This is a genomic window from Streptosporangium sp. NPDC050148 (genome assembly GCF_055586505.1).
The window spans coordinates 115343-173013 of the sequence record NZ_JBVJIA010000012.1 but is presented as its reverse complement, the minus strand read 5'-3'; the positions used below and the strand labels follow the sequence as shown (position 1 = coordinate 173013).

Here is a 57671-nt window from a genome sequence, read left to right as displayed (position 1 = left end):
CGGGCCGCCGGAGTTGACGATCACGACGGTGGCCGGGTTGGCCGCGGCGACCGCGCGGACGAGCTCGTCCTGGCGCCCCGGCAGGCGCAGGTGCGCGCGGTCGGCGCCCTCGCTCTCGATCTCCTCGGTGGTGCCGACCACGACGACGACGGCGTCGCAGTCTCGGGCGAGCTCCACCGCGGCGGCCAGCTCCACCTCGTCGGCCCGCCGGGGCGGGTCCGCGGCCAGGGACGAGGCGATCCCGCTGCCGGGATCGAGGCGCCTGCGGGAGACGAGCTCCACCGGCCGGCCCGCGGTCAGGGCGAGCCGGGCGCGCCGGTACGGCGGGGACAGGTGCACGGTGGCGGGGTCGTCGGTGTCCCGCTCCACCTCCTCGTCGACCAGGACCCGGCCGTCCGCCTCCAGCAGGACGTGGCCCCACCCGGCGACGGCCAGGTCCCAGACGCCGTCCGCCTCGGGGGTCAGCAGGGCGCGGATCTCGACGGTGACGGCGGCGTCGATCCGCGCGGGTTCCAGGATGCGGCCGGTCAGCCGGTGCTCGGCGTGCAGCTCCGCGCCCGCCGCGTCCAGCAGCCGGACCAGGACGCCGGGTTCACCGGTACGGGGGTCACGGGCGTTGCCCGTGCCCAGCGGGGTGGGACGGTCGCCGAGGGACGGGCCGGGCGCGTGGACCACCTCCGCCGTACCGGAGAGCGCCTCGCGGACGCCCTCCAGCGGGGAGACCACGGACGGCGGGTACACGCCCCCGCTCCCGCCGCCCTGGATCCGGGCCGCGGCGGCGTTCGGCCCGAGCACGGCGACCCTGCGCAGGCGCCGGGGGTCCAGGGGGAGCAGCGGGCCCTCGTTGCGCAACAGGACGGCGCTCGCCGCCACGGCCCGGCGCAGCAGGGTCCGGGCGTGCCCGTGGTCCCGGTCCTGCGATCCCGACGCGCCGGGGAGGGCGTCCTGTTCCGCGAAGACGGACGGGTCCGGGAAGGTGGCGGCGTCCGGGAGAACGGCCGGGAACGCGGGGGCGGACGGGTCCGGGAAGGCGGCCGGGATCGCGGAGGGGGACGGGCCGTCGGGGCCCGGGAGGCCGGGATCCAGCGCGCCGACCCGGGCGGCCAGCAGGAGCAGGCGCCGGACCTTGTCGTCGATCGCGGCCTCGGGCACCTCGCCCGCACGCACCGCGGCCACCAGGGCCTCCCCCCACGCGCCTCGCGGTCCCGGCATCGCGAGGTCCTGTGCGGCTCGGGCGGTGGCGACGGTGGAGCGTACGCCTCCCCAGTCCGACACCACCGCCCCGTCGAACCCCCACGTCCCCTTGAGCGGGTCTGCGAGCAGGGGGCTCTCCGACATGGTGGTCCCGTTCACCCCGTTGTAGGCGGACATGACGACCCAGACGCCCGCCTGGACCGCCGCCTCGAACGGCGCGAGGTACAGCTCGCGCAGGGTCTGCTCGCCGACGCGGGCGTCGAGGGTGAGCCGTTCGGTCTCGGAGTCGTTGGCGACGTAGTGCTTGGCGGTGGCGGCCACCCCGCCCGCCTGGACGCCCCGGATGTAGGCGGCGCCGATCCGCCCGGTCAGCAGGGGGTCCTCGGAGTAGCACTCGAAGTGGCGCCCGCCGAGCGGGGAGCGGTGCAGGTTGAGCGTGGGGGCGAGCAGCACGTGCACGCCCTTGCGCCGCGCCTCGCGCGCGAGCAGCCCGCCGAGCAGGGCGACCAGCTCCTCGTCCCAGGTCGCGGCCAGCGCGGTCGCCGACGGCAGGGTCAGCGAGGTGTTCCGCTCGTCCCAGCCGTCCCCGCGCACCCCGACGGGGCCGTCCGAGAGGACCATGGCCCGCAGCCCGATGTCCGGTTCGGCGTGGGTGGACCACACGCTCGCCCCGGTGAGCAGCCGCACCTTCCGTTCCAGGTCCAGCTTCTCCACCAGCCGGTCGAGCCCGTCGATGCTCACATGGTCCCCTTCACTGCCGGAGAGCGCTCTCCGAAACATCACGGATCCCGCCCGGGTCCGTACCGGACGGGGCGGGGATGGATACGCGGAAAGATCGGGTCCCCGCCCCTTCCCGGTCCCCCACCGGGAACCGGGGAGGGGCCGGGGGAGGCCGGGCGAGGGCCGGAGCGTCCCGGCGGGGCCTCCCGCCCGGGACCGATGGCGCGGTCCCCGGCGCGGGAGGCCGGGCGGGTGTCCGGGCCGGAGGGTCAGGGCCGGCGGGTCAGGGCAGTTCGAAGTTCTCCGTGAGGGCGGCGCCGCGGTGCGGCTTGTACAGGTCGTAGCCACGCGGGTTGCACTGGAGACCGCCGTTGATGCAGTGGGTCACCAGCGCGTCCAGGATGGCCGGGTCGTCCCAGGCGTTGAAGAAGTCGTAGTGCCAGGTGTAGCCGCGGCCGCTGGCCAGCCGCGCCTGCGACAGGTCACCGCTCGCCGGGAAGGCGATCTTGAACTCCAGCATCGGCACCGCCACCGGGTGGGAGGGCGGGCAGTAGCCGTTCTCGGGGTAGGACATGTGGCGCTTGTGGTCGGGGCTGTCCAGGTTGACGCCGTCCCAGCAGCTCGGCGCCTGGTAGCGGACGTTCACCTGGCTGCCCGGCACGCAGGAGGTCGGGATGTCCCAGCTGCGGGAGAGGTCGCCGCACTCGAAGCCCTCGACGGCGCCGGGAGAGTCCCGGAACTCCGCCAGCGTCGCGGTCGGGCTGCCGACGACGAAGCGCAGGCCCTGCGGGAAGGGCTGCACCTGCCAGTAGTTGAGGATGCCGGACTTGTAGTAGATGACCTGGTCGCCGACCGGCTGGACGAGCTGGTCGCCCTTGTAGAAGCTCGGGAACCAGTAGGCCGACCTGTCGTGCGGGTTGGTGCACGAGGTGCCGCCGCCCAGGAGCGAGGAGGCCGTGCTGTTCGCGTTGGTGGTCCTGTTGCCGACGAAGGTGTGCATGTGCGAGGCGCCCGGCAGGCCGGGGTAGACGATCGGGTCGTCGGGCCGGTTCGCCGTCCAGGAGCAGTTGGCCTGGAACTCGTGGTGCGTCACCTCGTCGGTGAACGTCGGCTTCGGCCGCGGGGTGGTCGTGGCACCACCGGTGCCGTACACCTTGAACTCCCACAGGGAGTAGCCGTAGCCGGTGGCGCGGGTGGTGCCGTGCATGCGGACGTAGCGGCCGGTGCCGGTGAGGGTGTGGGTCTGGGTGCCGCCGGTGGAGTTGGTGGTGGAGTACAGGTCGGTCCAGGTGGTGCCGTTGGTGGAGGCCTGGATCTTGTAGGCCTTGGCGTAGGCGCCTTCCCAGGTCAGGACGACCTGGGAGAGGGTGGCGGTGGCGCCCAGGTCCACCTGGATCCACTGCGGGTCGGCGGAGGCACTGGACCACCGGGTCCCGTTGTCGCCGTCGAAGGCGGCCCCGGCGCCGTAGCCGGCACCCTGGCTGGAGGACGCGGTCGCGGGCCTGTTCTGGGAGAGCGGGGTGTCCGCCGCGAGGGCGGGCGTGATGATCGTCAGACCGGCCGCGACCAGCGCGGTGATCGTGGCTGCGACCAGTCCCAGGCGGAACCTGACCGTACGTCGGGATGGTTGCATCGACTCTCCTTCGGAGGGGGGTGGCCGCGGGAACGGCGGTTGGAGAGCGCTCTCCTTCGAGATTGATGGTCTCCGTTGCGGATTGTCAAGACGCCGGTCCATCCGATCCGAAATCCACCGTTCATCCCTCCGCCATGTCCGCGCACCCGCGCGGCCGCGTCCCCATGGCCGGAGAAGCGACATCGGCCGTGCGAAAAGTGACGTCTGACGCTTATGTCCTACCAACATGTTTCCACGGTGTGAGCAGCGCGTTTCAGGACGGCACCCGGGAGAGCCTTGACATGCCCGATTCCCGGGAGCACTCTCGATGTCGGAGAGCGCTCTCCCTCCCCGTCGCTCGCGGCGGGCACCCCCCTTTCTCGAGGAGAGATCGTGTATCCAGCTCGTGGTTCGGGCCGATTCCGAGCAGGCCCGGTCGTCGCCGCCCTGGTGGGACTGGTCGTTTCCGGCCTGGCCCTCGTCGCGCCGCCGGCCGGGGCGTCCGCGTCGGCCGCCGGGACGTCGGCGGCCGGGACGGCCTCCGGGCGCGCGGCCGCCGACGTCCTGCTCTCCCAGGGCAGGCCCGCGACGGCCTCGTCGACCGAGGGCGCCGCCTGGGGCGCGTCCGCGGCGGTCGACGGAGACCTGACGGGCACACGCTGGTCCAGCGCGTTCAGCGACCCGCAGTGGATCCAGGTGGACCTGGGCGCCACCGCCACCCTCTCCCAGGTCGTCCTGACCTGGGAAGGCGCCTACGCCAAGGCCTACAAGATCCAGGCCTCCACCAACGGCACCACCTGGACCGACCTGTACTCCACCACCAACTCCACCGGCGGCACCCAGACCCACACCCTCACCGGCACCGGCCGCTACGTCCGCATGCACGGCACCACCCGCGCCACCGGCTACGGCTACTCCCTGTGGGAGTTCAAGGTCTACGGCAGCACCGGCGATCCCGAGGAGCCCGAGGAGCCCGGCACCTGGACCGAGGTGTGGAAGGACGACTTCGACGGCGCGGCCGGCGGCTCCCCCTCGGCGGCGAACTGGATCCTGCGCACCGGCACCTCCTACCCCGGCGGCCCCGCCAACTGGGGCACCGGCGAGGTCGAGACGATGAGCGCCTCGACCGCCAACGTCTCCCTCGACGGCACCGGAAACCTGAACATCAAGGCGATCAGGGACGGCGCCGGCAACTGGACCTCCGGCCGGATCGAGACCCAGCGCACCGACTTCGAACCGCGGCCCGGCGAGATGCTCAGGTTCAGCGCCCGGCTCAAGCAGCCGAGCGTGGCCGGCGCGCTGGGCTACTGGCCCGGCTTCCGCGCGACCGGCGCGGCCTACCGGGGCAACTACAACAACTGGCCCTCGGTCGGCGAGACCGACATCATGACCGGCGTCAACGGCCGCGACCAGCTGGCCAACACCCTGCACTGCGGCACCGCCCCCGGCGGGGTGTGCAACGAGTACGACGGCCGCACCAGCGGCTTCGCCACCTGCGAGGGCTGCCAGAGCGGCTACCACGAGTACACCCAGGTCATCGACCGCACCAGGACCGACGAGGAGATCCGCTTCTACCTCGACGGCCGGCAGACCTGGGTCGTGCGCGAGAGCCAGGTCGGCGTCGCCGCCTGGAAGGCCGCCGTGCACCACGGCTTCTACCTCCGCCTCGACCTGGCCATCGGCGGCTCGCTGCCCAACGCGCTCGCGGGCGTCACCACACCGACCCCCGCCACCACCTCCGGGGGCGTGCTGAGCGTCGACCGGGTCACGGTCTCCCGCCAGAGCGGCACCGTCCCCGCGGCCATGACCGACCCGCCGGTCCCGGCCGGGCCGAGCACTGTCCGGGTGACCGGCACGCAGGGCGACTGGCAGCTCCAGGTCAACGGCTCCCCGTACCAGATCAAGGGGATCACCTACGGCCCGCCGCAGGCCGCGGCCGACGGCTACATGCGCGACCTGGCGGCCATGGGCGTCAACACGATCCGCACCTGGGGCGTCGACGACGCCCACACCCCGGCCCTGCTCGACACTGCCGCCCGGCACGGGATCAAGGTCATCGTCGGGCACTGGCTCAACCAGGGCGCCGACTACGTCAACGACACCGCGTACAAGACCAGCGTGAAGAACGAGATCGTCGCCCGGGTCAACGCCCTGAAGAACCGTCAGGGCGTGCTCATGTGGGACGTCGGCAACGAGGTCGTCCTGACCATGCAGGACCACGGCCTGCCCGCCGACGTGGTCGAGCAGCGCCGGGTGGCGTACGCGAAGTTCGTCAACGAGGTGACGGAGGCGATCCACGCCGCCGACCCGAACCACCCGGTCACCTCCACCGACGCCTACACCCACGCCTGGACCTACTACCGGGCCCACTCCCCCGCCCTGGACCTGCTCGCGGTCAACTCCTACGGCGCGATCGGCACCGTGCGCCAGGACTGGGTCAGCGGCGGGTACACCAAGCCCTACATCGTCACCGAGGCCGGCCCCGACGGGGAGTGGGAGGTGGAGAACGACGTCAACGGCGTCCCGGACGAGCCGACCGACCTGGAGAAGCGGGCACAGTACACCGCGAGCTGGAACGCGATCAAGGGCCACACGGGCGTCGCGCTCGGCGCGACCATGTTCCACTACGGCCTGGAGAACGACTTCGGCGGCGTGTGGCTGAACACCACCACCGGCGGCTGGCGGCGGCACGGCTACCACGCGCTCAAGGAGGCCTACACCGGGCGGCCCTCGGCGAACACCCCGCCGGAGATCACCTCGATGACGGTCGGCTCGCAGACCGCCGTCCAGGCCGGGAAGCCCTTCACCGTCGAGGTCGCCGCGTCCGACCCCAACGGCGACCCGATCCGCTACAACCTGATGTACAGCGACAAGCACGTCACCGGCGACCGCGGCTTCAAGCACGTCAGGTTCACCCAGACCGGCCCCGGAAGGTTCACCGCGACCGCGCCGGAGCAGATGGGCGTCTGGAAGGTGTACGTGTACGCCTTCGACGGGCACGGCAACGCCGGCATCGAGCAGCGCTCGCTCCGCGTGGTCCCGCCGACGGTCGCCGGGACCAACGTGGCGCTCGGAAAGCCGACCACCGCCTCCAGCCACCAGGCGACCGGCGACGGCGGCCCGTTCACCCCGGGCCGGGCCACCGACGGCAGCTTCACCTCCCGCTGGGCCAGCGAGTGGGCCGACCCGCAGTGGATCCAGGTGGACCTCGGCGCGACCACCCCGATCCGGCACGTCCAGCTCGGCTGGGAGGGCGCGTACGGCAGGGAGTACCGGATCCAGACCTCGGGCGACGGCTCCACCTGGACCGACGTCTACTCGACCACCTCCGGTGACGGCGGGTTCGACGGGATCGACGTCACCGCGTCGGCCCGGTACGTGCGGGTGAACATGGCCAGGCGCGGCACGGCGTACGGCTACTCGCTCTGGGAGTTCGGCGTCTACCGGTAGGCGCGTCCGCACGCGCGGACCCGGTCCGGGAGGCACGTCCCGACCGGGTCCGCGCGTGCGGACGGCACGAGACCGCGGGACGGGGCGCGGTGGAACGAACCTCCTAGATCGCGCCGACGTACACCCATCGGCCCGCGTGCCGGGCGAAACGGCTGTGCTCGTCCAGGTGTCCCGCCCGGCCGCGCTCGACGTAGTGGGCGCGGAAGCGGACGGTGCCCTCGGTGTGGACGGCGCTGCCGCCGGTCGTCTCCAGCACCTCCAGCCGCGTCCACCGGATCCGGTCGTCGAGCTCGACGCCCGGCGGGCGCGTCGACGGATGCCAGGTGCTCAGCAGGTACGCGGCGTCGCCGACGCCGAAGGCGCTGAACCTCGACCGCATCAGCGCCTCGGCCGTGGCCGCGGACGTCTCCCCGCCGTGCAGCCGCCCGCAGCAGTCCGCGTACGAGGCGGGCAGCCCGCACGGGCACGGGGCGGCGGGCACGGAACGGCCTCGGGGCCGCGGATCACGTCGGGACACGTCCCCAGTATGCCCGCGTGCCCCCCTCGTCAGAGCGCGACGGTGAACGTGTGCGTCCCCGAGCCGACCTCGGCGGGGGCCGATCCGGGCAGGTCCACCTCGGCGACCGTGTTGGGCGGGACGACGGCCGTCACCGTGAGGGTGCCGCCGGCCAGCCGCCAGGAGACCGCGGCGTGCCCGTAGGGGGTGTCGAGGCCGGCCGAGGCCGAGGTCAGGCCCCCGCCGGGGCGCGGCGCGATCCGCATCCGCCGGTAGCCGGGCCCGGCCGGTGCCAGACCGGCGACCACCCGGTGCATGAAGTCGGCCACCGCGCCCAGGGCGTAGTGGTTGAACGAGGTCATCTCGCCCGGGTTGACCGTCCCGTCGGGCAGCATGCTGTCCCACCGCTCCCAGATGGTGGTGGCCCCCATCGTCACCGGGTACAGCCAGGACGGGCACTCGCGCTGCAGCAGCAGCCGGTAGGCCGTCTCCAGCTGCCCGGCGTCGGCCAGGGCGTCGCAGACCAGGGGCGTTCCCACGAAGCCCGTCGCGATCCGGTGGTCGTCGAAGGCGACCAGCTCGGCCAGCCTGCGGCCCGCCCGCTCCCGCTGCTCGGATTTGTCCAGCAGGTCCATGCTCAGCGCGAGGGCGTACGCCGTCTGGCTGTCGCTGCTCAGGCGGCCCGCCGGGGTGACGTACTCGCCGCGGAACGCCTCGCGGACCGCCGAGGCGAGCGCGGCGTAGCGGGCCGCGTCCTCCTCGTGCCCGAGCAGCGCCGCGGTCTCGGCCACCAGGTGCGCGGTCCAGGCGTGGTAGGCCGTGGCCACCAGGGCGCTGTCGGTCCTGGCCTTCTCGGGCCGGTCCGGGGGCGCCGCCGGGTCGAGCCAGTCGCCGAACTGGAAGCCCGTGTCCCACAGGTGGCGGTCCCCGGCCAGGCCAGCGACCTGGTCGACCCAGGCGGTCATGCTCGGGTAGCGGGCGGCCAGCAGGCCCAGGTCGCCGAAGCGCCGGTACAGCGTCCAGGGCACGATCACCGCGGCGTCGCCCCAGGCCGCGGCCGGGCCGACCTCGAACACCAGGGGGATCCAGGGCACGTAGTGCGGGACCGTGCCGTACTCCTCCTGCTCGGCCGCCAGGTCCTCCAGCCAGGACGTCAGCGGGCCCGCGCAGTCGTACAGGAAGGACGCCGTGGGCGCGAACACCTGGATGTCGCCCGTCCAGCCGAGGCGCTCGTCGCGCTGCGGGCAGTCGGTGGGGATGTCGACGAAGTTGCCCCGCATGCTCCACACGGTGTTCTCGTGCAGCCTGGTCAGCTCGGCGTCGGAGCAGGTGAAGTGCCCGGTGCGGCGCATGTCGGTGTGGCAGACCACCGCCCGTACCGCCTCGGGGTCGAAGGCGCCGGGCCAGCCGTCCACCTGTGCGTACCGGAAACCGTGCACGGTGAACGTGGGCTCCCACTCCTCGGCGTCCCCGTCCCCGCGCAGCGTGTACTCGTCGCGCGCGGCGGCGTGGCGCAGGGGGCGCAGGGACAGGGCCCCGTTCTCCAGCACCTCGGCGTGCCGCAGCGTGACGGTGTGACCGGCGGGGCCCTGCACGCGGATGCGCAGGCGGCCGGAGATGTTCTGGCCGAAGTCCAGGATGGTCTCGCCGGAAGGGCCGGTCAGCACCGCCACCGGGGCGAGCGTCTCGACGCGGCGCACGGCGGCGCCCGTCGGCGCGACCAGCCGGGCGGGGTCGAACGCCACGACGTCCGCGGGGACCCATCCGGCGTCGTCGAACCCCGGCCGCGACCAGCCGTCCGGGACCAGGCGGGCGTCGAAACGCTCGCCGTCGTAGAGCGAGGCGGCCGTGACGGCGCCCCGCGCGCACCGCCACCCCTCGCCGGTGACCACCCGCGAGACGGTGCCGTCCTCGTGGACGACCTCCAGCTGGGCCACCAGCGCGGTCCGGTCGCCGTAGACGCCGGTGCGCCCGCCCTCGAACCCCACCCGTCCCCGGAACCAGCCGTCCGCCAGGGTGGCGCCGATGGCGTTGTCGCCCTCCCGCAGCAGGGCGGTCACGTCGTGCGTGCGGTAGCGCAGCCGGTGGGAGTAGCTGGTCCACCCGGGGGCCAGGACGTCGTCGCCGACGACGGAACCGTTGATCTCGACCTCGTGGAGCCCGTGGGCGGTGACGTACAGCCGTGCCCGCACGACGGGCGAGCGCACGGTGAACTCCCGGCGCAGGTGGACGGCGGGCCCGTCGGGCTCCCCGAGCACTTCCACCGGCGGTGCGGCCGCGCGGGCGTGCCAGTCCCCCGGCTCCAGCAGCCCGGCCTCGACCCGGGCCCACGGGCTCCAGTCGCTCGCCGACCCGTCGCGGCCGTGGACGCGGACCCGCACCCGCCGGCTCCGGCGCGACGCGAGGGGCTCGCCGGGCCAGGGCACCAGCACGCAGGCGTCGTCCTCGACGATCCCGGTGGCGTACACGGGCGCGCCGTCGCCATCGGCATCGGCGTCGGCGTCGCCATCGGCGTCGGCGTCGGCATCGGCGTCGGCATCGGCGTCGGCATCGGCGTCGGCGTCGGCGTCGGCGTCGGCGTCGGCGTCGCGGATCTCGATCTCGTACGCGCGCTGCAGCCAGTCCGGCAGGTCCGTGACGGTCCTCCAGGACAGCCGGGGAGCCTCCTGGCCGATGCCGAGCGGTTCCCGGTGGTGCTCGAAGACGGGCGGTTCGACGCGGAGGGCGGGTTCGGTGGTCACGGGGCGTGATGCTCCTTCGGGGTCAACCCTTGATGGCCCCGGCGGTCATGCCGGCGACGATCTTGCGGTTGAAGAAGACGAATGCCAGCAGCGGCGGGATCGTGATCAGCACGATGTCCATGAACAGGAGGTTCCACTGGGTGCTGTACTGGCTCTGGAAGTTGTAGAGGGTGACCTGGACGGTCACGTTGTCGTCGCCCGGCAGGAAGTACAGCGGGTTGACGAAGTCGTTGAAGATCGTCACCGAGCTGGTGAGGACGACCGTGATCGTCACCGGCCGCAGCAGCGGGAAGATCACCTTGAAGAAGAGCCGGAGCCCGCTGCACCCGTCGAGCTGCGCGGCCTCGTCGAGCTCGCGCGGGATCGCGGCGATGAACGCCCGGAACAGCAGCATCGCGTACGACACCTGGAAGGCGACCTCGACCAGGATGATGCCCGGCAGGGTCTTGAACAGGCCGATGGCCTGCAGCAGCCAGATCGTCGGCACGATCGCCGGGGGGATGATCAGCCCGGAGAGCACGAGGACGTTCGCGATCGTGCCGACGACGCCGCCCCGGCGCTGCAGGACGAAGGCGGCCATGGCGGCGAAGACGACGACCAGCGCCACCGACGCGACGGTGATGATCGTGCTGTTCAGGTAGGCCCTCAGCAGCACGTAGTCCCGGGCGGAGATCACCGCGATCAGGTTCTCGACGACGGGCCAGTTCGTCGGGAGCGCGAAGCTCAGGTCGGCCGACTCGGCCTCGTCCTTGACCGCGGTCAGCACCATGAAGGAGAACGGGACGAGGAAGACGACGGTCGCGACGAGCAGGACGGCGATCTCGCCCGCGGACCTGCGCAGCGTCCTCATGAGTAGACCTCCCGCTTGCCGAGGACGTACGAGAGCGGCACGACGATGGCCGTGACCACCACGAAGAGGATGACGTTGCCCGCCGTGGACAGGCCGAAGAACCCGGCCTGGTACTGCTTGTAGATGATCGACGCGATGACGTCGCTGGTGAACCCGGGCCCGCCGCGCGTCATCGTCCAGATCAGGTCGAACGAACGCAGGCCCCCGATGAACGACAGGATGATGACCGAGTACGTCGCGGGCCAGCTCAGCGGGAGCGTGACGTGGCGGAACCTGTGCCAGGCCGTCCCGCCGTCGGCGGCGACCGCCTGGTAGTAGTCCTGCGGGATGGACAGGATGCCCGCGATGTAGATGACGACCGCCAGGCCGACGCCCTTCCAGACGTCGACGATCACCACCGACAGCAGGGCGGTGCTCGCGTCGCCCAGCCAGTCGGGGCCGGAGACGCCCACCAGGGCCAGTGCCTTGTTGACCAGCCCGGTGTCGGGGCGCAGCAGCGCGCTGAACGTGATGCCGACCGCGACGGTGCTGACCAGCACCGGGAAGAACACCACCGAGCGCAGGAATCCGCTCAGCCTCAGCTTCGAGGTCAGCAGGACCCCCAGCGCCATGCCCAGCACGACCTTGAGCCCGCTGGTCAGCACCGCGTAGACGATGGTGTTCTGGAATCCGATGCGCAGGTTCTGCTCGGAGAAGAAGTCGACGAAGTTCTCGAACCCGACGAACGTGCTGTCGAAGAGCGTCCAGCGGGTCAGCGAGAAGTAGAAGGCCATCACGGTCGGGATCAGGAAGATCACGACGTAGACCACGGCCGCCGGGATGTAGAGGGCGTAGGGGTACGGGCTCCTCACGGCGCGGCGGGCCGGCCGGCGGCGGGTACCGGACCCCGCGCCCGCGCGGGGTCCGGTGGTGCGCTGGGGGGTGGTCACCACCCCGCCAGGCCCAACTGCTTGGCCTGCTTCTCCACATCCTTGTCGTACTGGGCGGCACCCTCGGCCGGGGGCGTCAGGCCCGAGCCGACCGCGGAGGTGATCTGCTCCAGGGCCGGGCCCTTGACCGGGGAGACGAACTCCAGGGCGGGCGCGGTGGCCTTCCTGTCGATGTAGACCTGGAGGTCCTTGGCCACCTGGATGGCGTCGTCGGGGAGCTCGGCGCCCTCGATCCGGTAGGGACCGGCCGGCTGGACGGCCTTGTTGGCGGCGTCGGCGCCCTCCGGGGAGGCGATGAAGGCCAGGAACTTCTTCGCCTCGGCCTGGTGCTCGCCGGTCTTGGCGAGGTAGATGCCCGGCGGTTCCCAGATGGTGGCGCCGTTGACGGCCGGGTCGTCGCCCGGGACGGCGAAGAAGCCGATGTCGGTGGCCGCCGCCGGGGTGGTGGCCACCAGCGGCGGGAGCTGGGCGCTGAGCATGGGGTAGTGCGCGCCCTTGCCCTCGACCAGCATCTTCATGCCCTGCTCGTTGGTGGCCGAGCCGAAGCCCTTGTTGAGCATGTCCTTGGCGTGCAGGTCGGCCAGGTGCTGGAATCCCGCCACCGCGGCCGGCGTGGTCGCGAACTTGGCCTTGTTGGCGGTGAAGTCCTGCGCGAACGTCGGCACCGCGGCCTGGACGTTGTAGTAGTCCCCCAGCACGAGGAGCTGGGAGGTCCAGGTGTCCTTGAACGTGGCGATCACCGGGGTGAGGCCGTCGGCCTTGATCTTCTCGTTGTTGGCCATGAAGTCGGCCCAGGTGGTGGGCACCTTCAGGGAGAGCTTCTCGTAGACCTTGCGGTTGTAGAGGATGCCGCCGCCCATGGCGGTGCCGGCCGGGACGCCGTACACCTTGCCGCCCTGGGTGACGACGGGCAGGTAGTCCTTCTGTACCTTGGCGAGCACCGGGTCTCCGGTGAGGTCGACCATGGTCTGGGCCGGGTTGAGCGCCTGGAGCAGCGAGCCGGAGTTGTACCAGAACACGTCGGCCATGTCGCCGGTGGACAGGCGGGTCTTGACGATGTTGTCGCCCTCGGTCCCGCCGGGGCGGGTCTCCGTCTCGACCTTGACGGTGGGGTTGGCCCGTGTGAACGCGGCCGCGAGCGCCTTGGCCGTGTCCATGGTGGCCTGGCTGTTGTCCACCAGGAACGTCAGGGTCACGGGGCCCCCGCCCTCGGCCGCCGGTCGGGGGTCAGAGCCGCAGGAGGTCAGGGCCGCCATGGTGAGGACGGCGAGGGCCGCTCCCAGCGCGCGGTGAGAGGTGTTCATGACGCTCTCCAAGGTCCTATGAAATCGTTTTAAGGCCCGATTGCGAGTTAACGTAGGCGTCACACGACAGCCCGTCAAGGTCGCCGACGGGCAACGATTCTCAACCGTTACCCGCCGAAACGCTGGGAGATCATCCTGCACGTGGACACGATATCGCGTCATCACGGATAACGTTACCCATTGTTTTCCCAGCTCACGGGCCCGCCCCATCTGGATCGTCCTCTCCGGGCCGGCCGGCTCAGGGCCGGGCCGGAGCACCGGTGGAGTCACGGACCACCAGCGACGGCGTCACCGAGAAGCGCACCGACGACGTCCGCCCCTCGATCCGCTCCAGCAGGAGACGCCCGGAGGTACGCCCCATGACCACGCCGTCCTGCTCGACGGTGGTCAGGGAGATGTTGGGAAGGGCCGCCATCCTGGTGTTGTCGTAGCCGGCGATGGAGATGTCCCCGGGCACCGACAGCCCGGCCTCGTGCGCCGCCGCCATCGCGCCCAGGGCGGCCAGGTCGGCGCCGGCGAAGACGGCCGTGGGCCGCCGGGGACGGCCCAGCAGCTCGCGGGCGCCCACGTAGCCGCCCTCCTCGGTGTACGAGGTGGCGACGACGTCGATCTCGGCGTCGAGCCCGTGGTCGCGCATGACGCGCCGGTAGGTCTCCGCCCTGATCGTGTGCAGCAGGTCCACCGGCCGGGCGCGGCTCTTGTCCTTCTGCCCTATGTGCGCGATCCTGCGGTGCCCCAGAGCGATCAGGTGCTCCACCGCGAGCTCGGCGCCGAGCTCGTCGTCGTCGAAGACCGAGTCGAAGACCGGGGACCGCTCGTGGCGGCCCAGCACGACGGTCGGCACGTCCTTGGCGATCTCCTCCAGGCGCGGCCGGGAGGTGAGGGGGACGACCATGAGGATCCCGTCCACCTGCCTGTCGACCAGCGCGTTGATCGCCCGTTCCTCGGCCTGCGGGTTCTCCCCGCCCTGGATCATGATCGCCTGGTAGTCGGCCTTGCCGGCCTGCTCCTGGAGCCCGTCGAGGATGTCGGCGAAGAAGGGGTTCCTGATGTGGGGCAGCAGGACGCCGATGGTGAACGTCCGGCCCCGCATGGCGCGCGCCGCGGCCTGGGGCCGGTAGTCGAGCTCGTCGATCGCCGCCCTGACGCGCTCGCGCATCGCGGGGCTGACCCCGTAGGCGTTGCGAAGGACCTTCGACACCGCCGTGGTGGAGACCTCGGCGCGGCTGGCCACGTCGACGATCGTCACCCGCCGCCGCCGGGCGCCCGAATCCATGTCTCCCCCTCCGGACGACGTCACATCCGAATGGTACAGGCGGGACCCTCGTGGGCAACGTTCCCCACTTCGCGCCGCAGAAGCACGTAGGCACCCTTCTGGGCCTCGGGCCGGGCCGGGCATCGTTGGCCGGAAGGACTCTTGACGGCCTTCCGCATTACATGTACGTTAACGGAACCCGGGATCTTCTAAAACGATTTAACAATCCGGGACGGCGTCGTGGGCGCTCCCCGCCGCGCGCCGGGCCCGCCCTCGCCGTTCCCGCCGGGACGGCTCCCACCCCCGCCCCCCGTCACAGGATCCGTCCCCTCCCCCGCCCGGGACCCGCACCGCCGCCGCACCGCGGCCCGGCGGCTCCCGCGCACGCGTTCCCCTCCCCGATCGGCGTTCCGTTCGCCATGCCCACACCCCCCGAGATCGGAGATCGCATCATGTCCATCCACGCCCGGAGACGCCCGCTCCGGCCACCCGGCGGCCACCGCCGCCACGCCCTGCGGCTGACGGGCACGCTCACCGCGGCGGCCCTGCTCACCGGCGCCCTCACCGTCCTTCCCGCCCCGACCGCCGGCGCGGCCGCACCGGACTTCGGCCCCAACGTCACGATCTTCGACCCGTCGACGCCCGCGGCCACCGTCCAGGCCCGGCTCGACGACGCGTACGCCGCCCAGAAGGACGACGAGTTCGGTACGCGGCGCACCGCCTTCCTGTTCAAGCCCGGCGGCTACACCGTGGACGCGAAGATCGGCTACTACACCTCCGTCGCCGGGCTCGGCTCCTCCCCCGACGACGTGGTCGTCAACGGCGCCGTCCGCGTCGAAGGACGGCCCGACTCCTCCCCCGCCGGGGAGAACGCGCTCACCAACTTCTGGCGCTCGGCCGAGAACCTCTCCATCACGCCCACCGGCGGCGTCAACCGGTGGGCGGTCTCCCAGGCCGCACCGCTGCGGCGCGTCCACGTACGGGGTGACCTGCAGCTGCGCACCGCCAACTTCGGCTACTCCAGCGGCGGCTTCATCGCCGACTCCGCGGTGGACGGGCGGGTGGACGCCACCACCCAGCAGCAGTACTACACCCGCGACAGCCGGATCGGCGGCTGGAGCGGCTCGGTGTGGAACACCGTCTTCTCCGGCGTCCGGGGCGCCCCTCCGCAGAGCTTCCCCGACCCGCAGATCACCACGCTCGCCACCACACCGGTCAGCAGGGAGAAACCCTTCCTGACCGTGGACGCCTCCGGCGCCTACTCGGTGTTCGTCCCCTCGCTGCGCACCGCGTCCTCGGGCACCACGTGGTCCGGGGGAGCCTCGCCGGGCACCTCGATCCCGATCTCCTCCTTCCACATCGCCAGGCCCGCCGACACCGCCGCCACCATCAACGCCCACCTCGCGGCGGGCAGGCACCTGCTGCTGACCCCCGGGATCTACCGGCTCGACCGGGCGCTCGCGGTGCGGCGGGCCGGCACCGTCGTGCTGGGCCTCGGGCTCGCCACGCTGCAGCCCACCACCGGCACCGCAGCCCTGGAGGTCGCGGACGTCGACGGCGTCCGGCTCGCCGGGTTCATGGTCGACGCCGGACCCGTCACCTCGCCGAACCTCCTGACGGTCGGTGCCGCCAAGACCGGCGTGTCACACGCCGCCGACCCCGTCTCCGTCCAGGACGTGTTCTTCCGCATCGGAGGCGCCACCGCGGGAAGGGCGGCGAACAGCCTGCTGATCAACAGCGACGACGTCCTGATCGACAACATCTGGGCCTGGCGCGCCGACCACGGGACGGGCGTGGGGTGGTCGGCCAACACCGCCGACACCGGCGTCACCGTCAACGGCGACGACGTCACCGCGCTCGGCCTGTTCGTCGAGCACTACCAGAAGCACCAGACCGTCTGGAACGGCCAGGGCGGGCGTACCGTCTTCTACCAGAGCGAGCTGCCCTACGACCCGCCCGGCCAGGCCGTCTGGAGGAACGGCGCGTCCAACGGCTACGCCTCCTACAAGGTGGGCACGTCCGTCACCACCCACCAGGCCTGGGGGCTGGGCGTCTACTCCTTCTTCAACCGGAACCAGCCGGTCTTCGCCGACCGGGCGATCGAGGTGCCCGACCGCGCCGGCGTCGCCCTGCACGGCATGGCCTCGGTCTTCCTCGCCGGCAGCGGCGGCATCCACCACGTCGTCAACGGCACCGGAGCCGCCGTCACCGCCACCGGCGACGTCGCCTACCTCGTCGACTACGCCGGTGGCGTACCGGTGAACTCCACCCCGAAGAAGGGCGTCGGCGCGATCGCCTACAGCGGCGACCAGGCCCGCCTGGCGGCCACCGGCTCCCGCTGGTACTACAACTGGTCGACCACCGGGCAGGCGGGAAACGGCGTCGAGTTCGTCCCCATGGTGTGGAACGGCGCGGCGGCCACCCCGGCCACGATCTCGGCGCTGACGACCGGGCGGCAGCAGGGAAGGTACACCCACCTGCTCGGCTTCAACGAGCCCGACCTCGCCGACCAGGCGAACATGACCGTCACCCAGGCGCTCGACGCGTGGCCGTCCCTGCAGAGCACCGGCCTGACCCTCGGCAGCCCCGCGCCCGCGAACTACTGGAGCGGCTGGCTGGACGACTTCATGACCGGCGCGCAGCAGCGCGGCTACCGGGTCGACGTCATCACCCTGCACATCTACCCCGACTGGACCAGCCCCGGTGTCGTCGAGGAGGTACGCGGCATCCTCGCCGACGCCTGGAACAAGTGGCACAAGCCGATCTGGCTCACCGAGATCGGCACCATCGACACCTCGGCCTGGAAGCCGATGTACGGCACGCCCACCCACGCCCGCGCCGACACCGCGATCCAGAAGATCGTCGCGCTGCTGGAGAGCCTGCCCTATGTCCAGCGCTACGCCTGGTTCGCCGACAACTGCTCCCACAGCCCCACCTGCCTGTTCTCCACGCTCCACGACGCCGGCGGCAGGCCGACCAGCCACGGGACCGCCTTCGCGGCCGGACGCCGGACCGGCCCGGTCGGGGTGTTCCGGGTGGTCAACAAGGCGCAGCCGACCGTCGCGCTGCACTCGGCGGGCGAGGCCTTCGACGGCGGCGCCGGCCGGGCCTCCGCCGTCACCCCCGCCTCCTGGGGCTGGGACCAGCAGCGCTGGCAGATCGCCGACGCCGGGGGCGGCTACCACACCCTGACCAACGTCGGATACCCCGGCGCCCGGCTCACCGCCACGGCCGACCCCTACCCGGGCGGCACCGGCAACCACAAGATCATGAACACCCCGGCGGCGGCCGGTGACGCCCAGCTCTGGCGGATCACGGCCACGTCCGACGGCTACTACCGCCTGGTCAACAAGGCCCGCGGCACCGCCCTGCAGTCGACCTTCGACCCCTACAACGGCCGCGCCGACTCCTTCCACGTCGCGGGAACGTCCGCGACCTTCGTCAACGACCAGCAGTCCTGGACCCTGGTGCCGGGCTGACCCGCTCACGTCGTACGTTCTCCGGGAGAACGCCGACAGGGCCCCGGCGCCATGATGCGCCGGGGCCCTCGACGTTCGGCACCCCACCGGCCCTGGGGCCGGCCTGACGGTCGGCCGGGAACCTCCGGCACCGGCCGGGGCTCCTCACCTCGAGTCCGGACCACCCTGATGTGGCCGGGCGTCGCCTTCGCCGCCGCGCGGGAGGGCCGGATCGGCGGTCCACGACCCGGCCGGTGGAAGCATGAAGCCGTCCGACATCGGTTCAGCCCCGCCGATCGATCCGGTGGCTGCCCGAACCCCGCGGTACGAGACCATGGGAAGGTCGGCTCATATGCCATCCCGCCGGATGTAACCGACGAAAGAAGACGAAGGAGGCGGCATGGCCGAGGAACGGCTCAAGCTGGCCGAGGTACTGGCGGCCGCGGAGGCCGCCGCGCCGATGGAGTCCCTGGACGTGGTGGCGCGCAACCTGCGGGAGCGATTCGGGGCCAAGCGGGTGTCCTTCCTCTTCGTCGACCTCATCGGACGCGAACTGGTGCGGGTGACCGAGCAGAGCACGGAGCAGAACAAGCAGGGCGCCGAGTACATCCGGCTCGACGGCAGTGAGTACGACGACGTGCTGCGCACCCAGGAGCCGTACTCGGTGGCGGACGGCGAGGGCGGGCAGAGGGTGATCGCACCGGTCAGCAACCGCGGCGACGCGATCGGGGTGCTGGAGGTGACCGTTCCCGCCCTCGACCAGGACGTGCTGGAGCAGGTCGCCCAGGCCGCACACGCCCTGGCGTACATCATCATCACCGACCGGCGCTTCACCGACCTCTACCACGTGCGCCGCCGCACCACCCCGACGAGCCTGGCCGCGGAGATCCAGTACCGGCTTCTGCCGGACGCCTCCTGTTGCGAGGCGGCCGACTTCACCCTCGCCGCGGGCCTGGTACCCGCCGACGACATCGGCGGCGACACCTACGACTACGCCCTCGATCATGAGAATCTGCACGTCTCCCTCACCGACGCCATGGGCCATGACGTCGACGCGGCCCTGCTGGCCACCCTCACGGTCAACGCGTTGCGCGGAGCCCGCCGCGCGGGCGCCGACATCGCCGAGCAGGCACGCCAGGCCCACCAGGCCATACTGGACCACGGTCGCGGCGCCCTGACCACCGGGCAACTGCTGCGCATCGGCATGGGCGGCACCGGCGCCGAACTCGTCAACGCCGGCCACCCCTGGCCGCTGCGCCTGCGCGAGGGCACGGTGACGGAGGTGACCTTGCAGGTCGACCCGCCCTTCGGCGTCGCTCTGCGCGGTTCCGTGCGCGGCTCCTACCGGGTGCAGCGCCTGGATCTACGCGCCGGCGACCGGCTGCTGCTGATCACCGACGGCATGCACGAACGCGGCGCCGCGGCCGTCGACCTGCCCGCCCTCCTGCGCGACACCCGCCACCAGCACCCCAGGCAGGTCGTCCAGACCCTGGTCGCCGCGGTGATAGACGCCTGTCAGGGGCGCATGGCCGACGACGCGACCACCGTGTGCCTCGACTGGCACGGCCCCTCACCCGCCCCCGCCTCACCCTGACACCGCCCTCCCGGACAGCGACCGCCACGGGCCGTGGCGTCCGGCCGTTCTCCTGTCACCGGCCGGCGACGCGGGCCGGCGAACCCCGTCCCGAAGGGTGGGGCGGGGTCCGTGCACCCCGGGGCCTACTTCAGGAGCTGGCGGGCCATCACCATGCGCTGGATCTGGTTGGTGCCCTCGTAGATCTGGGTGATCTTGGCGTCGCGCATCATGCGCTCGACCGGGTAGTCGCTGGTGTAGCCGTACCCGCCCAGGAGCTGGACGGCATCGGTGGTGATCTCCATGGCGGCGTCGGAGGCGGCGCACTTGGCGGCGCTGGAGAAGAAGGTGAGGTCCTTCTGCGGCTCGCCCTCCATGGCCCGCTCGGACCTGGCGGCGGCGGCGTAGGTGAGCTGCCGGGCCGCCTCCAGCTTCATGGCCATGTCGGCGAGCATGAACTGCACGCCCTGGAACTCCGCGACGGCCTTGCCGAACTGCTTGCGCTCCTTGACGTACCCCACCGCGTAGTCGAGGGCGCCCTGGGCGATGCCGAGCGCCTGGGCGGCGATGGTGATGCGGGTGTGGTCCAGCGTGGCCAGCGCGGTCTTGAAGCCGGTGCCGGGCTCGCCGATCATGCGGGAGGCCGGGATCCGCACGTTCTCGAGGATGACCTGGCGGGTCGGGGAGCCCTTGATGCCCAGCTTGCGCTCCTTGGCGCCGAAGCTGACGCCCTCGTCGCCCTTCTCCACGACGAACGCGGAGATGCCCCTGGCCCCGACGCCCGGCTCGGTGACGGCCATCACCGTGTAGTACTCCGACACGCCGGCGTTGGTGATCCACATCTTGGCGCCGTCGAGCACGTAGTGGTCGCCGTCCGCCACCGCGCGGGTCTTCATGGCGGCCGCGTCGCTGCCGGCCTCCGCCTCCGACAGGGCGTACGAGAACATCGCCTCGCCCCGTGCGACCGGTGCCAGGTAGCGCTGCTTGAGCTCTTCGGAGGCCGACAGCAGCAGCGGGACGGTGCCGAGCTTGTTGACGGCGGGGATCAGCGAGGACGAGGCGCAGGCCCGCGCCACCTCCTCGATGACGATGACGGTCGCGAGGGCGTCGGCACCGGCGCCGCCGTACTCCTCGGGAACGTGCACGGCGTGCAGGTCCGCCGCGACGAGCGCCTTGTAGACGTCCCAGGAGAACTCCCCGGTCTCGTCGGCCTCGGCGGCGCGGGGGGCGATCTTCTCGTCGGCGAGGGCGCGGACCGTCTCGCGGAGCATCTGGTGCTCTTCGGGCAACGCGTAGAGAGGGTAGCTCATGGGCAAATAGTAGGACGTCCAACAAAGTATGGAGCGATCCACCCCGTCAGATCTCTGTCCCGGCGTTTGCGCAGGTGGCAAAGTGACCGTGCCGGATGCCGATACTCTGACGGCAAAGAATTGGGCAGAACCGAAAGGAGCACCAGTGGCCTACCGCCTGACGATGGTGGGAACCGGATACCTCGGTGCGACGACGTCCGCATGCATGGCCGAGCTGGGCTTCGAGGTGCTCAGCCTCGACGTGGACGCGGAGAAGATCGGCCGTCTGCAGGCCGGGGATCTGCCCATCTACGAACCCGGGCTGGAGGAGGTGCTGAGGCGCAACCTGGCCAACGGGCGGCTGCGCTTCACCACCTCCTACGAGGAGGCCGCGGCCTTCGGGGACGTGCACTTCCTGTGCCTGGGCACCCCCCAGAAGCCCGGCGAGTACGCCGCGGACGTGTCCTACCTGGACGCGGCGATCGAGTCGCTCGCCCCCCACCTGAACCGTGAGTGCCTGGTCGTCGGCAAGTCCACCGTCCCGGTGGGCACCGCCCAGCGGCTGGCCGACAAGCTGGCCCGGCTCGCGCCCATCGGCGCGGGCGCCGAGCTGGCGTGGAACCCCGAGTTCCTTCGCGAGGGGTTCGCGGTGAAGGACACCCTGCACCCCGACCGGATCGTGCTGGGCGTCGCCTCGGACCGGGCCGAGAAGATCATGCGGGAGGTGTACGCCTCCATGCTGGAGATGGGCACCCCGATAGTGATCACCGACTACCCGACGGCCGAGCTGGTCAAGGTGGCCGCGAACGCCTTCCTGGCCACGAAGATCTCTTTCATCAACGCGATGGCCGAGGTCTGCGAGGCCGCGCACGCCGACGTCAAGCAGCTCTCGCTGGCGCTCTCCTTCGACGACCGCATCGGGGGGAAGTTCCTCAACCCGGGGCTCGGTTTCGGCGGGGGATGCCTGCCCAAGGACATAAGGGCCTTCATGGCCCGTGCCGGGGAGCTCGGCGCGGACCAGGCGCTGACCTTCCTGCGCGAGGTGGACGCGATCAACATGCGCCGTCGCGCCCGGATGGTCGACCTGGCCCGCGAGCTGGCCGGGGGGTCGTTCCGCGGCTGTACGGTGGCGGTGCTCGGCGCGGCCTTCAAGCCCAACTCCGACGACATCCGCGACTCCCCGGCCCTCGACGTGGCGGTGAAGATCAGGGAACAGGGTGGCCGGGTGACCGTCTACGACCCGGTGGCCCAGGAGAACGCCCGCCGTGCCCACCCCAACCTGTCCTACGGGCGGTCCGCGCTGGAGGCGGCCAAGGACGCCCATGTCGTGCTGCTGCTGACCGAGTGGCAGGAGTTCATCGCCCTGGATCCCGAGGAACTGGGCTCGGCGGTGGCCTCCCGCAAGATCGTTGACGGTCGTAACGCCCTCGACGCCGAGGTCTGGCGGGCGGCGGGCTGGCACTATCGCGCTCTCGGCCGTCCCTGAGTTCCGGTCTCGGCCCGCGATCATGATCCGGGTCGGTGACGGTGACGCCTCACGGGGACGCCGCCGGGTACGAGGAATCGCCTCGCACGCAGGCCGTCTCACGTGAACGGCGCCTGACGCCGAGGACCGCTTCACGTGGGAGGGGCTTCACACGAGGCGATTCGCGTGAAAGGCGCTTCGCGCGACGGCCGTCCGGCACGGCGCTGGTCTCACACGAAAGCGGCGGACTCCCGATATCGGCCGGGGGCCCGCCGCTTTCGCAACCGGCGTCCAAGGAGTCTTGTCGCTCCTCGGTCCGCCGTGCTCTACGTCACCAGTAGTAGTACCAGTAGTCCCTGTACCAGCGGCGCCGACGCCGATAGCGGCGTCTCCAGCGGTCCGGGTCGTGCCCGAGCCGGGAAGTCCCGGAAAAGATCGCATTGAAGTTCATGGCCACCTCTCTTCATTGCCGATCTCTCGAATCTTTCGATATCCACCGTATCCGCCATGAAAGACAAATACATAAAATCGCCTTCAATTTGGATTAACGATACTTTTAGTGGATATTTCAGGGAGACGGGCACGAAGAATCGTTGACCTGGGTCATGAAAGGCCCTGGGAACGGGCTTTCCGGCCCGCCGCCCGAGGGCAGGGACCGCCCGGACCGGCCGGGACCGTGAGCCCCGGCGCGATCAGTTGTCGAACTCCCCCAGCTTCACCCCTCCGACGAAGGCGTCCCACTCCGCCCGGGTGAAGAACAGCTTCGGCCCCTCGGGGTTCCTGGAGTCGCGCAGCACGTAGAGCGGCCCGGCCCCGGCCTTGTGGCCCTCGCCGACGTCCTCGACCACGGCCACCTCGACGCAGTTGCCGTCACCGTCCCCCTCGGGGGCCGCCCTGCGCCAGACGGCCTTGCTGAGGTCCGCGTCCATGTCGTCCATCACCTTCGTCGCTCAATGCCCGCCGGCCGGGACGGGGCCCCGCGCGGAGCTCTCTTCGGAACGGGTGTGGATCTCCGCCACGTCTCGGGGCGATCGATGCCGTCCCCTCGATGTCGCGGTCCACGTAGACGACACGATAGACCGGGACCGCCTTCGGCGCCGGTGGTCGCGCGGACACGGGGACGCGCGGATCCGCGGGCGCGAGGCCCGCAAAGGACGAACGATCCGGTGAGGGACCAGGGACAGGGGTGCCGGCGTGGCACAGGGGAACCCCGCGGGCGCGAGGCCCGGAAAGGACGGGGAATCCGTACGGGGAACCGCGGGCGGGGCGTCAGCGCGCCGAGATGGAGCTCACGTCGGAGTGGGCCGGTGACCGGCTCTCACCCGCGCCCACGCTGCCGAACACGGCCAGGACCGCCACGGTGAGCCCGAGGATGGCACGGATCGCATTCCTCATGATTCTCAACCTCCCGAATCTGCGAGAATCCTCTCCTTCCCCGTGCATTCCCGTCTATCCGCAATTCCCTAAAATGGTGGTCAAAATGGGAATAATCAGGCTCCGAGCTGGGCGGCCTCGGCACGAAGCCGCTCACCCTTGGCATGGGCCTGCTCCTTGAGGGCGACCTGGAACGCCTCCATCTTCGCCCTGAGCCCCTCGTCGGCGGCGGCCAGGATCCGTACGGCCAGCAGGCCCGCGTTGCGGGCGCCCCCGACGGCGACGGTCGCGACCGGGACACCGGCCGGCATCTGGACGATCGACAGCAGGGAGTCCATGCCGTCGAGGTACTTCAGCGGGACGGGCACGCCGATCACCGGCAGGGGGGTCACCGAGGCGAGCATGCCCGGCAGGTGGGCGGCTCCCCCGGCACCCGCGATGATCACCTTCAGCCCGCGTCCGGCCGCCCCGGCGCCGTAGGCGATCATCTCCTCGGGCATGCGGTGCGCGGAGACCACGTCGGCCTCGAAGGCCACCCCGAACTCGGCGAGCGCCTCGGCGGCGAGTCTCATCACCGGCCAGTCGGAGTCGCTGCCCATGACGATGCCGACGGTGGTCATGCTCTCTCCCTGCCTGCGGGCCGCGGGGGCCGCGTTCTCGGTGATGCCGTGCTCCCGGGGGTCACGCCCCGGGGGAGGTCGCGCCCGGTGGCCGCGTGCCTCGGTGATGCCGTACCCGGGGCGGTCGGGCCCCGGTGACGGCGGCTCTCAGGTGTACCGTCCCTCGGTGAGGTAGACCGCGGCGTGCCGGGCGCGCGCGCGGACCTCGTCCAGGTCGGTGCCGAGCGCGGTGACGTGGCCGATCTTGCGCCCCGGCCGCACCTCCTTGCCGTAGAAGTGGACCTTGATCCCGGGATCGTGGGCCATCACGTGCTCGTACCTGGCGAAGACGTCGGGGTCGTCGCCGCCCAGCAGGTTGGCCATCACCACGACGGGGGCGGTCGGCGCGGGAGAGCCGAGCGGCAGATCGAGGACGGCGCGCAGGTGCTGCTCGTACTGGGAGGTGCGGGAACCCTCGATCGTCCAGTGCCCGCTGTTGTGCGGGCGCATGGCGAGCTCGTTCACGATCAGGCCGGAGGGGACGGCGAACATCTCCACGGCCAGCAGGCCGGTCACGCCGAGCTCCTTGGCGATGTCCAGGGCGATCCGCTGGGCCGTCGCGGCCAGCTCCGGGTCGAGGCCGGGCGCGGGGGCGAGCACCTCGACGCAGATCCCGTCCCGCTGGACGGTCTCCACCACCGGGTAGCTGACGCCCTGCCCGTGCGGCGACCTGGCGACCAGCACGGCGAGCTCCCGCTCGAACGTCACGAACCCCTCGGCCATCAGCGGCACGCCGGAGGCCAGTACCTCGGCCGCGTCCCCGGCCGAGCGGCAGACCCAGACGCCCCGCCCGTCGTACCCTCCGCGGACCGCCTTGAGCACGACGGGCCAGCCGTGCTCGGCGGCGAACCCCTCGACGTCGGCGGCCGTCTCCACCCGCCGCCAGGGCGGGCAGGGGGCGCCGATCGCGGTCAGCCGCTCCCGCATCACGGCCTTGTCCTGGGCGTGCACGAGCGCGTCGGCGCCGGGGTGCACGGCGAAGCCGTCCTCGATCAGGGCGCGGACGTGCTCGGTGGGCACGTGCTCGTGGTCGAAGGTGACCGCGTCGCACCCCTTGGCGAGGTCGCGCAGGTCCGCCAGGGACCGGTGGTCGCCCAGGCGCACGTCGGCGATCACACGGGCGGCGCTCTCGTCGGGCGAGCCCGCCAGGACCCTCAGCTCGACGCCGAGGGCGATGGCCGCCTGCTGGGTCATCCGGGCCAGCTGGCCCGCCCCGATCATGCCGACGACGGGTCCGCGGGGATGGGCCGAAGAATGGCTGCTCACGGCGGTCGAGTGTACCGCTCCCGGTACGGGACCGGTCGGCCGGCCGGTGGCGGGATCGGCGCGGGGGCCGGGCGGCCGTTCCGGGTCGCCTCGCAGGCACGACCGCCCAGCGTGTTCTCCGCCCGGGTGGCGCCCCTGTCCACCCCGGCGGGGTCCGGAGGTTTCCCGCGATCCACCGGCTCAGCGTAACGTCGGGGCGTCTTCACGAAACGCGATATAAGACATTTCCTGAATCGTCCCTGATGGGGACTATGAGAAAATCGAGATGATGTCACGCGGCCTCGCGCGCCGCACCGGTACCCTGATCCGAGAGTGTTCGAGGTCCTCCGACGTGGTGGATCACCGGTCGACCCGAAAGGACCGTGCACGGACGTGGAGTTTCTCCGAAACGCCTACCGGCGGCTCGCCGGGCTGGCACGGGAACTGGCGAAGTTCGGCGCGATCGGCGCGATCGCCTTCCTGATCGACACCGGTACCACCAACCTGCTCCGGTTCGGGTTCGACTGGGGACCGCTCACCTCCAAGGTCATCGCCACGGTCGTCGCGGCCACCTTCGCCTACCTCGGCAACCGCCACTGGACGTTCAAGGACCGGGAACAGAGCGGCCTGGCCCGCGAGTACTTCCTGTTCTTCGTGCTCAACGGCATCGGCCTGCTGATCTCCCTGCTGGTGATCGGCTTCGTGACCTACACGCTCGGCCTGGAGGACGCGCTGAGCTACAACGTCGCGCTGCTCATCGGGACCGGGCTCGGCACCCTGTTCCGGTTCTGGTCCTACAAGAAGTGGGTCTTCCTGCCGGGCGTCACCCCGGTCGCACCGGTGCCGACCGGCCAGGTGAACGGCCACGTGTACCTGCTGAACAAGACCCCGGAGGAGGACGTGCGGCCGCCCCGGCAGCACTGACCCCGCGCAACCCCCGGCAGACCCCTGTAACCCCCGGCAGACCCCGCCGGACCGCGCCCGGCCCCCGGCCCCCGGGCCCCGGGCCCGCGCCGCGGACGAAGGCGCCACCCCCGCGACGGGCCGTCCCTACGGTCAGGCGGGCCCGCGGACGACGCGGTTCCTGCCCGTGTCCCCCACCTGGCGCAGGAAGAGCGCGAACGCCGCGGGACGGGGCCGTACCAGCTCCAGGCGCCCGCCGTCGGCGGCGGCCAGCGCCCTGGCCAGCGGCAGGCCCAGACCCGTGCTGCCGCCCCCGCTGACGTTCCGCTCGAAGACCCTCGGGGCCAGGTCGTCGGGGATGCCCCTGCCCTGGTCCGCGACCTCGATCACGACGGACCTGTCCTTGACGCTGGTCGTCACGGTCACCGTGCCGTCGCCGTGTCCCAGCGAGTTCTCCAGCAGGGTGGAGATCACCTGGCTGATGCCGCCCCCGGTGCCCAGGGCCTGGAGTTCGCGGGTGCCGGCCAGCTTCAGCCTCCGCCCGGCCCGGCGGAACGCCGGCCCCCACTCGATGAACTGCTGGTCGAGCAGCGCGTCGAGTTCCACGATCTCGGCCTGGGCCTGACGCTGCCTCCTGGCGGTGGCCAGCAGCTCGTCGATCACGGCGGTCAGCCGCTCGGCCTGCACGATCGCGGCCTCGCCCTCCTCCTTGACGATGCCGGGCTCGTCGGCGGCCGCGACGATCTCCTCCAGCCTCATGGTCAGGCCGGTGAGCGGGGTGCGGAGCTGGTGGGAGGCGTCGGTGGCGAACTCCCGCTCCCTGGCCAGCAGGTCCGAGATGCGGGTCGCACTGCGGTCCAGCACCTCGGCCACCCGGTCGAGCTCCTGGATCCCGTAGCGGTGCTTGCTGGGCCGGGCGTCACCGGAGCCGAGCCGCTCGGCGATCATCGCCAGGTCGCTGAGCGGGAGCGTCAGGCGCCGCGACTGCACGATGGCGAGCCCCACCGCGACCGCCAGGGCAGCCGCGGCGAGTCCGAGGATGAGGAAGAGCCAGGCGTGCGCCTCGCGTTCCACCTCCGTCCTGTCCCGGCTGACCGCGACGTACACGCCGTTCTCCGACTGGGCGTCCTCGGTCATCTTCTGGCTCTCGGGGGGCTCGGTGCCCACCGTTATCACCTGGGGCGGCGTCCCCTTCGCGTAAATCTGAATGTAAAGATCGGAGTACTTACGTTCCAGTTGCTGCTCGTCGACCGGCTGATCCTGGATCCGGGCGTACTCGACCTCCCCCAGCAGGCTCTTGGCGTGCGAGGAGAGCGCCTGGGTCGCCTCCTCCTCGATGAGCCGGTTGACCGCCACACCGAGGGGAATGCCGAGCAACAACACCCCGATGACCGCGACGAGGAGGGTTGAGGAGAGCAGGCGGCGGCGCATCTCCTACTCGCGCTCGAACCTGAAGCCGACCCCTCGAACCGTCGTGATGTACCGGGGCTTGGCGGCGTCGTCCCCCAGCTTGCGGCGTAGCCAGGAGATGTGCATGTCCAGGGTCTTGGTCGAACCCCACCAGTTGGTGTCCCACACCTCGCGCATGATCTGCTCCCGGGTGACCACCTTCCCGGCGTCCCGGACCAGGACCCTCAGCAGGTCGAACTCCTTGGTGGTCAGATGGAGTTCCTTGTCGCCCATCCAGGCGCGGCGGGAGTCGGCGTCGATGCGCACGCCCTGGACCACCGGCGTCTCGGACGTGCCGCGCCGCAGCAGGGCGCGGACGCGCGCCAGCAGCTCGGCCAGGCGGAAAGGCTTGGTGACGTAGTCGTCGGCCCCGGCGTCGAGGCCCACCACGGTGTCCACCTCGTCGACGCGGGCGGTGAGTATCAGCACGGGAGTACCGTGGCCCTCCGCGCGGATGCGCCGGGCCACCTCCAGGCCGTCCATCTCGGGAAGACCGAGATCGAGAACGATCAAGTCGATGCCGCCCGACAGCGCTCGTTCCAGAGCCTGCGGGCCGTCAGGGCTCACCTCTACTTGATAACCCTCGCGGCGCAACGCGCGCGCCAATGGTTCGGAAATCGAGGTGTCATCCTCGGCGAGTAGTACACAGGTCATGTTGCGATCGTAGGACCTTAGGGGATCGTTTCCCGGGTACAGCGCGCGGTTTGACGTGTCGTTGACCTATCCATTGACCTGGGCAAACACTGATAAATCCCGGATAGTCATCCCGCAACGGCCCGAGGCCGAGCGGTAGGTCCCCCACCTAGTAAGCCCCTCGAAAGCACAGGGGCCCAAAAGGATCGGCCGACAAAACAGAACACGCCCGACCGGAAGGGATCCGGTGGGCGTGTTCCGCTCGATCCATATCACTCCGCCGACGGCGGCTCGGCGTAGCGGGCGAGGTAGAGCTGCTCCCCGAGGCTTCCGATCAGCCCCAGTTCGGTCTCCAGGTAGTCGATGTGGCGCTCCTCGTCCTCCAGGATCTCCTCGAAGATCCGGGCCGAGGTGGCGTCGCCCTTCTCGCGCATCAGGATGATGGCGGGCCGCAGGCGGGTGACCACCTCCAGCTCGACGTTCAGATCCGCGCGGAGCTGCTCCGCCACGGTCTGGCCGATGTGCAGGGTGCCCAGCTTCTGATAGTTGGGCAGCCCCTCCAGGAAGAGGATGCGGTCGGTGAGCTTCTCCGCGTGGCGCATCTCGTCGATGGACTCTTCGCGGGTGTATTTGGCCAACCGGGTGTAACCCCAGTTCTCCTGCATCTTGGCATGAAGGAAGTACTGGTTGATCGCGGTCAGCTCTGCGGTGAGCTGCTCGTTGAGCAGCTCAATGATCTTCTTGTCGCCCTGCATGATCGGGCTCCTCGTGCTATGCGGTCGGCATCAAGTCTTCAGACCGCTTCAGGATCGCACAAATTTTCCGCACGCAAGAAGCGCAGTCGCCACCGGCACCCGTGGAGTCGCGGATCTGGCGCGCACTCTTCGCCCCTGCCGAGATGCAGTCGTGCACCTCGTTCTCGGTGACCGCTCGGCAGACGCATACGTACACGGCGGGTGTGACCTCTCATGAGGGTACCATAGGTAAGGCACACCTAAGGTAACCCATTTGGTTAGGCTTGCCTATGTGAGGTAGGGCACACTCACCTGACCGTCACACCCTCCTGCCGTTCCCGCGACCCCGCCCGTCCCTCCGGAACAGGTCGCCGGCAGGTCCCGAGATCCACACCCCGCGCCCACCGGATCCGTCCGCGTGCACGTCACACGCCGCTCCAGGCCCTCCGGCCGGCCGGAGGGTGCCCAGAATGCCCCGGGGCGTCCGGAACGCTCACGGACGCCCTCGGCGCCTTCTCAGTGCCCTCTGGCCAGCCACTCCTCCAGGTGCCCCGCCTCCTGGCCGATGACGGTCGAGGGCCCGTGGCCGGTGTGCACGACCGTCTCCGGGGGCAGGGTCAGCAACCGGCCCTTGATCGACTCGATGATCGTGTCGAACGAGGAGAAGGACCGCCCGGTCGCGCCGGGGCCGCCCTGGAACAGGGTGTCGCCGCTGAAGACCGTGCAGATGTCCGCGCCGTACAGGCAGACCGCGCCCGGGGAGTGACCCGGCGTGTGCAGCACGGTCAGCTCGACCCCTCCGGCCGAGAGCACCTGGCCGTCCTGGAGCGGGACGTACGGCAGGTCGGCGTAGACCATCTCCCACAGCACCCGGTCGGCCGGGTGCAGCAGGACCGGCGCGCCCGTCCGCTGAGCGAGCTCGGCGGCCGCGTCGATGTGGTCGTCGTGCGCGTGGGTGCACACGATGGCCCTGACCTCCCGGCCACCGACCCGCTGGGCGATCGCGGCGGCGTCGTGCGCGGCGTCGACGACGATGACCTCGCTCGCCGAGCCGACGATCCAGACGTTGTTGTCGACGTCCCAGGTCCCGCCGTCCAGCGAGAAGGTGCCCGAGGTGATGATCTTGTCGATCACAGGATCACCACCGAGCGCAGGACCTCGCCGCGGTGCATCCGCGCGAAGGCCTCCTCGACGTCGCCCAGCCCGATCGTCTCGGAGACGAAGCGGTCCAGGTCCAGCCGTCCCTGCAGGTACAGGTCGATGAGCATCGGGAAGTCGCGGCTGGGCAGGCAGTCGCCGTACCAGGAGGACTTCAGCGCGCCACCGCGGCCGAAGACGTCGATCAGCGGCAGCTCCAGCGTCATCTCCGGGGTGGGCACCCCCACCAGGACCACGGTCCCGGCCAGGTCGCGGGCGTAGAACGCCTGCCTGTAGGTCTCGGGACGGCCCACGGCCTCGATGACCACGTCCGCGCCGTTGCCGCCGGTGAGCTCCTTGACCGTCTCGACCACGTCCTGGGTGCGGGAGTTGACCGTGTGGGTGGCGCCGAACTCGGTGGCCCAGCCGAGCTTGCGGTCGTCCACGTCCACCGCGATGATCTTCGAGGCGCCCGCCAGCCGGGCCCCCAGGATGGCCGCGTCACCGACACCGCCGCACCCGATGACCGCCACGCTGTCGCCGCGCCCCACCCCGCCGGTGTTGATCGCCGCGCCCAGGCCCGCCATCACGCCGCACCCCAGCAGCCCGGCCACCTTCGCCGGGGCCGAGGGGTCCACCTTGGTGCACTGCCCGGCCGCCACCAGCGTCTTCTCGACGAACGCGCCGATGCCCAGCGCGGGGCTGAGCGGCGTCCCGTCCTCCAGGGTCATCGCCTGGGAGGCGTTGTGGGTCGCGAAGCAGTACCACGGACGGCCGCGCAGGCACGCCCGGCAGTTCCCGCACACCGCCCGCCAGTTCAGGATCACGAAGTCACCGGGGGCCACCTCGGTGACGCCCTCGCCGACCGCCTCGACCACCCCGGCGGCCTCATGACCCAGCAGGAACGGGAACTCGTCGTTGATGCCCCCCTCCCGGTAGTGCAGGTCGGTATGGCAGACGCCGCAGGCCTGGACGTTCACCACCGCCTCCCCCGGTCCCGGATCGGGCACGATGACGGTCTCCAGCGAGACCGGCTCGCCCTTGCCACGCGCGACCACGCCTTGCACGGTGTACGGCATTCCTGCACCTCATCTGTTCCGGAAACTCTCCGAGCCCCCCGCGAGCCCCGGGAGGCTCCGCGGTACTCGCGGGGCTCCGTGCGCTCGCCTCCCTGCGGGACGGTCCTCGGGGCCGCACCCGGAGCTCGGTGGTCGGTCAATGACTATCAGGACTCCGGCGCAGAACATAAGGCTGGACCACCCCGAGTCCGCGGGCGGGCCTGCGCGGGATGCGGCCCACCTCGACGCCGGGCGCGCCCTCCAGCGCCCCGGCCAGCCCGTCGTCGACGACGATCGTGCCGGGACGGGCGATGGCCGTGAGCCTGGCCGCCAGGTTGACCGTGGTGCCGAACACGTCCCCCATGATCGGCACCACCGGGCCGTACGCCAGCCCGATCCGCACGTCCGGCCCGTACCGGCGGACCGTCTCGACCATGTCCAGGGCGATCGCCGCGGCCGTGCGCGGGTCGGAGGCCGAGAAGAGCACCTCGTCGCCGAGGGTCTTGATCAGCCGTCCCCCGTGCTCGGCGACGACGTCTGAGGCCCGCGCCTCGAAGCCCTCGACCAGCTCGGCCAGCCCGCGCTCGTCCAGCTCCCGGGAGACCCGGGTGAAGGAGACCAGGTCGGCGAAGCCCACCGTCAGCGTGAGCCGGGCCGGCGCGATCCGGTCGTCGATGTCGGCGACGGTCAGCAGGCGGGTCCCGGCGGCGGCGAGCTGGGCGCGCCAGACGTGCACCAGCACCTTCTCGAAGTCCGGGAGCAGCCTGCGGGAGGTGTCCATGACCGCGGCCAGGTCCTCGTCGGCCGGCCGCTCTCCGGGGTCGAGCATGGCACCGATCATGATCTCGGCCTGCCACTGGGCGAGCCTGGCGGTGGTCTGGCCGAGCGCCCTGGACATCCGGATGACGGTCCGGTCGTCCATCAGGCCGTTCTCCATCATCGCCCGGACCCGCAGCAGCACCGCGACGTCCGCGTCGGTGAAGGCCACGGCGTCGTCGGGAAGCGTGGCGAACCCCAGGGCCCGCCAGATCCGTTCGGTGAGCTCCTGCGGGACCCCGGCGAGCGCCGCCACCTGGATCCGGGTGTAGCGGGGGGCCGTGCCGACGAAGAGGTGCTCGATCTGCTCCGCCGTCGGGCGCCCCGCGGGCACCCGCCCGGCCTGATCCGTCGCCTCCGGTCCCGTCTCCCGCGTACCCGCCCCCTCCGGTTCCGTCCCCTCGGGTCCCGTCCCCTCGGGTCCCGTCTCCTCCGGGACCGTCTCCCGCGTGCCCGTCGCCTCCGTACCCGTCCCGGCCCGCCCCCCGGTGCCCCCGGGCCCCTCGCCCGGACTTCCCGCGGGGTTCCGGTACCGGTCCTCGCCCCGGTCCGGGAGGTCACGCCCCATCGGTCACCGCCCGCCGGGTTCGGAGGGCTCCCCGTCGGCCGCCTCGTCGATCGCGCGGAACAGCTCGGTCCGCACGTCCTGGATGCGCGGGATGTCGCGGAGCGTGATCCGGCCGCTGTCGCCCGCCGACTCCACGACGAGCGTGCCGCAGCCGAAGAGCCTCTCCGTCAGCGTCTGGTCGGCGCTGACCGCCACGACCTTGGCCATCGGGATGTCGTCGACGGACGTGCTCAGCACGCCGGTGCCGATGGTGAGCCGGTGCGAGGTGAGCACGTACGTGGTGTTCCTCCAGCGCAGGTACGGCACGAACGACCACACCGTCAGCAGGCCGACGCTGATCACGGCCACCGCGATCAGCGCGTAGAACGTGTACTCGAAGTCGGGCATGAAGAAGACGGCGGCACCGGACGCCAGGATGATCAGGATCAGCGCGAGGAACGGCACGATGAGGCGTTTCCAGTGAGGGCGGAACGACCTGATCCGTCGTTCCCCCTCCGTCATCTGGTGATCGGGTAGACCCATGGGCCAAATCGTGGCACGTCCGCGTGCCCCGCGTCATGAGCCGCGGGAGCGAACACGCGCGGCGTCACGAACCGTACGGCGCACGGCAGGCACGTGGGCGGACGAAAGGGGGCACGCGGGGTCACGAGCCCTGCGGGCGGACGTGCACCACGTCCCCCACGCTGAGCACGTGCTGCTCCCCCTTGGCGTCCACGAGCAGGTGACCCGTGTGGTCGACGCCGGTGGCCGTGCCGGTCAGCACCCGCTCCCCGGGCAGCTCCACCCGGACCCGGCGGCCGACCGTGGCGCTGGCCGCCAGGTAGGCGGCCCGCAGACCGCACGCCTCGGGGTCGCCGTCGGCCTCGGACCACTCCCGGTAGTGGGTCTCGACCTCCCGCAGCACCGCGCGCAGGAGCGGGTCCCGGTCGGCGCAGCCGGCCTTCTCGATGACCAGCGAGGTGGCGGTCTCCACCGGCAGCTCCTCGGCGCGCAGGCTCACGTTGAGCCCGACCCCCACGATCACCGCGCTGTCGATCCGCTCGGCGAGCACCCCGGCGAGCTTGCGCTCGCCGACCAGCAGGTCGTTGGGCCACTTGAGCCGGACGTCGACCTCGGTGACCTTCCGCACCGCGGACGCGACCGCCAGGCCGACGAGCAGGGGGAGCCAGCCCTGCCTGGCCGGGGGCGGGTCGGGGCGGAACAGCATGGAGAACGTCAGGCCCGAGCGCGGTGGAGCGCTCCACGCCCGGCCGAGCCTGCCCCGCCCGGCGAACTGGGTCTCGGCGACGATGACGGCCCCCTGCCGGACGCCGTCGCGGGCGGCCTGCCCGAGGTCCGCGTTGGTCGATCCGGTCCTGGCGACCACGGTGACGTCGGACCACAGGCCACCGGGGCGGACCAGGGCCCGGGTGAGCGCCGCCTGGGAGAGCGGCGGGCGTTCGAGATCGGTGAAGGGCGAATCGAGCACCTGACCATCCTGCCTTCCCGAGGGAGCGACCGGTACCTAATCACCGTATGTCATCGCAGGGCCCGCGTCCGTGGCGCGGCGGCAGCGCATATGGTGGCCTGACCGTCACCGTGATCGGACACGTCGCCGGGGCACGCGGCACCCCGCCGCGCGCACCGGGCACGCCGTACCCGGCCGGCCGCTCACCGGCCGCACCGTGTCCGCCGGGTGCCCGCCGGGTGCCCGCCGGATACCCGTCGGGTGCTCGCCGGGTGCTCGCCGGGCACCGGTCCGGGACGGGCCTGAGGTCTCCACCCTGGAGGATGCGGATGAGCGGACGTCCCGACCCGACGAGCGCGTCCGCCGAGGTCACGCGCAGGCCGGGGCCCACCACCCGGGCGCGGGTCGGGCAGATGCGCTCGGGCACGCTGCACGAGCGCCGCGACGACCTGGCCACCGAGGAGCCGCTGGAGATCCGGGTCCGCTCGGGCTCGGAGCACCGCACGGTCGCGATCACCATGCGCACCCCGGGACACGACTTCGAGCTGGCCGCCGGGTTCCTGTACGGCGAGGGCGTCGCCACCCCGGCCGACGTGGCGTCCATCGCCTACTGCACCGACGAGGACGTGCCCCCGCAGGCGCGCTACAACACCGTCACCGTACGGCTCCACGGCCCGCTGCCCGACCTGCCCTCGCTGGACCGGCACTTCGTGACGTCCAGCGCGTGCGGCGTCTGCGGTACCGCGAGCCTCGACGCGCTGCGCGACCGCCGCCCCCCGGCACCCGCCGGGCAGGGCCCGCTCATCTCCCCGGAGGTCCTGTACGGCCTCCCCGACCGGCTCAGGCGGGCCCAGGGCGTCTTCGGCAAGACCGGGGGGCTGCACGCCGCCGGGCTGTTCACCCCCGAAGGAGAGGCGCTCGCCGTCCGCGAGGACGTGGGACGGCACAACGCGCTGGACAAGCTCGTCGGCTGGGCCATGACGACCGGCAGGCTGCCGCTGGACGATCACCTGCTCATGGTCAGCGGGCGGACCAGCTACGAGATCATGCAGAAGGCCCTCACCGCGGGCCTGGCGGTCGTCTGCGCGGTCTCCGCGCCCTCCTCCCTGGCCGTCGAGCTGGCCAGGGAGTTCGACATGACGCTGGTCGGCTTCCTGCGCGAGGAGCGCTTCAACGTCTACGCCGGAGCGCACCGCCTCACCCCGTGACCGTGCCCGTCCTGGCGGGACGGCACGGGGCGGCCACGGGTGGAACGGTCAGGGGCCGGGCCGGTCAGCCGGTGTTCTGCAGGCCCGCGGCGACGCCGTTGACCGACAGCAGCAGCAGCGTCGAGAGGTTCTCGCGCTCCTCCTCCGAGAGCCCCCCGTCCGCGCGGAGCGTGGACAGGGCGCGCAGCTGCAGGTGCGACAGGGCGTCCACGTACGGGTCGCGGAGCTGCACCGCGCGGGAGAGGACCTTCCGGTCCTCCAGCAGGCGGGTGTGGCCGGTGGTCTCCAGCACCAGGCGGCGGGTCAGGTCGTACTCGGCGAGCACCTGCTCGACGAAGTCGTCCCTGGCGCCGAGCGCGAGGTAGCGGGCGGCGATGTCGCGGTCGGTCTTGGCCAGCGACATCTCCACGTTGTCCAGCAGCGAGGCGAACAGCGGCCACTCGCGGTAGGCGGCGCGCAGCTCCTCCAGCCCGGTCTCGGAGATCACCGCCTGCAGGCCGCTGCCCAGGCCGTACCAGCCGGGCAGGTTGACGCGGGTCTGCGCCCAGGCGAACACCCACGGGATGGCCCGCAGGTCGTCCAGGGAGCGGGGGGCGCCCAGGCCGCGGCGGGCCGGGCGGGAGCCCAGCCGGAGCGAGCCGATCTCCTCCAGCGGGCTGACCAGGGAGAACCACTCCGGGAAGCCGGGCGCCTCGGTCAGCTGCCGGTAGGCCTTCTCCGAGGCCGAGGCGACCCGCTCGGCCACCCCGCGGAACCGCCCGGCGGCCTCGGCGGTACGCGCCTCGATGGACGGGGTGGAGGCCAGCAGCACCGCCGAGGTGACCTGCTCCATGTGTCGGCGGGCGATGGCGTCGTGGCCGTAGCGGGCGAAGATGACCTCGCCCTGCTCGGTGACCTTGAACCGGCCGCCCACCGACCCGGGGGCCTGCGCGAGCACGGCGCGGTTGGCCGGGCCGCCGCCCCGGCCCAGGGCGCCGCCCCGGCCGTGGAAGAGCGTCAGCGGTACGTCGTGCTCGGCCGACCAGGCGGCCAGCGCCTCCTGGGCCTCGTACAGCTTGAGGGTGGCCGCGGCCGGGCCGAGCTCCTTGGCGGAGTCGGAGTAGCCGAGCATCACCTCCAGGCGCCGCTCCTCGGCCAGCGCGGCCTGCACGGCCGGGATCTCCAGCATCCCCGACAGCACGGCCGGGGCCGCGGCCAGGTCGGCGCCCGACTCGAACAGCGGGACCACGTCCAGGCGCGGGGCCCGCTCGCCCAGGGCGTGCGCGGCCAGCTCGTGGACCGCGGCGATGTCGTCGGCCGAGCGGGTGAAGGAGACGACGTAGCGGCGGCAGGCGGTCACCCCGAACCGTTCCTGGATCCAGGCGATGGTGCGGATCGTGGCCAGCACCTCCTCGGTCCGCTCGGAGGTGCGCCCGGCGGCGATCTCCTCCAGCGCGGCCGCGTGGACCTGGGAGTGCTGGCGCACCTCCAGCTCCGCCAGGTGGAAACCGAACGTCTCCACCTGCCAGATGAGGTGCTGCAACTCGCCGTAGGCCTGCCGCATCGCCCCGGCCGCGACCAGCGACTCCTGGGCGGTGCGCAGGTCGGCCAGAAGCTGCTCGGGCGAGCGGTAGGCGAGGTCGAGGCCGCGCTGCCGGGTGGCCGCGATGCGCGCCGCGACGAACATCAGCCACTGCCGGTGCGGCTCGCCCGGGGAGCGGGTGGCCATCTCCGAGACCACGTCGGGGTGGTCGTTCTCCGCGGCGGACAGCGCGGCCCGCAGCTCGCGCGAGGCCGGGGTGTGGTCCGCGCCGAGGGTCAGCGAGCGGCCGATGCGCGAGGTGGCGTTCTCCAGGGCGATCAGCACGTGCTCGGCCTGGATGAGCACCGCGTCACGGGTCACCTTGGCGGTGACGTTCGGGTTGCCGTCGCGGTCGCCGCCGATCCAGCTCCCGTACCGGATGAAGGCGCGGGCGCGGGGGCGTTCGGTGCCGGTGCTGCCGCCGAGCGCGGCGTCCAGCGCCCGGTAGACCTGCGGGACCACCCGGAAGAGGGTCTCGTCGAAGGCCGCCATGGCGGTGCGGACCTCGTCCAGCGGGTCCAGCTTGGTGGACCTGAGCTGGGCGGTGCGCCAGAGCAGGTCGATCTCCTCCAGCAGCCGCCGCCGCGTCTCGGCCCGCTCCGCGGCCCCCCGGTCGGAGCTGTTGTACGCGGCGAGCTGGCCGCTGATGCGCTGGATGGCGGTGACCACGGCGCGCCTGCGGGCCTCGGTGGGGTGCGCGGTCAGCACCGGGTGCAGGCGCAGTCCCTCGACCAGGTCGGCGACCTTGCCGCCGCCGAGCTCCTGGACGGCCTGGGCCAGCGACTCCGGCAGCGGCTCCTCGCCGGTGTCGCGGACCCGCAGGACGCGGATCCTGAAGTGCTCCTCGGCCAGGTTGGCCAGGTGGAAGTAGCAGGTGAAGGCCCGGGCGATGTGCACGGCGCGGTCGATGGGCCATTCGGCCACCATCGCGGTGATCTCGTCGACCGAGACCTGCCCGCGGCGCGCCCCGATGACGGCCTTGCGCAGTCGTTCGACATCGGCGAGCAGGTCATCGCCGCCGTGTTCGGCGATGACCTGCCCGAGGAGTTCGCCGAGCAGCCGCACGTCCGCGCGCAGCTCGTCGGGCATCTCGGTGACAGCGGAGGAACGCTCTGCCTGCTGGGACACGATGGTGGCCATGCCCGTCAGGGTACCGACCGGGTTTCGACCGGCGGAGACCGGTCTCACCCATTGGACTAGACCATTCAGGTGGCCGCCGAGGTCGCCTCCAGCAGGGCCGGATACCGGGCGAACGCCTGCCTTGCGGCGATCCTGCGACCGGCCCAGGACAGCAGCAGGCCGTAGGGGACGGCCAGCGCGCACACCCAGGTGAGACCCATCCCCATCGGCACCAGGATCGGCAGCGAGAGCACCCCGGTGCCCAGCAGCGCGCCGAACGAGGCCGCGAAGGCGATGCCGCCCTGGCCGGGAGCCGCGCCGGTGAAGGCGTTCAGCCGCTCGGGCACGGTGTAGGGCAGCCACACGCTGGTCAGCGCTCCCATGCCGAGGCCGACGCCCAGGACGCCCCAGGCGGCGAGCACCGCCGGGACCGCCCACAGCAGGTTCCCGGCGAGCAGCGCGGCGACCACGGAGAGCGCCAGCAGCAGCGGGACCGCGATCACCGCCACGGCCAGGTGCCGCCCGGTGAGGTCGGTCCGCCAGTCGCGGTCGTTCCCGTACACGACGGTGTTCATCCACAGGGAGCGGCCGTCGATGCCGAAGGCGTTGCACCCCTGGATGGCGATCATCGCGGCGCCGAGGCAGGCGGGCGCCACCGCCAGGCCGACACCGGCCGGGCCGCTGCCGTCGTTGATCGAGAAGGCCATGATCCCGGCGACCGCGACGGCGGCGAACCAGCCGACCCTGCCCCGGGGGTCGCGGCGGGCGTACTTGAGCTCCTTGCCCACGACCGCGGCGAGCGGGCCGTACGGCAGGAACCTGGCCGACAGGCCGCCGGAGTCGCGCACCGCCGCACCCTGGGTGGAGGCGTCCGTGGAGACCAGGGCGCGGCGCAGGGCCGTGATCCATAGCCAACCGATCACCGCGACCAGGGCGGCGAGCACGGCGATCCCGGTGAGCGCGACGAGGCCGCCTCCGGCGACGGCGTGCGCGGCCAGGCCGGACGGGGTCCAGCGCAGCACCGACGCCAGGGAGCGCAGCAGGGCCTGCGGGTCGGCGGACAGGCCGCCGTTGAGCAGCAGGTTGGGCAGCTGGGCCGCCAGCACCACGAAGATCGCGGAGACGGCCAGCACGTCGCGTCCCTTGCGGCTGCGCAGCACCCCCGACAGGGCCGTGGTGGCCAGCCGGGAGAGGACGACGCAGAGCGCGAAGTGCAGCAGCACCGCGACCACGCCCAGCAGCACCGCGCCGATCCCGTGGGCCAGCCCGGCCACGGCCCCGAGCGTCACGATCAGCGTGGCGGCCGGCCAGACCCCGGTGATCGAGGCGGCGAACATGCCGGTGGCGAGCCTGCCGGTGCGCAGCGGGAACAGCGCCAGGCGCGACGGGTCGAGGGTGTCGTCCAGCCCGAACGCCAGCAGCGGCACGATCGCCCAGCCCACCAGGAGGAAGGTGAACAGCACGGTCACCACGTCCACGGCGAGGTCGGGGGAGGTCAGGCGCAGCCCGGCCATCATCAGGAACCCGAAGGAGGCGAGCACGATCGCGGCGAGCACCGTGAAGACGAACCCCAGCAGGCGCTGGGTGCTGCCGCGCAGGTTGCCCGCGACGAGCCGCAGCTTCAGCCGTACGAACACCATGGGGCCCACCGGGGCGGCGGCGGGGGCGGCCGGGGCGGGGGCGGGGGCGGGGGCGGGGGTCGGGACGGCGCTCATCTGGGGGTCGCGCCCAGCCATGACAGGCCCTCCTGCCCGCTCGTTCCCTCGCCCGCGCGGGCGCCGACCAGGGCGAGGAACGCCTCGTTGAGGCTGCGGCCCGCCCTGACCTCGTCCAGCGGGCCCTGCGCGACGATCCGCCCGCGGTTCATCACCGAGACCCAGTCGCACAGGCGCTCGACCAGCTCCATGACGTGGCTGGAGAAGACCACGGTCGAACCGGAGGCGGTGTAGCGCCGGAGCACCTCGACGAGCGTGTTGGCGCTGACCGGGTCCACGCCCTCGAACGGCTCGTCGAGGAAGAGCACCGCGGGGTTGTGCAGCAGCGCCGCGGCCAGGCCGATCTTCTTGCGCATGCCGGTGGAGTAGTCGACGACGAGCTTGTCGGCCGACTCGGTCAGGCCCATGACCTCCAGCAGTTCGTCGGAGCGCTGCCGCACCTCCGCGCGGGGGATGCCGCGGAGCTGGCCGTTGTAGGAGAGCAGCTCCCGGCCCGAGAGCCGCTCGAACAGGCGCAGGCCCTCGGGCAGCACGCCGATGCGGCTCTTGACCGCGACCTGGTCGCGCCAGACGTCGACGCCGTCGATGTGGATCGAGCCGCCGTCGGGGCGGAGCAGCCCGGTGACCATGCTGAGCGTGGTGGTCTTCCCCGCGCCGTTGGGGCCGACGAGTCCGGCGAAGCCACCGCGGGGCACCACCAGGTCGACGTCCGCCACGGCCACCTGTTGCCCGAATCTCTTGACCAGACCGCTGGTCCGTACCGCTTCCATGACGTCCGGCATGGTGCCTCCTTTGGGGGTCGGCCGACCCTGGTGGGGGAACGAATGATCTGCACCGATAGTTCGCGGCCGCCTCGCCGCGGATCGCCCGGGATCGGCCGTCGGACCAGCCTAGGTCCACGGCCTGCCCGGGGGAGATCCGCGGTGGGCCCACCGGTCCGGCCGTCGCGCACAGGCGGCTTGGCTCTCGCCGTGGAGACGGCCCGGCTCGCACGGTGCGGACGGTCCGGCCGTCGCGCACACAGGCGGCTTGGCTCTCGCCGTGGAGGCAGGCGAAACTGGACCGGCACCGCGCGATACCGTGCCGTGTCCCTCCCCGGGGCCAGAGCCGGGGACGCCCGCACTGGAGGTTTTCGATGAGCGCCGAGCCGGTGGATCCCGGACCCGACATCCGCACGACCGCCGGGAAACTGGCCGACCTGGAGCGCCGGCTGCACGAGGCCGCCCACGCGGGTTCGGCGCGCGCCGTCGAGAGGCAGCACGCCAAGGGCAAGATGACCGCACGGGAACGGGTCCTGGCCTTCCTCGACGAGGGCAGCTTCGTGGAGTTCGACGAGCTCGCCAGGCACCGGTCCACCAGCTTCGGCCTGGAGCGCGAGCGGCCGTACGGCGACGGGGTGGTGACCGGGTACGGCACGGTCGACGGCCGTCCGGTGGCGATCTTCGCCCAGGACTTCACCGTCTTCGGCGGCTCCCTGGGCGAGGTCTTCGGAGAGAAGATCGTCAAGGTGATGGACCACGCGCTGAAGACCGGCTGCCCGGTGATCGGCATCAACGACTCCGGCGGGGCGCGCATCCAGGAGGGCGTGGTCTCGCTCGGCCTGTACGCCGAGATCTTCAAGCGGAACGTGCACGCCTCCGGGGTCATCCCGCAGATCTCACTGATCATGGGCCCGTGCGCGGGCGGCGCCGTCTACTCCCCCGCGCTCACCGACTTCGTGCTGATGGTCTCGGAGAAGTCGCACATGTTCATCACCGGCCCCGACGTGATCAGGACCGTCACCGGCGAGGAGGTGACGTTCGAGGAGCTCGGCGGGGCGCACACGCACAACTCCCGTTCGGGCGTGGCGCACTACGAGGCCGCCGACGAGGCCGACTGCCTGGAGTACGCCCGCGCGCTGCTGTCCTACCTGCCGTCCAACAACATGGACGAGACGCCGGTCTTCGCGGCCGACCCCGTGATGGAGACCACCGACGCCGACCGCGAGCTCGACACGCTGATCCCGGACTCGGCGAACCGGCCCTACGACATGCACGAGGTCGTCGAGCACGTCCTGGACGAGGGCGAGTTCCTCGAGGTGCACGCCGGGTTCGCGCCCAACATCATCGTGGGGTTCGGCCGCGTCGAGGGACGCTCGGTGGGGATCGTCGCCAACCAGCCGATGAGCTCCGCCGGGACGCTGGACATCGCGGCCTCGGAGAAGGCGGCGCGGTTCGTCCGTACCTGCGACGCCTTCAACGTCCCGGTGCTGACCTTCGTGGACGTCCCCGGCTTCCTGCCGGGCACCGACCAGGAGTGGAACGGCATCATCCGCCGGGGCGCCAAGCTGCTCTACGCCTACGCCGAGGCGACCGTGCCGCTGGTCACGGTCATCACCCGCAAGGCCTACGGCGGCGCGTACGACGTCATGGGGTCCAAGCACCTGGGCGCGGACGTCAACCTGGCCTGGCCGACGGCGCAGATCGCGGTGATGGGCGCGCAGGGCGCGGTCAACATCCTCTACCGGCGCGAGCTGATGGCGGCCGAGGACCCGGATGCCCAGCGGGCCCGGCTGGTCACCGAGTACGAGGACACGCTCGCCAATCCGTATCTCGCGGCCGAACGAGGGTATGTGGACGCGGTGATCCGCCCCTCCGACACCCGCGTCCAGATCGTCAGGGCACTGCGGGCACTGCGCAACAAGCGCGCCACCCTGCCCCCCAAGAAGCACGGGAACATACCGCTGTGAACCATTTGAAGATCGTTAAAGGGGACGCCACGCCCGAGGAGATCGCGGCCGTGGTGATCGCCCTCTCCGCGCAGGCCGGACCACCGATTCCGGCGTCACAAGACCCGCAGACGCCGAAATCCTGGAGCAATCACGCGCATCACATGCGAAAAGCACTTCCTATTGGACAAGGCGCATGGAGATCAAGCGCACTGCCCAGATAGATCCCGAGAACGGGGTGTCAACTTGCACGAGAGTTGGGACCATCTAAGAAATGGGCGCATATAGTCAGCCGATCAGCTAGTTCCGAGGCCTGGAGGACGCCATGACCATCCTGGACCTCACGTCACGCCCCATCCCCGGCAAGTACGCCGTCCTGGTCGACGTCGGCTACCTGTACGCCGCCGCCGGGGAGGTGCTGCTCGCCGCCAAGGAGCGCAAGGAGTACCGGGTGGCGGCCGACGAGCTGATCCAGGCGCTGCAGAAGCACGCGGAGGAGCGCATCCATGGCGAGCTCCTCCGGATCTACTGGTACGACGCCGCCCGCGACCGGGTGCCGACCGTCGACCAGCGGGTCATCGCGCAGCTTCCCTGGGTCAAGGTCCGCCTGGGCAACCTCAACGCGCGCGGGCAGCAGAAGGGCGTGGACGCGCAGATCAGGAGCGACCTGGAGGCGCTGGCCAGGCACCACGCGGTGAGCGACACGATACTGCTGGCCGGGGACGAGGACATGGTCCCGGCCGTCGAGGCCGCCCAGGCCTACGGGGTGCGGATCCACCTGTGGGGCGTCGAGCCGCCCTACGGCACCAACCAGGCCGAGCGCCTGGTCTGGGAGTCCGACACCGTCGAGATCATCAGCGCCGACTTCCTGCGCTCCTTCTTCAGCCGCGCCCCCGCGCCGGTCCCGGTCCCGGCCGCCCCGGCCGCGCCCTCCCCCGCCCAGGTCTTCGCCGGCCGGACCGCGGCGACCGCCAAACCCAAGATCCCGGTCGGCCAGGTCACCAAGCTGGGCCCCAGCCGTCCGCGCGTCGAGGAGGTCGGCGAGCACGTCGCCCAGAAGTGGATCCTCACCCGTGGCCGTGACAACATCCGCGACCTGCTGCCCGGCCCGATCCTGCCCACGGTGATCGACACCGAGTTGCTCATCGAGGCCGAGAAGGAGCTCGGGCACTCGCTGCGCCCCTATCCCGAGGCCCGCGTCTGGCTCCGCGACGGGTTCTGGGCGCGGGTCTACCGGGAGTTCGAGATCGGTGTCGGTGTCTCCTCCAAGTAGGGTTCCCGCTCTTCGGGGAGGGGTCACGACCTCCGCCGTCGTGTCCGATTCCCGCCAGCGATGCCGGGCGTACCGCGGGTAGCGTCGTCATCGTGTCCGTGAGAGAGCTCGACTTCAACGCCTGTTACCGCGCGGTCGCCGCGAGGGACGCCCGCTTCGACGGGCGGTTCTACACGGCGGTCACCTCCACCCGCATCTACTGCCGGCCGGTCTGCCCGGCCCGCACCCCCGCCACCCGCAACGTGCGCTTCTACCGGTACGCGGCCACCGCCGAGGCGGCCGGGTTCCGGCCCTGCAAGCGCTGCCGTCCCGAGCTGAGCCCCGGCGACCCCGGCTGGGACCACCGGGGCGACCTGGTCGGCCGGGCGCTCCGCCTGATCGACGAGGGCGTGGCCGACGACGGCGGGGTGACCGGGCTCGCCGGGCGGCTGCACATCACCGGCCGTCACCTGCACCGGCTGTTCACCGCGGAGATCGGCGTGGGGCCGCTGGCCGTGGCCAGGACCAAGCGCCTGCTGCTGGCCAAGCAGCTGCTGACCGAGACCGCGCTGCCGATCGTCGACGTGGCGTTCGCCGCGGGTTTCGGCAGCGTCCGGCAGTTCAACGCGGCCATGAAGGACACCTACGGCTTCACCCCCGGTGAGCTGCGCGCGACGACGGGCAGGGCGGCCGGCCCCGGAGCCGGTGCTGGTGCCGGGACCGGAGCCGGGGTCGGAGCCGGTGCCGCCGGGGCCCGGGGCGGGACCGGCACGGCCATCGGGACGGGAACCGCGGGGGCCGCCGCCAGCGTGCTGACCCTGCGGCTGCACCACCGGGAGCCCTACGACGCCGGCACCCTGATGCGGTTCCTGGCGGCGCGGGCGATCCCCGGGCTGGAGCGGGCGGACGCGACGTCCTACAGCCGCGCCGTCGCGGGCGGCACCGTCACCCTGACCCCCGAACCCGGTCGCGTCCGGCTGGACGTGAGCGTCGAGGACACCCGCAACCTCGCCCGGATCGTGGCCCGCTGCCGGCGCCTGCTCGACCTCGACGCGGACCCGGAGGCCATCTCCGCCGCGCTGGGCGAGACCTCGCTGGCACCGCTCGTCGCCGCCCGCCCGGGGCTGCGGGTGCCCGGCGCGTGGGACGGCTTCGAGATGGCCGTCCGCGCCGTGGTCGGCCAGCAGATCTCCGTCGCGGGCGCCCGTACCCTGCTGGGCCGCGTCACGGCCCGCGCCGGGAGCCCGGCCTCGCCCGCGGGACCGGGCCTGCTGTTCCCGGACGCGGCCCGGCTCGCCGAGGCCGACCTCGACGGGCTCGGCCTGACCGGGCGGCGCACCGCCACGCTCAGGGCGCTCGCCGCGAAGGTCGCGGCCGGCGAGATCGACCTGGACGGCGGGCAGGAGCCCTCCGAGGCCGTGGCCGGCCTGCTGGAGGTCCCCGGGATCGGCCCGTGGACCGCGGGCTACATCGCGCTGCGGGCACTGCGCGACCCCGACGCCTGGCCCGGCGGAGACCTCGGCCTGCGGCGGGCCATGGCCTGCCTGGGCATCCCTGACAGTCACATCGAGCGGTGGCGCCCCTGGCGGGCGTACGCCGCGCTGCACCTTTGGAGTTCGGAATGATAGAGGCACAGGTTCTCGACACCCCGATCGGCCCGCTGGCCATGCTCGCCCGCCAGGGCGTGCTGCTGGCGGCGGGCTTCACCACCACCGGCCCGCAGGAGATGTTCGAGCGGCTCTCCCCCGAGCTGCGCGCCGAGGGGATGGACCTCACCGACGACCTGGGCCGGCCGGCGCGGGCGGTACGCGACTACCTGGACGGTGACCTGACCGCCCTCGACGCGGTGCCGGTGGAGCAGCCGGGCACGCCCATCCGGCAGCGGCTGCTCACCGCCCTGCGCCAGGTGCCCGCGGGCGTCACGATCAGCTACGCCGAGCTGGCCGAGAGGGCGGGGCTGCCCAGGACCGCGGCCAGGGCCGCGGGCTCGGCGTGCGCGCGGAACCTGATCGCGCCCTTCGTGCCCTGCCACCGGATCCTGCCGTCCGGCGGCGGGTACGGCGGCTACTACTACGGCACCCCGGTCAAGCAGTGGCTGCTCACCCACGAGGGGGCCCCGGCCGCCGAGCGGCTACGGATCCGGGAGCACTAGGGACGCGCACCACGGGTGGCCGCGAGGGCCCCGGTTCCGGGAGGACGAAGGCACCCGGGGCCGGGGCCCTCGCGTCCGGTGCCCCTCCCGGGCCGGGAGGGGCACCGGGCTTCGGGGCCCGTGAACGCTCAGGGCCCGGATCCCCGGGCCGAGGGAGGGCCGGGGTCGCTAGCCGGTCTTCCTGACCGTGCTCTGCACCTCGCCCACCGGGACGTCCCGGGTGGCGCCGACCTCGACCGGGTCGTAGGCGAAGGGCACCACGTCGTCCTCGACCTCGATGTCCCAGACCGCGGTGACCGTCAGCTCGTAGACGCCGCGCGGCTGGTCGACCGAGGCCCGCAGATAGGTCACCCCGCAGGGAGGGTCGTCGCCGTCGTCGGCGCCCTTGCGGTACGGCACGCCGCCCTCGCCGCACCCGCTCTCCGCGACCCTCGCCCGGTCGCCGGTGGTGCCCGGGTCGATGTCGATCTTCCCGCGGGTGGCGGTCACGGTGGCGCTCATGACCCCGGGCAGCGTCGCGGTGACCGACCGGGTGGTCTCACCGGCGCCTCCCAGCCAGACCCAGGTGGGCAGGTTGACGTAGCTCTTGACGTCCGGATTGATCTCGACCTTCGGGTCGGGCACGGTCAGCGCGGCGCGGGCGATCTCGACGAGCTCTTCGATGGTGATCCCGTTGGGCGGGGTGGTGCCGGGCGGAGCCCAGACGTCGGGTTCGCCCAGGGCGGCCACGCACGCCATACCGGCCGGGTCGGCGGAGTTGTAGGCGCGCTGCCACCAGGTGCCCTCCTGGCCGACCTTCTCCTCGAACTTCTCCAGGGCCTCCTTGCGTCTCTTCCACTCCTGCTCGGGGAGGGCGTCGGGCAGGGCCTTCCGCTCCGCCTCCAGCCTCTCCTCGGCGTTCCCGCGGGGCTCGTACCAGCAGGGGCGCTTGATCCGGTAGCCGTCGCTCTTCCCGGTGAGCCCCGTGCCGGTGATCACGATCTGGGAGTCCTTGAGAGCGACCCCGGCCTCGCGCCCCCTCTGGTAGGCCTCCCCGGTCGTGCCCTGGGGTTCGGGGTCGGCGGCCACCGGCGCGGCCGCGGTCACCGGGAGCACCGGGGACATCGGGGACACCGGGGACACGGCCGCGGTCACCGGGGGCGCGAGCATCAGCAGCCCCGCGACGATCACTTTCCCGATCATCAAGCACCTCCGGTATGCGGACACGGCCATGGGGAGAACGTCATCTCAGGCAACCCTTCGCGCGCTCGTCCGGGAGCTTGGCGTGGCGGAAGAGCCTGATGCGCCAGCTCCCGTCCTCGATCCGGCCCATCGCCGCGGACTGCAGGAAGGGCCTCCTCGTCCAGTCGGGCTGCCTGGGGACCGGTTCACCCGTGGAGGCGTCGAGAAGCCGCATCCTCGTCTCGTCGACGCAGACGTCCAGCTGCGCCCCCCGCCGGTCGCCCGAACCGCTCACCGCGCTGACGTTCGGCATGTACAACCGGGCGACCCCCCGTACGGACCTGCGCCGGTCGAGGAACGCCTGCGCCCAGGCGGACGCGTCGTCGGCCGCGTCGTGCTCGACCAGGCCGAGGTAACCGGTGTCGCGGCCCTCGCTCGTCACCGCCCGGAACGCCCCGGCGACGTAGTCGCGGAAGACCTCGATCATCGCGCTCCGGTCCGGGTCGGGGGCGACCGGCCACTCGACCACGACCCGCACGCCCGGCGCGACCCTGACCGTCTCCGTCCTCGGCGCCGCCGCCTCTCCGGTCGGGGGCCCCGACGGGGAGGCGGACACGGAGGCGCCGGTGCCGGAGGAGAGATCGGCCGGAACGAACGGGGGAGGCTCCGGCGGGGCACAGGCCGCCGGAAGGACGAGGACCGGGAGCAGGGCCAGCGCGATCACGGCACGCATACGGGTCACGCTAGGAGCGCCGGTCCGCCGGAACCACCGGTATGCACGATTCGGCATGGCCGCCTCCTTCGTCCCGTCTCGTTCACCGGTCTCCACTCGATCCGTTCCGGTCCGCCCCGCACCCGCTCGTCCCCGGCCGGCCCGTTCCGCGGGGACTCCTCCCGTACGGGGCCCCGCGCCCGGACCGTCATGCCGTCGGGGCCGAGCGCATCCGCCACGAGGGCAGCAGCTCGTCGATCAGGGCGTCGGTCTCGGGGGCCATCCCGCCGCCGTACGGGTGGGAGGCGGCCCGCCGGTGCAGGGCGTCGGCCACGGCGCGCAGCCGGACCGGGTCGCCGGTGAGGTGGGTGGCGCGCAGCAGGTCGCGCCAGAGCCCCTCGTCGTCGGCGGCCAGCAGCAGCCCGGCCCGTACCGCCGCCACGGCCTCGTCGATCTCGCCGCGGGCCAGCCGCACCTCGCAGAGCCGGTGGGCGGCGTCCGCCACACCCGCGGTCACGTCGTACTCCAGGTCGTCGGCGGCCAGCCAGGCGTAGCGGCCGCGCGGGCGCCCGCTCAGCAGCGGGCCGCGGACCAGGTCGAGCGCCCTCTCCAGCAGCGCGGGGCGCCCGGCGGGGTCGGCGTGCGATCGGCGGACGAGATCGCGGAAGACCGTCCAGTCGGTGCAGACCTCGGGGCCGAGCCGGAGCCGCCCGGACTCGTCGGCGTAGAGGTTGGGCCTGCCCTGGCCGTCGGTGCCCAGCCAGGCGACGACCCTGGCGATCGTGGCGTCCCGGACGACCTGCTGCACGCCCCTCGGCCACAGGATGCCGCCGAGCACCACGGGGTGGACGCCGCCGGGGTGGGTGGCCAGGTAGACGACGAGCTCGACGGCGAGCACCGCCCGCCCCTCCTCCATGGGCGGGGGGCCGACGACCTCGGCGGGACCCAGGATCCGCACCTCGACCGAGGGCTCGGCGGGGATCGGCTCCGGCTCGTCGGGGAGCGGTTCGCCCTCGATCCGGTCGGCCGCCAGGAACAGGTCGATCAGCGCCCGGTACTGGCGGCGGGGCAGCAGCTGCGCCGCGACGTCGAACCCGAGCGCGTCCACCTCGGCCCGGCCCTCCTCGGTGATCGCCCAGTTCCAGGTGGCGTGCGGGACGTCGCCCGCGACGACGTACCCGGTGGCCGTCCTGACGCCCTTCCTGGCGAGCAGCGCCAGGCGGCGGCCCTCCTCGGCGGTGGGCGGGACCGCGGAGAGCAGGTAGTGCGGGGTCCAGGCCGGGTCGGCGGCGCGTCCCTGGACGCGGCCGGTGAGCACCTCGCCGCCGCGCGCCCCCGTCCCGGCCGCCTCCGCCTCCAGCTCGGGGAGGACCTCCGCCAGGCCGCCCGCGTACCTGATCCGGTCGGGGGCGATCACGGTCAGTTCCTCGCCGAAACCGACCAGGGTGACCCGCATCCGGTCCGACCAGCGGTTGGTGGCCAGCTCCACGGCGAGCGCGGCCAGCGCCGCGGTGGTCTGCGGGCCGTGCATGCGGATCGGGCCGTGGGCGGCCTCCAGGTCGACGAGCACCCGGCCCTCGCCGTTGGAGCCGAGCGAGACCAGCCCCGGGTAGGGCGCGGGCGCGTCGGCGAGCGCCTGCTCGTCGAGCATCCGTCCCTCGTGCGCGGGGAGCCGCCAGACCTGGCCGCCGTCGTGGGCCGTCCAGGGTGCAGGGGCGTCGGAGTCGGGCGGGTGCACCCACAGGTCGAGGGTCTGCGGCGACAGGTGCGCGGCGTAGATCGTGGGCGGGGTCCGGTGCTGGGCGGCCAGGGACCTGCCCAGGAGCCTGAGCCCGATGTCGAGCATCCGGCTGCCCGGGGCGTCGGCGCCGAGCCGGAGCGCGAGCTCGGCCTCGGCCGCGTCGTCCCTGGGACGGACGATCCTGCGGCCGAACGCCCGGTGCCAGAGCTGCTGCCTGCGCCTGCGTCCGAGCGCCGCCAGCAGCCCGGCCGCCGCCAGCGAGGCCCCTGCCAGGTAGTCGAGCATGCCCAGCCCCTGGTCCCGGCCCTGCTCCTGGTCCTGGCCCTGGGCCGGGTCCTGGCCGGGCGCCTGGTCCTGGAGCGGGTCCCGCTCCCGGTTCTGGTCCTGGTCCCGGTCCCGGTCCTGGGACTGGGACTGGGACTGGGACCGGTCCTGCCCGGGGGGCCGTTCGGCCTGGCGCTCGTCGTCCTGCCCGCTCCGGGCGGGCCCGGCCGTGTCGGCGTCGCGCCGCGCGGGCCGCTCGGTGTCCGCCGTCGCGCCGGGCTCCTGCCGGGTCGCGCCGGGCTCCTGCCGGTCGGCGCGGCCCTGCTCCTGCCGGTCGGCACGATCGGGGCCGGTCTCGGACGGCGCCCGGACGTCCCGGGCGTCGCGGGGCACGGGTACGTCGCGGACCTGTTCCTCGGGGAGGTCCGCGCCGCCGGGGGTGAACGTCTGGGTGCGGCCGTCCAGTTCGGAGGGCTTGCCGCGGTGGTCCTCGAGGATGTCGTCGCGCGACTCGCCGGCGGGGACGATGTGCACGTTGCGCGCGTCGTCCGGCATGTCCAGAACCCAGCCGGGCCTGATCAGGTCGGCCATCCGCAGGCGGCTGCCGTCCGGCTGCTCCTTGTGCTGGTTGAGCCGGTAGACCTCCGGGTACCGGCGGCCGTCGCCGAGGCACTTCTCGGCGATCTCCCAGAGGCTCTCGTGGTGGCGCCCGTGCGGCGGCTGCACCACGTACACCTTCCTGGCCTTGCGCGCCGGCTCCAGCTCGGCCCGCTCGGCCGCGGCCGGGCCGGAGGCCGTCGCCAGCCCGGTGGCGACGATGCCGGAGGTCGCGGGCGGCAGGCTGGTCAGCTTCGCGACCGGCAGCGCCACCGCCGAGACGGTGAACAGCAGCATGGCCGCGGAGACCAGCCGGTTGGCGAACATCTGGGTGCCGCCGGAGAACGGCACCCGGGCGGGCATGCCGACCCGGCGCAGCCCGGCGTAGATCTCGACCAGCACGCAGACGACCATCTGCAGCCACGCCAGCCAGACCAGCAGCACGAGGATCGCGACGATCGTGCTCGTGCCCACCTGGCTGGTCAGCAGGTCGAGGTCGAGCAGCTCGGGCGGCAGCGGCGGCCCGGCCAGCCGGAGCAGGGCGTAGGGGACGCCCGCGACGAGCGCGGCCAGGACGACCAGGGCGCCGAGACCCGCCAGCAGGTCTCCCGGTGTGCGCCTGTCCTTGATGCGCGCGGGCTGTCGCGTGGTCATTCGTCTCCCTCCTCGTCCAGGTTCGTCGTCGGTCGATCGGTGGGCCGGCCGTTCACGGCGCCGGGTCCTCCCCGGTGTCCGGTCCGGCCGTGGCGGTGGCCTTCATGTCCGCGCCGGGGAAGCCGAACGCCGCCAGGAAGAACGCCTTCCAGGCGACCGAGACGTCCACGGTGACCTCGGTCCGGCCCGCGGGCGTGCACCCGGCGAGCCGTACGTCGCCGCCGTGGGCCGAGACGATCTCCTCGGCCTTGGCGCAGGACTCGTCCCCTCCCAGCAGCCTGGCCTCGCCGGTGGCGCGCAGGTGCTCGACGTCGATCTGGTCGGCCGCGGCCCTGGCCGCCTGCTCGGCGACGTCGGCGGCGCGCAGCCGCGCGTTGATGGCGGCCCCGCCGTCCACGAGAAGCCCGGCCAGCAGAAACACCACCACCGAGAAGATCACCGTGAAGATCGACATCGACCCTCGCTCACCGTTCCCGGCCGGGCACGCGGGTACCCGTGATGCCGCGGCCGGGCGCGCGAGGCTCCGCCGGGCCGCGGGCGGGCGTAGCGGGCCCGTCCCTTCCAAGGACCGGGCCCGGGTCGGGGGGACGTTCACGGATTCAGCACCTCGACCCTGCGGAACCGTTCCAGCCGGACCACCGAGTCGCCCTTCATCTCCTTGGCCGCGCCGAACCCCAGGAAGTCCAGGTTCAGCGAACAGGTCACCTCGACACGGACCACGCCCTCGGGCCGCCAGCTCGTACCGGCCAGATCGACCCGCGGCTCGCACTCGCCGGACAGGGCCGTGCCGGCCGCCTCCTGCGCGGCGTCCTCGGCGTCGGCCTGGGTGCGCTCGACGGAGGCGGCCCTGGCCGCGTCCCTGGCCGCGCCGTTGACCTCGCCCTGGGCCTCGACCACCCTTCCGGCCCCCACCAGGAAGAGCAGGAACAGCAGGAAGACCGGGGCCAGCAGCACCGTCTCGGTGCTGAGCGACCCGCGGTCGTCACCGGACGGCGGGACCCGCCGGGGCAGGGGGATCACTGGAGGCTCACTGACACCCTTCGCTCCCGTCGTCGGGCCGGAAGCACTCGATGGGACCGCCGAAGCGCGCGGTCACGGTGAACGTGGTGGACGGCAGCAGCGGGACGACCTGGACCGCCGAGGCGGTCACCTCGACGCCCCGCCGGTCGCCCTCCTCCCAGGCCGTGACCGTGGCGCCGTCGAGGAGCTTCGGCCCGACGGTGCGGATCACCTCCTGGGCGCGGGACTCGCCGTCCTGCCGCCACGACTCGGTGTCGACCCGCGCGAGCCGCGCCCCCTCCCTGGCCGCGGCGTCGGCGATCTGACGTCCGTGGAACCAGAGGGCGGACTGCACGATGAGCAGGACGACGACGAGCACCACCGGCATGACGATCGCCAGCTCGACGACCGTGGCACCGCGCTCACCGCGCTCACCGCGCCCACCGCGCTCGCCGCGGTCACGGGTCGCCAAGTTCACCGCCCCCGCCGCCTCCGCCGCCCCCGCCGAACTGGTTGGAGATCTCGGCCTGCTTGCCCTCGACGAGGGTCTTGATCAGGGTCGCGAGGCCGAGCGCCACCCCGGCGATGATGGCCGTGATGATGACCCACTCGACCGCGGAGGCGCCCCGGGTGGGGGCGTTGCGCGCCCTGTCGATCCGGACGCGAAGAACGACGGTCGCGTACACGACCCACGGATGGTTCAGCATGGTCAGGACCCCAACATCTTCATAGCGGCCGGGAAACTCAGGAAGATCACAAAGCCCGCGCAGAGCAGCAGCTGGGCGACGAGCATCGACTGGGAACGCTCGCCCGCCTGCCCCTCGATCTCCGCGAGCTCGCGGCGCCGCATGGTGGCGGCGCGGGCGGTGAGGGAGGAGCGGACCTTGGCCCCGTCGTCGGCGACCAGCCCCAGGGCGGCCGACAGGTCGCGCAGCTCGTCGACGTTGATCTCGTCTCCGAGCTGGCCGAGGGCCTGCCAGGGGGTGATGCCGACGATCCTGGCGTTGCCCAGCGCCTGGCGGATGCGGGACATCGCCCAGTTGGCCCCCTCGTCGTCGGGTCCGGGGCTGCCCACCGAGACCGCCATCATCAGCGCCTCGGGCACCCCGCGCCCCCCGGCCAGGTTCATCGCGACCAGGTCCAGGAAGGATCCGACGACGTGCCGGAAGTCGCGGCGCATCCGGGCGGCGTCCCGCTTGATCTGCAGGTCGGGCAGGACGAAGAAGACCCCGGCGACCGCGAGCGCGGCCCAGAGCGGGACGGTGAGGGACGGCCCCCACCCCATCAGCACCAGCCAGCCGACCAGCAGCGGGAACGCCAGCAGCCCGGAGAACGCCAGCAGGACCTTGGTGGCCAGGAAGCCCTCGAACGACCTGCCGAGCAGCGCGAGGTCCGCCCTGGCGGAGTGGGCCTCCCAGCCCCTGGCCGCGTAGAAGCGGGCCATCCGCACCCCCAGGCCGCGCCGGAACGCGCTGACCTCCTCGTCGGGCATGACGAGCCGGGCGCGGGGCGCGTCCCCGCCCTCCCTGGCGGCGTCGAGCGCCAGCAGGCGCGTCACCAGCCCGGGACGGGCCGGGAACAGCGCCCGGAGGAGCAGGAACAGGCCGATGCCGAGCACCGAGCCCGCGAGCAGCGCCTCAGTCACCGGCCACCTCCCCGGTAGAGGGCAGTCCCAGCAGGCGGGCGGGCTTGTCGAACCGGGCCAGGCGGCGCATCCAGGCGAACCCGGCGCCGAACAGCCCGGCGACCACGACGAGCACGGCCTGGCCGAGCGCGTTGTCGTACTCCTGCACGTAGGCCGGGTTGAACACGACCAGCGCGACGGCGAAGGCGATGGCCGTACCGACCACGATCTGCACGCTGCGCCGGGTGGAGCGGCGCTCGGCCTCGACCCGGCGGCGCATGTCGAGCTCCTCGCGGGCCGACACGGCGAGCGCGCCGAGCACGTCGCGCAGCCCAGGGCCGCGCAGCTTGGAGTTGAGGATGAGGGCGGCCACCACCAGGTCGGCGGAGGGGTCGTCGAGCTCGTCGGCGAACAGCCTGAGCGCGTCGGGCAGCGCCATCCGGGTGTGCAGGCGGTCGACCATGGAGCGCAGGTGCGGGCGGAGCGTGGGGGCCGCGGCCCGGATCGAGGACGGGATCGCCTGCTCCAGCCCGGCCGCCCCGGCGATGGTGTCGCGCAGCGACTCGGTCCAGGCGGCCAGCGCCTCCAGCCGCCGCATCGCGGTGCGCTCCTCGGCGGCGCCGCCGGACAGGCCGCGCCAGGCCAGGGAGAGCAGCACCGCGCCCACCGCCATGACCGGCCAGCCGGTCACCACCAGCACCAGCACCCCGGCGATGGCGCCCACCGCGGACCGGGTGGACAGGGCGCGCAGGAACGCGCGCCGGCCGGCCTTCCTGCCCGGGGTGGACGGCCGGGGGCGCACCCCGTACACCGAGACGAAGAGCAGGAACAGGCCGGTGCCGACCGCGACGCCCGCCAGCATCACCAGCGGGTCGAACAGGCCGGGGGGCAGGGAGGTCATCTCCAGCCTCCCGGGTCGTAGCCGAAGTGGGCGAGCTCCTCCAGGCACGACAGCGGCGCGTGCGGCAGCACCCGGCCGTCGGGGGACATCGCGAACACCTCGGAGGAGAGCACCCGGCCGTCCACCCCGGCCACCTCGCGCACGCTGGAGACGAAACGGCGCAGCCTGCCGCCCACCGCGTAGTCGTTGCGCTTCTCGATGAAGACCACGAAGTCGATCGCGCCCGCGATGAGCATGTGGGTGGCCTCGATCGGCAGGCGTTCGGACGCCTGGAGCGCGTAGGTGGCGATGCGGTTGAAGACCTCCATCGAGGAGTTGGCGTGGATGGTCGACAGGGAGCCGTCGTTGCCCTGGGTCATCGCGTTGAGCATGGTGACGATCTCGTCGCCGAGGACCTCGCCGACGATCACCCGGGACGGGTTCATCCGCAGCGAGCGGCGGACCAGCTCCGCCATGGTGATCTCGCCCTGGCCCTCGGAGTTGGGCAGCCTCTGCTCGAAGGCGACCACGTTGGGGTGCAGCTCGGGGAACTGGTCCAGGCCCAGTTCCAGGGCGCGCTCGACGGTGATCAGCCGCTCGGACGGCGGGATCTCGTTGGCCAGCGCGCGCAGCAGGGTGGTCTTCCCGGCGTTGGTCGAGCCGGAGATCATGATGTTCTTCCTGGCCGCCACCGCGGCCGCGAGGAAGCGTCCCACCTCCGGGGTGAGGGTCCCGTTGCCCACCAGGTCGCTGAGGAACACCTTGCCCAGCCGGGAACGGCGGATGGAGATGGACGGGCGGACCGTCACGTCCATCACGGCCGAGAGCCGGGAGCCGTCGGGGAGGCGCAGGTCGAGCTGGGGGTTGGCGGTGTCGAACGGCCTGCTGGACAGGCCGCTGTAGGCGGCGAGGATCTGGACCAGCTCGACCAGTTCCTCGTCGGACTCGGCCACCGGGTCGCTCATCAGCTCCTGGCCGTCGGCGTAGCCGACGAAGACCCGGTCGCAGCCGTTGATGTCGATGTTCTCGACCTCGGGGTCGTCGAGCAGCGGCTGGAGGCGGCCGACGCCGAACAGGGCCGCGTGGATCCCCGCGGCGAGCGCCTCCTCCTCCTCGGCGCTGGGAGGGGTCCTGCCGACGCCGATCTCCCCGCGGGCGAACTCCTCCAGGATCTGGGCGATCAGCGCCCGGGCGAACTGCCGCTCGTCCTCGCCCGTCATCGGCGGCAGGCCGCCGGCCTGGTCCAGGCGGCGCTGGTGGGCCAGCCTGTCGCCCACCTCCTGCCGGAAGCGCTTCACCAGCGCGTGGTCGACGGTCACGGCCCGGCTCCGTTCGACGCCACGCCCGCCACGTCGGGGGCGCGGACCTGGGCGGCGAGACGACCGGCCAGCTCGCGGGCGGTACGGATCAGCAGGGAGCGGTCCAGGCGCCCGCCCCACTGGCCGCGCAGCAGCTCCGCGCCCTTGGGGTCGTGCGCGAGCCCGCTGACGAAGGCGACCTGCCTGCCGGTGCCCATGACGATCCGGCGGACCTCGTCGATCGTCGTGCGGTACTGCCGGGGGTCGGCGATGACCACCACCCCCACCTGCGGCTCGCGCGGCATCACCTGCAGGCGTTCGCGCAGGTGGGCGACGTGGTCCAGGCTCGCCCTGGTGAACAGCACCACCAGCGAGGCCTCCGCGGTCAGCTCGGCCAGGTGCGGGTGCCCGCCCAGGCGCCCGCAGTCGGCCAGGACGTCGGCGTGCGGCATGGCGGCCAGCGCCCTGCCGAGCGGGCCCCAGAGCCAGGTCAGCCCGGCCGCCTGCTCGCCGTGCGTCAGCCCGGCCAGCACGTCCAGCCCACCGATGATCTTCTGGGTGTGCTCGTGGATCTGGTCGGGACGCAGCCCCCGGCGGGCGGTGGCCCCCAGGGTGAGCAGGCCCCTTCCCGGGTTGAGCACCCCGCCGTCGTCGGCGGGCAGCCGGTAGGCGATGTCGCCGCCCGCCGGGTCGCACTCGGCCAGCAGCACCGGGCGCGGCCAGATCGCGCCCAGCGCGGTGGCCGCCGTGGTCACGCCGGGCGCACCCTTGTCGGCGGCCAGCACGATGAGCGCCACGTCAGCGCGCTCCCGGCAGCTCGGCGAGGGCGATCTCACCCGCGGAGGCGTAGGCGACGATCTCCGGCGAGATGGAACTGTCCACGATGATGGTGACCTGGCCGTTCGCCCCGGTCCTGCCCGGGGTGCCGATCTGGTGGACCAGCGCGCTCTGCGCCAGCACCCGTCCCTGGCGTTCGCCGCGGCTCCCGCCCGGCACGTGCACGACCTGGACCCGGTCCCCTCGCTCCAGGGTGCCCGGCGTCTGGCCCGGCTTGAGGGAGAGGCCGACCTGCGCCTTGCCCGGCCCCTGCTCCCTGCTGGCGGAGACCACCATCTCGCGGGTGAGGAGCGTGCCGGGGATGATCGTGACGCGGGCGTAGTTCTCCGCGACGCGGGCGCGCTGGGACCAGGCGACGTAGCCGATGCCGGTGTCGGCGATCTGGACCTCCCTCATCGACGCCTCGGTGAAGGGCTGGCCCGCGCCGACCTGCTGGGAGATGGCGATCGCCGAGACGCGGTCGCCGCTGCGCAGGACGAGCAGGGTGGTGGCCAGGGCGCCGCCCAGGATGAGGAGGACGGCGAGGGCGGCGAGGGCGGGTTTGCGCTCGCGAGGGGGCACCGGGAGCTTGCGCGACGCCGGGCCGGACAGGGCACCCGCCGACGTCTGCCGCTCGGCGTTCACCGGGGCGCGGCCCGCTGGCTTCTCACTGGTCCTCATGGGTCGGGGGACTCCCAGAGTGGTCATAAACGCGTGGAACTACTGGTCGAATTTACGCCATTATGCGCACCATGCGGACGCTCCGACGGACAAAAGCCAGAACCCATGCTCGTTTGATAGGAACGCGTCTGTCAACGTCACTTCAGAAGAAAGTAGCGGTTCCGCTAGATG

48 protein-coding genes (1 of these 48 cut by a window edge) are annotated in these 57671 nt (G+C 72.3%); 11 read left to right on the top strand and 37 right to left on the bottom strand.

Annotated features, from left to right (window positions below; genetic code table 11):
• Both ACZ6RT_RS16210 and ACZ6RT_RS16205 read right to left on the bottom strand, forming a co-directional pair.
• Nucleotides 1-1974 carry the 5' portion of a glycoside hydrolase family 3 C-terminal domain-containing protein gene (locus ACZ6RT_RS16210; RefSeq protein ID WP_470154262.1) on the bottom strand. 687 nt of this gene lie to the left of the window's left edge, so only the first 1974 of its 2661 coding nucleotides appear in the window; the start codon lies at nt 1972-1974; its stop codon lies beyond the left edge, outside the window.
• A gap of 223 nt (nt 1975-2197) precedes the next feature.
• Entirely contained in the window at nt 2198-3547 is a 1350-nt protein-coding gene (locus tag ACZ6RT_RS16205; protein WP_470154205.1) for a DUF1996 domain-containing protein, read from the bottom strand.
• Nucleotides 3548-3919: 372 nt separating this feature from the next.
• Between ACZ6RT_RS16205 and ACZ6RT_RS16200 the strand changes: the two genes are divergently transcribed.
• Nucleotides 3920-6976: a discoidin domain-containing protein gene (locus ACZ6RT_RS16200; RefSeq protein ID WP_470154203.1), complete on the top strand. Its 3057-nt coding sequence runs from the start codon at nt 3920-3922 to the stop codon at nt 6974-6976.
• Nucleotides 6977-7079: 103 nt separating this feature from the next.
• Here ACZ6RT_RS16200 and ACZ6RT_RS16195 read toward each other — a convergent pair whose 3' ends face one another.
• From ACZ6RT_RS16195 to ACZ6RT_RS16170, 6 genes are all read right to left on the bottom strand, one after another.
• Nucleotides 7080-7457: a YchJ family protein gene (locus tag ACZ6RT_RS16195; protein WP_399185934.1), complete on the bottom strand. Its 378-nt coding sequence runs from the start codon at nt 7455-7457 to the stop codon at nt 7080-7082.
• 65 nt (nt 7458-7522) lie between these two features.
• A complete protein-coding gene (locus ACZ6RT_RS16190; RefSeq protein WP_470154201.1) occupies nt 7523-10213 on the bottom strand; it encodes a glycoside hydrolase family 78 protein in 2691 nt (896 codons plus the stop codon).
• 22 nt (nt 10214-10235) lie between these two features.
• Entirely contained in the window at nt 10236-11063 is an 828-nt protein-coding gene (locus ACZ6RT_RS16185; protein WP_470154200.1) for a carbohydrate ABC transporter permease, read from the bottom strand.
• Nucleotides 11060-11914, bottom strand: coding sequence for a carbohydrate ABC transporter permease (locus ACZ6RT_RS16180; RefSeq protein WP_399185931.1), 855 nt, complete (start codon nt 11912-11914; stop codon nt 11060-11062). Before ACZ6RT_RS16180 ends, ACZ6RT_RS16185 begins: the two co-directional genes overlap by 4 nt.
• A gap of 74 nt (nt 11915-11988) precedes the next feature.
• Nucleotides 11989-13296, bottom strand: coding sequence for an ABC transporter substrate-binding protein (locus tag ACZ6RT_RS16175; protein WP_399185930.1), 1308 nt, complete (start codon nt 13294-13296; stop codon nt 11989-11991).
• 238 nt (nt 13297-13534) lie between these two features.
• Nucleotides 13535-14572 (bottom strand): LacI family DNA-binding transcriptional regulator, encoded by a 1038-nt coding sequence (locus ACZ6RT_RS16170; RefSeq protein ID WP_470154198.1) that lies wholly within the window; start codon nt 14570-14572, stop codon nt 13535-13537.
• Nucleotides 14573-15003: 431 nt separating this feature from the next.
• Here ACZ6RT_RS16170 and ACZ6RT_RS16165 point away from each other — a divergent pair, with 431 nt between their 5' ends.
• Complete coding sequence (locus tag ACZ6RT_RS16165; protein ID WP_470154196.1) at nt 15004-18030, top strand: glycosyl hydrolase; 3027 nt, start codon at nt 15004-15006, stop codon at nt 18028-18030.
• A 379-nt stretch (nt 18031-18409) separates the two neighbouring features.
• Nucleotides 18410-19603, top strand: a complete 1194-nt coding sequence (locus ACZ6RT_RS16160; protein WP_470154194.1) for a PP2C family protein-serine/threonine phosphatase — start codon at nt 18410-18412, stop codon at nt 19601-19603.
• A gap of 125 nt (nt 19604-19728) precedes the next feature.
• Here ACZ6RT_RS16160 and ACZ6RT_RS16155 read toward each other — a convergent pair whose 3' ends face one another.
• The gene (locus ACZ6RT_RS16155; RefSeq protein WP_399185925.1) at nt 19729-20892 is read right to left on the bottom strand and encodes an acyl-CoA dehydrogenase family protein; all 1164 of its coding nucleotides are present in this window, start codon (nt 20890-20892) and stop codon (nt 19729-19731) included.
• 163 nt (nt 20893-21055) lie between these two features.
• Between ACZ6RT_RS16155 and ACZ6RT_RS16150 the strand changes: the two genes are divergently transcribed.
• Nucleotides 21056-22357, top strand: a complete 1302-nt coding sequence (locus ACZ6RT_RS16150) for a UDP-glucose dehydrogenase family protein (protein ID WP_399186094.1) — start codon at nt 21056-21058, stop codon at nt 22355-22357.
• 671 nt (nt 22358-23028) lie between these two features.
• On the opposite strand, the gene ACZ6RT_RS16145 is transcribed toward ACZ6RT_RS16150, so the two are convergent.
• The 4 genes from ACZ6RT_RS16145 to ACZ6RT_RS16130 form a co-directional block, all read right to left on the bottom strand.
• Nucleotides 23029-23274, bottom strand: a complete 246-nt coding sequence (locus tag ACZ6RT_RS16145) for a DUF397 domain-containing protein (RefSeq protein ID WP_399185924.1) — start codon at nt 23272-23274, stop codon at nt 23029-23031.
• A gap of 331 nt (nt 23275-23605) precedes the next feature.
• Nucleotides 23606-23731, bottom strand: coding sequence for a hypothetical protein (locus tag ACZ6RT_RS16140; RefSeq protein ID WP_399185923.1), 126 nt, complete (start codon nt 23729-23731; stop codon nt 23606-23608).
• 95 nt (nt 23732-23826) lie between these two features.
• Nucleotides 23827-24330, bottom strand: a complete 504-nt coding sequence (gene purE, locus ACZ6RT_RS16135; RefSeq protein WP_399185922.1) for a 5-(carboxyamino)imidazole ribonucleotide mutase — start codon at nt 24328-24330, stop codon at nt 23827-23829.
• A gap of 147 nt (nt 24331-24477) precedes the next feature.
• Nucleotides 24478-25590 (bottom strand): 5-(carboxyamino)imidazole ribonucleotide synthase, encoded by a 1113-nt coding sequence (locus ACZ6RT_RS16130; RefSeq protein ID WP_399186093.1) that lies wholly within the window; start codon nt 25588-25590, stop codon nt 24478-24480.
• A 417-nt stretch (nt 25591-26007) separates the two neighbouring features.
• Here ACZ6RT_RS16130 and ACZ6RT_RS16125 point away from each other — a divergent pair, with 417 nt between their 5' ends.
• Nucleotides 26008-26538 (top strand): GtrA family protein, encoded by a 531-nt coding sequence (locus tag ACZ6RT_RS16125; protein ID WP_399185921.1) that lies wholly within the window; start codon nt 26008-26010, stop codon nt 26536-26538.
• A gap of 132 nt (nt 26539-26670) precedes the next feature.
• Here ACZ6RT_RS16125 and ACZ6RT_RS16120 read toward each other — a convergent pair whose 3' ends face one another.
• The 9 genes from ACZ6RT_RS16120 to ACZ6RT_RS16080 form a co-directional block, all read right to left on the bottom strand.
• The gene (locus ACZ6RT_RS16120) at nt 26671-27948 is read right to left on the bottom strand and encodes an ATP-binding protein (RefSeq protein WP_399185920.1); all 1278 of its coding nucleotides are present in this window, start codon (nt 27946-27948) and stop codon (nt 26671-26673) included.
• A gap of 3 nt (nt 27949-27951) precedes the next feature.
• Complete coding sequence (locus ACZ6RT_RS16115; protein ID WP_012888073.1) at nt 27952-28620, bottom strand: response regulator transcription factor; 669 nt, start codon at nt 28618-28620, stop codon at nt 27952-27954.
• A gap of 251 nt (nt 28621-28871) precedes the next feature.
• Nucleotides 28872-29354 carry a bacterioferritin gene (gene bfr / locus ACZ6RT_RS16110; protein ID WP_399185919.1) on the bottom strand — a complete coding sequence of 161 codons (483 nt, stop codon included), beginning with the start codon at nt 29352-29354 and terminating at the stop codon, nt 28872-28874.
• A 16-nt stretch (nt 29355-29370) separates the two neighbouring features.
• Nucleotides 29371-29550, bottom strand: coding sequence for a (2Fe-2S)-binding protein (locus ACZ6RT_RS16105; protein ID WP_344889512.1), 180 nt, complete (start codon nt 29548-29550; stop codon nt 29371-29373).
• Between the two features lie 299 nt (nt 29551-29849).
• Nucleotides 29850-30467, bottom strand: coding sequence for an MBL fold metallo-hydrolase (locus ACZ6RT_RS16100; RefSeq protein WP_399185918.1), 618 nt, complete (start codon nt 30465-30467; stop codon nt 29850-29852).
• A complete protein-coding gene (locus ACZ6RT_RS16095) occupies nt 30464-31549 on the bottom strand; it encodes an S-(hydroxymethyl)mycothiol dehydrogenase (RefSeq protein ID WP_399185917.1) in 1086 nt (361 codons plus the stop codon). The genes ACZ6RT_RS16100 and ACZ6RT_RS16095 overlap by 4 nt, the downstream gene beginning before the upstream one ends.
• A gap of 136 nt (nt 31550-31685) precedes the next feature.
• Entirely contained in the window at nt 31686-32678 is a 993-nt protein-coding gene (locus ACZ6RT_RS16090; protein ID WP_399185916.1) for an adenylate/guanylate cyclase domain-containing protein, read from the bottom strand.
• A 237-nt stretch (nt 32679-32915) separates the two neighbouring features.
• A complete protein-coding gene (locus ACZ6RT_RS16085; RefSeq protein WP_399185915.1) occupies nt 32916-33434 on the bottom strand; it encodes a PH domain-containing protein in 519 nt (172 codons plus the stop codon).
• 121 nt (nt 33435-33555) lie between these two features.
• The gene (locus ACZ6RT_RS16080) at nt 33556-34380 is read right to left on the bottom strand and encodes a biotin--[acetyl-CoA-carboxylase] ligase (protein ID WP_399185914.1); all 825 of its coding nucleotides are present in this window, start codon (nt 34378-34380) and stop codon (nt 33556-33558) included.
• A 308-nt stretch (nt 34381-34688) separates the two neighbouring features.
• Between ACZ6RT_RS16080 and fdhD the strand changes: the two genes are divergently transcribed.
• The gene (gene fdhD / locus ACZ6RT_RS16075) at nt 34689-35567 is read left to right on the top strand and encodes a formate dehydrogenase accessory sulfurtransferase FdhD (RefSeq protein WP_470154189.1); all 879 of its coding nucleotides are present in this window, start codon (nt 34689-34691) and stop codon (nt 35565-35567) included.
• A 64-nt stretch (nt 35568-35631) separates the two neighbouring features.
• On the opposite strand, the gene ACZ6RT_RS16070 is transcribed toward fdhD, so the two are convergent.
• From ACZ6RT_RS16070 to ACZ6RT_RS16060, 3 genes are all read right to left on the bottom strand, one after another.
• Nucleotides 35632-38268, bottom strand: a complete 2637-nt coding sequence (locus tag ACZ6RT_RS16070) for a phosphoenolpyruvate carboxylase (RefSeq protein ID WP_399185912.1) — start codon at nt 38266-38268, stop codon at nt 35632-35634.
• A gap of 65 nt (nt 38269-38333) precedes the next feature.
• Nucleotides 38334-39983 (bottom strand): hypothetical protein, encoded by a 1650-nt coding sequence (locus ACZ6RT_RS16065; RefSeq protein ID WP_470154187.1) that lies wholly within the window; start codon nt 39981-39983, stop codon nt 38334-38336.
• Nucleotides 39959-40744 carry an ABC transporter ATP-binding protein gene (locus tag ACZ6RT_RS16060; RefSeq protein WP_399185910.1) on the bottom strand — a complete coding sequence of 262 codons (786 nt, stop codon included), beginning with the start codon at nt 40742-40744 and terminating at the stop codon, nt 39959-39961. Before ACZ6RT_RS16060 ends, ACZ6RT_RS16065 begins: the two co-directional genes overlap by 25 nt.
• Nucleotides 40745-41097: 353 nt before the next feature.
• Here ACZ6RT_RS16060 and ACZ6RT_RS16055 point away from each other — a divergent pair, with 353 nt between their 5' ends.
• From ACZ6RT_RS16055 to ACZ6RT_RS16035, 5 genes are all read left to right on the top strand, one after another.
• Nucleotides 41098-42690 carry an acyl-CoA carboxylase subunit beta gene (locus ACZ6RT_RS16055; protein ID WP_470154186.1) on the top strand — a complete coding sequence of 531 codons (1593 nt, stop codon included), beginning with the start codon at nt 41098-41100 and terminating at the stop codon, nt 42688-42690.
• On the top strand, nt 42687-42893 hold the full coding sequence (locus tag ACZ6RT_RS16050; protein ID WP_470154184.1) for an acyl-CoA carboxylase subunit epsilon: 207 nt from the start codon (nt 42687-42689) through the stop codon (nt 42891-42893). Before ACZ6RT_RS16055 ends, ACZ6RT_RS16050 begins: the two co-directional genes overlap by 4 nt.
• Before the next feature lie 101 nt (nt 42894-42994).
• Nucleotides 42995-43942 (top strand): NYN domain-containing protein, encoded by a 948-nt coding sequence (locus tag ACZ6RT_RS16045; RefSeq protein ID WP_399185907.1) that lies wholly within the window; start codon nt 42995-42997, stop codon nt 43940-43942.
• A gap of 92 nt (nt 43943-44034) precedes the next feature.
• On the top strand, nt 44035-45546 hold the full coding sequence (locus tag ACZ6RT_RS16040; protein WP_470154182.1) for an AlkA N-terminal domain-containing protein: 1512 nt from the start codon (nt 44035-44037) through the stop codon (nt 45544-45546).
• The gene (locus ACZ6RT_RS16035; RefSeq protein ID WP_399185905.1) at nt 45543-46073 is read left to right on the top strand and encodes a methylated-DNA--[protein]-cysteine S-methyltransferase; all 531 of its coding nucleotides are present in this window, start codon (nt 45543-45545) and stop codon (nt 46071-46073) included. Before ACZ6RT_RS16040 ends, ACZ6RT_RS16035 begins: the two co-directional genes overlap by 4 nt.
• Nucleotides 46074-46241: 168 nt before the next feature.
• On the opposite strand, the gene ACZ6RT_RS16030 is transcribed toward ACZ6RT_RS16035, so the two are convergent.
• The 12 genes from ACZ6RT_RS16030 to ACZ6RT_RS15975 all read right to left on the bottom strand — a co-directional run bounded on the left by ACZ6RT_RS16030 (nt 46242) and on the right by ACZ6RT_RS15975 (nt 57500).
• Nucleotides 46242-47255, bottom strand: a complete 1014-nt coding sequence (locus ACZ6RT_RS16030) for a hypothetical protein (RefSeq protein WP_470154181.1) — start codon at nt 47253-47255, stop codon at nt 46242-46244.
• A 40-nt stretch (nt 47256-47295) separates the two neighbouring features.
• Nucleotides 47296-47967 carry a hypothetical protein gene (locus ACZ6RT_RS16025; protein ID WP_470154179.1) on the bottom strand — a complete coding sequence of 224 codons (672 nt, stop codon included), beginning with the start codon at nt 47965-47967 and terminating at the stop codon, nt 47296-47298.
• Nucleotides 47968-48154: 187 nt separating this feature from the next.
• On the bottom strand, nt 48155-51202 hold the full coding sequence (locus tag ACZ6RT_RS16020; RefSeq protein ID WP_470154177.1) for a BTAD domain-containing putative transcriptional regulator: 3048 nt from the start codon (nt 51200-51202) through the stop codon (nt 48155-48157).
• 52 nt (nt 51203-51254) lie between these two features.
• On the bottom strand, nt 51255-51656 hold the full coding sequence (locus ACZ6RT_RS16015) for a pilus assembly protein TadG-related protein (RefSeq protein ID WP_399185901.1): 402 nt from the start codon (nt 51654-51656) through the stop codon (nt 51255-51257).
• Nucleotides 51657-51793: 137 nt separating this feature from the next.
• Nucleotides 51794-52222, bottom strand: a complete 429-nt coding sequence (locus ACZ6RT_RS16010) for a TadE/TadG family type IV pilus assembly protein (protein ID WP_399185900.1) — start codon at nt 52220-52222, stop codon at nt 51794-51796.
• Between the two features lie 7 nt (nt 52223-52229).
• Nucleotides 52230-52673 (bottom strand): TadE/TadG family type IV pilus assembly protein, encoded by a 444-nt coding sequence (locus ACZ6RT_RS16005; protein ID WP_470154175.1) that lies wholly within the window; start codon nt 52671-52673, stop codon nt 52230-52232.
• Nucleotides 52660-52908 carry a Flp family type IVb pilin gene (locus ACZ6RT_RS16000; RefSeq protein ID WP_344889566.1) on the bottom strand — a complete coding sequence of 83 codons (249 nt, stop codon included), beginning with the start codon at nt 52906-52908 and terminating at the stop codon, nt 52660-52662. Before ACZ6RT_RS16000 ends, ACZ6RT_RS16005 begins: the two co-directional genes overlap by 14 nt.
• Nucleotides 52909-52910: 2 nt before the next feature.
• Entirely contained in the window at nt 52911-53846 is a 936-nt protein-coding gene (locus tag ACZ6RT_RS15995) for a type II secretion system F family protein (protein WP_399185898.1), read from the bottom strand.
• On the bottom strand, nt 53839-54726 hold the full coding sequence (locus ACZ6RT_RS15990; protein WP_470154173.1) for a type II secretion system F family protein: 888 nt from the start codon (nt 54724-54726) through the stop codon (nt 53839-53841). The genes ACZ6RT_RS15995 and ACZ6RT_RS15990 overlap by 8 nt, the downstream gene beginning before the upstream one ends.
• Nucleotides 54723-56024: a CpaF family protein gene (locus tag ACZ6RT_RS15985; protein WP_399185896.1), complete on the bottom strand. Its 1302-nt coding sequence runs from the start codon at nt 56022-56024 to the stop codon at nt 54723-54725. Before ACZ6RT_RS15985 ends, ACZ6RT_RS15990 begins: the two co-directional genes overlap by 4 nt.
• Nucleotides 56021-56800 (bottom strand): hypothetical protein, encoded by a 780-nt coding sequence (locus ACZ6RT_RS15980; RefSeq protein ID WP_399185895.1) that lies wholly within the window; start codon nt 56798-56800, stop codon nt 56021-56023. Before ACZ6RT_RS15980 ends, ACZ6RT_RS15985 begins: the two co-directional genes overlap by 4 nt.
• A gap of 1 nt (nt 56801) precedes the next feature.
• On the bottom strand, nt 56802-57500 hold the full coding sequence (locus ACZ6RT_RS15975) for a hypothetical protein (RefSeq protein ID WP_399185894.1): 699 nt from the start codon (nt 57498-57500) through the stop codon (nt 56802-56804).
• Nucleotides 57501-57671 lie beyond the last annotated feature (171 nt).

Excerpts from the sequence above, each read along its gene's own strand:
- ACZ6RT_RS16205 (WP_470154205.1), bottom strand. The coding sequence starts at position 3,547 with ATGCAACCATCCCGACGTACGGTCAGGTTCCGCCTGGGACTGGTCGCA.
- ACZ6RT_RS16185 (WP_470154200.1), bottom strand. The coding sequence starts at position 11,063 with ATGAGGACGCTGCGCAGGTCCGCGGGCGAGATCGCCGTCCTGCTCGTC.
- ACZ6RT_RS16175 (WP_399185930.1), bottom strand. The coding sequence starts at position 13,296 with ATGAACACCTCTCACCGCGCGCTGGGAGCGGCCCTCGCCGTCCTCACC.
- ACZ6RT_RS16170 (WP_470154198.1), bottom strand. The coding sequence starts at position 14,572 with ATGGATTCGGGCGCCCGGCGGCGGCGGGTGACGATCGTCGACGTGGCC.
- ACZ6RT_RS16165 (WP_470154196.1), top strand. The coding sequence starts at position 15,004 with ATGTCCATCCACGCCCGGAGACGCCCGCTCCGGCCACCCGGCGGCCAC.
- ACZ6RT_RS16160 (WP_470154194.1), top strand. The coding sequence starts at position 18,410 with ATGGCCGAGGAACGGCTCAAGCTGGCCGAGGTACTGGCGGCCGCGGAG.
- ACZ6RT_RS16155 (WP_399185925.1), bottom strand. The coding sequence starts at position 20,892 with ATGAGCTACCCTCTCTACGCGTTGCCCGAAGAGCACCAGATGCTCCGC.
- ACZ6RT_RS16150 (WP_399186094.1), top strand. The coding sequence starts at position 21,056 with ATGGTGGGAACCGGATACCTCGGTGCGACGACGTCCGCATGCATGGCC.
- ACZ6RT_RS16145 (WP_399185924.1), bottom strand. The coding sequence starts at position 23,274 with ATGGACGACATGGACGCGGACCTCAGCAAGGCCGTCTGGCGCAGGGCG.
- ACZ6RT_RS16140 (WP_399185923.1), bottom strand. The coding sequence starts at position 23,731 with ATGAGGAATGCGATCCGTGCCATCCTCGGGCTCACCGTGGCGGTCCTG.
- purE (WP_399185922.1), bottom strand. The coding sequence starts at position 24,330 with ATGACCACCGTCGGCATCGTCATGGGCAGCGACTCCGACTGGCCGGTG.
- ACZ6RT_RS16130 (WP_399186093.1), bottom strand. The coding sequence starts at position 25,590 with ATGATCGGGGCGGGCCAGCTGGCCCGGATGACCCAGCAGGCGGCCATC.
- ACZ6RT_RS16120 (WP_399185920.1), bottom strand. The coding sequence starts at position 27,948 with ATGCGCCGCCGCCTGCTCTCCTCAACCCTCCTCGTCGCGGTCATCGGG.
- ACZ6RT_RS16115 (WP_012888073.1), bottom strand. The coding sequence starts at position 28,620 with ATGACCTGTGTACTACTCGCCGAGGATGACACCTCGATTTCCGAACCA.
- bfr (WP_399185919.1), bottom strand. The coding sequence starts at position 29,354 with ATGCAGGGCGACAAGAAGATCATTGAGCTGCTCAACGAGCAGCTCACC.
- ACZ6RT_RS16095 (WP_399185917.1), bottom strand. The coding sequence starts at position 31,549 with ATGCCGTACACCGTGCAAGGCGTGGTCGCGCGTGGCAAGGGCGAGCCG.
- ACZ6RT_RS16085 (WP_399185915.1), bottom strand. The coding sequence starts at position 33,434 with ATGGGTCTACCCGATCACCAGATGACGGAGGGGGAACGACGGATCAGG.
- fdhD (WP_470154189.1), top strand. The coding sequence starts at position 34,689 with ATGAGCGGACGTCCCGACCCGACGAGCGCGTCCGCCGAGGTCACGCGC.
- ACZ6RT_RS16070 (WP_399185912.1), bottom strand. The coding sequence starts at position 38,268 with ATGGCCACCATCGTGTCCCAGCAGGCAGAGCGTTCCTCCGCTGTCACC.
- ACZ6RT_RS16065 (WP_470154187.1), bottom strand. The coding sequence starts at position 39,983 with ATGGCTGGGCGCGACCCCCAGATGAGCGCCGTCCCGACCCCCGCCCCC.
- ACZ6RT_RS16060 (WP_399185910.1), bottom strand. The coding sequence starts at position 40,744 with ATGCCGGACGTCATGGAAGCGGTACGGACCAGCGGTCTGGTCAAGAGA.
- ACZ6RT_RS16055 (WP_470154186.1), top strand. The coding sequence starts at position 41,098 with ATGAGCGCCGAGCCGGTGGATCCCGGACCCGACATCCGCACGACCGCC.
- ACZ6RT_RS16045 (WP_399185907.1), top strand. The coding sequence starts at position 42,995 with ATGACCATCCTGGACCTCACGTCACGCCCCATCCCCGGCAAGTACGCC.
- ACZ6RT_RS16035 (WP_399185905.1), top strand. The coding sequence starts at position 45,543 with ATGATAGAGGCACAGGTTCTCGACACCCCGATCGGCCCGCTGGCCATG.
- ACZ6RT_RS16030 (WP_470154181.1), bottom strand. The coding sequence starts at position 47,255 with ATGATCGGGAAAGTGATCGTCGCGGGGCTGCTGATGCTCGCGCCCCCG.
- ACZ6RT_RS16025 (WP_470154179.1), bottom strand. The coding sequence starts at position 47,967 with ATGCGTGCCGTGATCGCGCTGGCCCTGCTCCCGGTCCTCGTCCTTCCG.
- ACZ6RT_RS16020 (WP_470154177.1), bottom strand. The coding sequence starts at position 51,202 with ATGACCACGCGACAGCCCGCGCGCATCAAGGACAGGCGCACACCGGGA.
- ACZ6RT_RS16015 (WP_399185901.1), bottom strand. The coding sequence starts at position 51,656 with ATGTCGATCTTCACGGTGATCTTCTCGGTGGTGGTGTTTCTGCTGGCC.
- ACZ6RT_RS16000 (WP_344889566.1), bottom strand. The coding sequence starts at position 52,908 with ATGCTGAACCATCCGTGGGTCGTGTACGCGACCGTCGTTCTTCGCGTC.
- ACZ6RT_RS15990 (WP_470154173.1), bottom strand. The coding sequence starts at position 54,726 with ATGACCTCCCTGCCCCCCGGCCTGTTCGACCCGCTGGTGATGCTGGCG.
- ACZ6RT_RS15975 (WP_399185894.1), bottom strand. The coding sequence starts at position 57,500 with ATGAGGACCAGTGAGAAGCCAGCGGGCCGCGCCCCGGTGAACGCCGAG.